Annotated in this window: 16 protein-coding genes (2 of these 16 only partly in view); 6 read left to right on the top strand and 10 right to left on the bottom strand. The window is 74.6% G+C overall.

The features are described 5' to 3' along the window. The 4 genes from AB0H71_RS25090 to AB0H71_RS25075 form a co-directional block, all read left to right on the top strand. On the top strand, positions 1-1,024 hold the 3' portion of the coding sequence (locus AB0H71_RS25090) for a GAF domain-containing protein (protein ID WP_357025481.1). Its footprint begins 377 nt before the window's first position; 1,024 of the gene's 1,401 nt are visible here — the last part of the coding sequence; its start codon lies off the left edge, out of view; it ends in the stop codon at positions 1,022-1,024. A 437-nt stretch (positions 1,025-1,461) separates the two neighbouring features. Next, positions 1,462-19,071, top strand: coding sequence for a non-ribosomal peptide synthase/polyketide synthase (locus AB0H71_RS25085; protein WP_357025478.1), 17,610 nt, complete (start codon positions 1,462-1,464; stop codon positions 19,069-19,071). Continuing rightward, positions 19,068-44,348, top strand: a complete 25,281-nt coding sequence (locus tag AB0H71_RS25080; protein ID WP_357025475.1) for a non-ribosomal peptide synthase/polyketide synthase — start codon at positions 19,068-19,070, stop codon at positions 44,346-44,348. The genes AB0H71_RS25085 and AB0H71_RS25080 overlap by 4 nt, the downstream gene beginning before the upstream one ends. Positions 44,349-44,389: 41 nt before the next feature. After that, positions 44,390-44,602 carry an MbtH family protein gene (locus AB0H71_RS25075; RefSeq protein ID WP_357025472.1) on the top strand — a complete coding sequence of 71 codons (213 nt, stop codon included), beginning with the start codon at positions 44,390-44,392 and terminating at the stop codon, positions 44,600-44,602. A 69-nt stretch (positions 44,603-44,671) separates the two neighbouring features. Here AB0H71_RS25075 and AB0H71_RS25070 read toward each other — a convergent pair whose 3' ends face one another. Beyond that, the gene (locus AB0H71_RS25070; protein WP_357025470.1) at positions 44,672-45,865 is read right to left on the bottom strand and encodes a hypothetical protein; all 1,194 of its coding nucleotides are present in this window, start codon (positions 45,863-45,865) and stop codon (positions 44,672-44,674) included. A gap of 342 nt (positions 45,866-46,207) precedes the next feature. Here AB0H71_RS25070 and AB0H71_RS25065 point away from each other — a divergent pair, with 342 nt between their 5' ends. Beyond that, positions 46,208-46,405 carry a hypothetical protein gene (locus tag AB0H71_RS25065; protein WP_357025467.1) on the top strand — a complete coding sequence of 66 codons (198 nt, stop codon included), beginning with the start codon at positions 46,208-46,210 and terminating at the stop codon, positions 46,403-46,405. Positions 46,406-46,542: 137 nt separating this feature from the next. Here the strand turns inward: AB0H71_RS25065 and AB0H71_RS25060 are convergent, their stop codons facing one another. The 8 genes from AB0H71_RS25060 to AB0H71_RS25025 form a co-directional block, all read right to left on the bottom strand. Beyond that, positions 46,543-47,415 carry an aldo/keto reductase gene (locus AB0H71_RS25060; RefSeq protein ID WP_357025464.1) on the bottom strand — a complete coding sequence of 291 codons (873 nt, stop codon included), beginning with the start codon at positions 47,413-47,415 and terminating at the stop codon, positions 46,543-46,545. Between the two features lie 146 nt (positions 47,416-47,561). Further along, the gene (locus AB0H71_RS25055) at positions 47,562-48,794 is read right to left on the bottom strand and encodes a TetR family transcriptional regulator (RefSeq protein ID WP_357025461.1); all 1,233 of its coding nucleotides are present in this window, start codon (positions 48,792-48,794) and stop codon (positions 47,562-47,564) included. Between the two features lie 65 nt (positions 48,795-48,859). Beyond that, positions 48,860-50,806, bottom strand: coding sequence for an acetoacetate--CoA ligase (locus tag AB0H71_RS25050; protein ID WP_357025458.1), 1,947 nt, complete (start codon positions 50,804-50,806; stop codon positions 48,860-48,862). A gap of 10 nt (positions 50,807-50,816) precedes the next feature. Then, the gene (locus AB0H71_RS25045; protein ID WP_357025456.1) at positions 50,817-51,632 is read right to left on the bottom strand and encodes a CoA ester lyase; all 816 of its coding nucleotides are present in this window, start codon (positions 51,630-51,632) and stop codon (positions 50,817-50,819) included. Beyond that, entirely contained in the window at positions 51,629-52,114 is a 486-nt protein-coding gene (locus tag AB0H71_RS25040; RefSeq protein ID WP_357025453.1) for a MaoC family dehydratase, read from the bottom strand. Before AB0H71_RS25040 ends, AB0H71_RS25045 begins: the two co-directional genes overlap by 4 nt. After that, the gene (locus tag AB0H71_RS25035; RefSeq protein ID WP_357025450.1) at positions 52,111-53,271 is read right to left on the bottom strand and encodes an acyl-CoA dehydrogenase family protein; all 1,161 of its coding nucleotides are present in this window, start codon (positions 53,269-53,271) and stop codon (positions 52,111-52,113) included. Before AB0H71_RS25035 ends, AB0H71_RS25040 begins: the two co-directional genes overlap by 4 nt. Then, complete coding sequence (locus AB0H71_RS25030; protein ID WP_357025447.1) at positions 53,268-55,310, bottom strand: biotin carboxylase N-terminal domain-containing protein; 2,043 nt, start codon at positions 55,308-55,310, stop codon at positions 53,268-53,270. Before AB0H71_RS25030 ends, AB0H71_RS25035 begins: the two co-directional genes overlap by 4 nt. A 5-nt stretch (positions 55,311-55,315) precedes the next feature. After that, positions 55,316-56,917 carry a carboxyl transferase domain-containing protein gene (locus tag AB0H71_RS25025; protein WP_357025444.1) on the bottom strand — a complete coding sequence of 534 codons (1,602 nt, stop codon included), beginning with the start codon at positions 56,915-56,917 and terminating at the stop codon, positions 55,316-55,318. A gap of 85 nt (positions 56,918-57,002) precedes the next feature. On the opposite strand from AB0H71_RS25025, the gene AB0H71_RS25020 reads away from it, so the two are divergent. Further along, on the top strand, positions 57,003-57,599 hold the full coding sequence (locus AB0H71_RS25020) for a helix-turn-helix domain-containing protein (RefSeq protein WP_357025442.1): 597 nt from the start codon (positions 57,003-57,005) through the stop codon (positions 57,597-57,599). 11 nt (positions 57,600-57,610) lie between these two features. Here AB0H71_RS25020 and AB0H71_RS25015 read toward each other — a convergent pair whose 3' ends face one another. Next, on the bottom strand, positions 57,611-57,671 hold the 3' portion of the coding sequence (locus AB0H71_RS25015; RefSeq protein WP_357025439.1) for a 3-hydroxybutyrate dehydrogenase. 686 nt of this gene lie beyond the right edge of the window; 61 of the gene's 747 nt are visible here — the last part of the coding sequence; its start codon lies beyond the right edge, outside the window; the stop codon is at positions 57,611-57,613.

Raw genomic sequence — 57,671 nt, 5'->3', positions numbered from 1 at the left:
GGTGGTCGCCGACCAGTTCGGCCGGGTGCTCACCGTGCACGGCAACGAGGACCTGGTGAGCGCGGTCGCCGAGATCGGGCTGCGGGCCGGTGACGACCTGAGCGAGCGCCGGATCGGCACCAGCGCCGTCGGCCTGGTGGTGCGCACCGGCCGGGCGGCCTGGATCCACGGCCCCGAGCACTTCCTGCACCGCATGCACCAGATCACCGGCGCGGCCGCCCCGGTACACGCGCCGGACGGCAGGCTGGTCGGGGTGCTGATGATCGCGGGCGGTGTCCGGGTCGCGCGGCCGGAGATCCTCGCGCTGGTCAAGGCGGCGGCCACCGCCGCCGAGATGGACCTGGTGCTGCGCGCCATGCGGGCCGAGCGGCACGGCTCCCCGGACGACCCGGGCGCCGCCGCGCCGATCGGCAGGCTCGGGCTCGACGTGCTCGGCCTCGGCCAGCCGCAGCTCTCCACACCGACCGGCCGGGTGCTGCTCTCCCAGCGCCACGCCGAGATCCTGCTGCTGCTCACCGAGCACCCCGAGGGGCTCGGCGCCGACCACCTGGCGCTGCTGCTCGACGACACCGACCTGGACAACGGCACCATCAGGGCCGCCATGTCCCGGCTGCGCGCGGTGGTCGGCCCCGCCGTCTTCGGCTCCCGGCCCTACCGGCTGCGCACCCACGTGACCACCGATGTGGAGGCGCTGCGCGCCGCGCTCGACTCCGGCGATGTCGAGGCCGCGCTGCGGCTCTACGCCGGGCCGGTGCTGCCGCGCTCGAACGCGCCGGGCATCCTCGACATCCGCGACGAGCTGCGGGTGCGGCTGCGCGCGGCCGTGCTGAACTCCGGTGACTCCGCCGTGCTGCGCCGCTGGACCGCGGGCCCCGACGGCCGCGACGACCCCGACGCCTGGGTGGCATATCGCGCCACCGTCGACCGCGAATCCCCGCTGTATGCGCAGATCGAGGCGAAGATCCGGGTTCTCGATCGCCGGCTCGGCGCCGATGCAACGCGGATGCAACGTTTCGCCCCATAGTCTCGGCCATCGTCGGTGCCACAGGTCACATTCGGCCGCTGAATGTGGTCCGGAACACTTTCGTGCCCGGATTGTCCGGGCACCCGGCAACTTCTGGACAATCGCCCAGGTTTTTTGGATGAAAAAGTTCCGTTTTTTTAACGCAGGACATAGTGTCGCAATGCGCGGACGGAATCCGTGTGAGGTAGGCAACAGGTCGCGGTGACGACACCCGCGGCGCGATGGTGAGGAGTCAGGACAGCTGAACCGGCCCCGGCGGGCGGACACCGCCGAGGGTGGTGGCCACCGGGGACGGCGGCCGCCGATTCGTTCACATTCGAGGATCCGCGCGAGCCCTCGCGGCATTTCGCGCAGTCAACACCCCGCGGCAGCGCAGGTCTCTTTGTGCTGCCCGAAAACCGTTCGGCGACAACGGAATCGGTAGCTAGGAGGCTCTGGTGCAGGGTACGGAGACGGGTGGGGCCGGCGTGCGGAACGACGGCGGGACCCAGGGCACCGAACCGTTCGCGCTCGCCCCGGCGCAGCTGGGTGTCTGGTACGCCCAGCTGCTGGAGCCCGAGGTCCCGATCAATGTCGCCCAGTACGTCGACGTCGAGGGCGAGCTCGACACCGAGCTGCTGCAGGAGGTCACGCGGGTCGCCGCCGCGGAGTACGAGTCGGCGCTGGTCCGGCTCGGCGAGCGCGACGGGATCCCCTTCCAGCTCGTGGACCCGGCGCTGGACGTCTCCCTTTCCGTCGTCGACCTGCGCGGGCACGCCGACCCGGTGGCCGCCGGGCACGCCTGGATGCGGCGGGACGCGGGGCGCCCGGTCGACCTGCTCGCCGACCGGCTCTTCGCCGGCGCCGCGCTGCGGGTCGGTGCGCGGCGCTGGTTCTGGTACATGCGGGCGCATCACATCGTGCTCGACGGATTCGGCGCGCTCGCCTGCGCAACCCGCATCGCCGAGCTGTACACCGCGCGGATCTCCGGCACCGAGGCCGCGCCGGTGCGCCCCGGCGCGCTGACCGAGCTCGCCGATGCCGAGCTGCGCTACCGGGAGAGCAGCCGCTTCGTCGCCGACCGGGAGCACTGGGCCGCGCGGGTGGCCGGGCTCGACGAGGCCACCAGCCTGGCCGGGCGCACCGCACCGCGATCGGCGAGCAACCTCGTCGCCGGCGCGGTGCTGCCGGAGCGGCTCACCGAGCGGCTCACCGCGGTCGCCGCCGCGCACGATGCCACGCTCGCCGTGGTGCTGCTCGCCGGCTTCGCCTGCTACCTGGGCCGGCTCACCGATCGCGACCAGGTGGTGCTGAGCCTGCCGGTGACCGCGCGGACCACCGCGGTGCTGCGGCGCTCGGGCGGCATGCTCTCCAATGTGGTCCCGCTCCGGGTCGGGGTCGGCGGCACCTGGGGTGAGCTGCTGCGCGACACCAGGGTGGAGGTGACGGGGGCGCTGCGGCACCAGCGCTACCGGCACGAGGACATCCGCGGCGCCGCCGAGCGCGAGGGGGCGCCCGCGCGGCGCGCGCTCTTCGGGCCGCTGGCGAACATCATGCTCTTCGGCACCGATCTGACGCTCGGCTCGACCACCGGCCGCAACCACGTGATCTCCACCGGGGCGGTGGAGGATCTCAGCCTGAACGTGTACTACGGCGACCGCGACCTGGTGCACGTCGATTTCGAGGCGAACCCGAATCTCTATACGCCGGAGGAGGTCTCCCGGCACCACGCGCGGTTCGCCGGGTTCCTGGAGCGGCTGGCCGCGGTGCCGGCGGAGGCCCCGCTGGACGCCGTGCCGGTCGCCACCGAGCTGGAGCTCGAGGTGAGCACCCGGATCTGGAACGAGACGGAGTGGGCGGTGCCGACGGTCACGCTGCCGGAGCTGTTCCTGGCGCAGGTGCGCTCCACCCCGGACGCGGTCGCGGTGCGGTCGGCGGCGGGGGCGCTGAGCTACCGGGAGCTGGCCGAGCGGAGCGGGCGGCTGGCCCGGGCGCTGGCCGCGCGGGGTGTGCGGCCGGAGACGGTGGTCGCGGTGCACGCGCGGCGGTCGCTCGAGCTGGTGGTGGCGCTGTACGGGATCCAGGCCGCCGGAGCGGCGTATCTGCCGCTCGATCCGGAGCATCCGGTCGAGCGGACGGCGCATATCCTGCGCACCGCCGCGCCCGCGTGCGTGCTGGTCACCGCGGACACCCCGCTGCCCGCGGCCGGTGGTGCGGCGATTCCCCTGCTGGATATCGCCGCGGCTATCGGTACCGCCCCCGATGGCGTCGCGCTGCCCGCGCCGCGGCCGGAGAATCCGGCGTACGTGCTGTTCACCTCCGGCTCCACGGGGCTGCCGAAGGGCGTCGCGGTGCCGCACGCGGCGATCGTGAACCGGCTGGTGTGGATGCAGGAGCGGTACCAGCTCACCGCGAAAGATGTGGTGCTGCAGAAGACCCCGGCCACCTTCGACGTGTCGGTGTGGGAGTTCTTCTGGCCGCTGCAGGTCGGCGCGGTCCTCGTGCTGGCCGATCCGGAGGGGCACCGCGACCCGGCGCACCTGCACGCGGTGATCGCCGCGCACGGCGTCACCGTGGCGCACTTCGTGCCCGCCATGCTCGATGCCTTCCTCGCCTACCCGGAGTTCCCGGCGCGCACCCCCCTGCGGCAGGTCTTCGCCTCCGGTGAGGAGCTGCCCGCCGCCACCGCGCAGCGGCTCCGGCAGCGCACCGGCGCCCGGCTGCACAACCTCTACGGTCCAACGGAGGCGGCGGTCGACGTCACCTTCCACGAGGTGACCGACAACGACTCCCGCTCGGTACCGATCGGTGCGCCGGTGTTCAACACCCGGTTGCACGTGCTCGATTCACGGCTGCGGCCGGTACCGGTCGGGGCTCCGGGCGAGCTGTATCTGTCGGGGGTACAGCTCGCCCGCGGGTACATCGCCAGGCCGGGGCTGACCGCGGCCCGCTTCGTCGCCGACCCGTCGGGCGGGGCCGACCCGGGCGCGCGGCTCTACCGCACCGGCGACCTGGTGCGCTGGACCGCCACCGGCGAGCTGGAGTATCTGGGCCGCACCGACTTCCAGGTGAAGCTGCGCGGGCTGCGGATCGAGCTCGGCGAGATCGAGGCGGTGCTGGCGGCGGTGCCCGGCGTGGCCCGCGCGGTGGTGCTGGTGCGCGACGACGCGGGGGCGGGCAAGCAGCTCGTCGCCTACGCGGTGCCAGCGGGGGCGGCCCCGATCGAGGTCGGGCAACTGCGCGCGGCGGCGCTCGCGGCGCTGCCGTCGTACATGGTCCCGGCGGCTTTCGTGGTCCTCGGCGCGCTTCCGGTGACCGCGTCGGGCAAACTGGATCGGTCGGCGCTGCCCGCGCCGGTCCGCACCGCGGCGGTGCACACCGCGCCCGCCGGCCCGATCGAGGAGATCGTGGCCGGGGTCTTCGCGGAGGTGCTCGGCTGCGCGCGGGTCGGGCGCGACGACGACTTCTTCACCCTCGGCGGGAACAGCCTCGCGGCCACCCAGGTGGCCACCCGGCTCTCCGCCGACCTGGACTGCCCGCTCGGCGTCCGCGACCTGTTCACCGCGACAACGGTGCGCGGTCTCGCGGAGCTCGTCGAGCGGGCGGGCGGATCCGGCGGCGCGCCCGGTGTCGCGCAGCTGCGGGCGCGGCAACGGCCGCCGCTGGTTCCGTTGTCCCCCGCGCAGCGGCGCATCTGGTTCCTGAACCGGTTCGAGCGCGGCGGCGCGGGGTACAACATGCCCTTCGTGCTGCGGCTCACCGGCGCGGTCGAGCCGGACGCGCTGCGCGCCGCGGTCGCTGCCCTGGTCACCAGGCACGAGGTGCTGCGCACCGTCTTCCCGGCCGCCGAGCAGCCGTCGCCCGCGTACCAGCGGGTGCTCGACCCGGAGCCGGTGCTCGACGCCCCGGTCCCGGTGGCCGCGGCCGAGCTGGACGGCAGGCTCGCCGCCGGCGCCGCCGCCGGCTTCGACCTGACCCGGGAGACCCCCTTCCGGGCCACGCTCTTCGCGGTCGACGACGGCTCGCTCGCGCTGCTGGTGGTGCTGCACCACATCGCCGCCGACGGCCTCTCGCTGCGGGTGCTCGCCCGCGACCTCGCGCACGCCTACGACGCCAGGCTGACCGGTGCCGCACCGGCCGCGCCGCTCCCGCTGCAGTACGCCGACTACAGCCTCTGGCAGCACGAACTCGACCGCACCGGGCAGCTCGCCTACTGGACCGAACGGCTCGCCGGGCTGCCCGACTCGCTCGCGCTCCCCACCGACCGGCCGCGCCCCGCCATCGCCTCCGGCCGCGGCGCCACGCACCGGCTGCCGGTGCCCGCTGGGCTGGCCGCCGCCATCGGTGAATTCGCCGCGGCGCACGGGGTCTCCAGCTTCATGGTGTGGCACGCGGCGCTCGCCGTACTGCTCGCCCGGTTCGCCGGCGCCGACGACATCGCCATCGGCACGCCCGTGGCCGGGCGCGGCCACCGGGCGCTGGACGACCTGGTCGGCATGTTCGTCAACACCCTGGTGCTGCGCACCGCCGTCGACCCGGCCGTCCCCTTCGCCGAGCTGCTCCGCGCGGTGCGCGAAATCGACCTGGCCGCCTTCGGCCACGCCGACGTGCCGTTCGAGCAGCTCGTCGAGGTTCTGGACCCGCCGCGGTCGCAGGCGCGGCACCCGCTCTTCCAGGTGCTGCTCGCCTTCGACAACGCGACGGCAATCACACTGGAACTGCCCGGCGCGCAGGTGCGCGCCAGTACCCTGGACACCGGGGTCACCAAATTCGACCTCCAGCTCACGATCTCGGAGAGCCGGAGGACGCGCCCGGTCGGTGCCGAGCTCGGGGAAGGTTCGGCACCGGCCGAGGTAGAGGCCGAATTCTCGTACGCGACGGAACTTTTCGAGCGCGCCACGATCGACGGGCTGGCCGGGGCGCTGGTCCTGCTGCTGCGCGCCGTGCTCGCCGACCCGGCCACGCCGGTGGGCGATCTGCCGGTGCTCGACACCGCCGAAACCGCCAGGATCGCCGCGCTCGGTACCGCTCCCGCGCTCGCCGCGCCCGCCACCGTGCTGGCGCCGCTCGCCGCGCAGGCGCTGCGCAGCCCCGGCGCCCCCGCCGTCACCGACGGCGCGCGCACCCTGAGCTACGCGGACTTCGCGGCCGAGACGGCCCGGCTGGCCCGTGCGCTGATCGCGGCCGGGGTCGGGCCGGAGACCAGGGTGGTGCTCGGGATGCGGCGCTCGCTGGAGTTCGTGCTCGCCGCGCACGCCGTACTGGTGGCCGGTGGCGCGTATGTCCCGGTCGATCCGGATCAGCCCGCCGCGCGGCTGGCGGCGGTGCTCGCCGATGCCGCGCCGATCTGTGTGCTGACCAGGGCGGCGGACAGCTGGAGCTGGCCCAGCGAGCCGCCGGTTCCGAACGGGGCGGTAGACGACTCGGCCCGGCTCCGCGAACTGCCGGTTCCGAGCGGGGCGGGAGCCGGTGGGTTCGGGCCGGGGGCGCTGCCGGTGCTGTTCGTGGACGATCCGCAGCACGCCGCCTACACCGACACCCCGGTGACCGATGCCGACCGGCTGCGGCCGCTGCGGCCGGAGCACGCCGCGTACCTCATCTTCACCTCCGGCTCCACCGGGCGGCCCAAGGGCGTCACCGTCACGCACGCCGGGCTGGCCGCCCAGATCGCCTGGATCGGCGCCGAGTACGCGCTGGACGCCGCCGACGCGGTGCTGTTCAAGACCCCCGCCACCTTCGACGTCTCGGTGTGGGAGCTGTTCGCGCCGCTCACCAGGGGTGCGCGGGTGGTGGTGGCGGCGCACGACGGACACCGGGACGCCGGGTACCTGGCCGCGACCATCGCCGAGCACGGCATCACCGCGACCTCCTTCGTGCCCTCCATGCTCACCGCCTTCGCCGAGGCGGCCCCGGCCGGGACGCTCGGCTCGCTGCGGCTGGTGCTGGTCGCGGGCGAGGCCATGACCGGCGCCGCGGCCGCCGCCTTCGGCGCGGTGAGCACCGCCGCGCTGCACAACCTCTACGGCCCCACCGAGTTCACCGTGCACGCCACCTTCGCGCCGGTGCCCGCCGCCACCCCCGGGCCGGTGCCGATCGGGCGCCCGGTCCCGGGCAGCACCGCGCTGGTGCTTGACCGCAGGCTGCGGCCGGTGCCGGACAATGTGGTCGGCGAGCTGTACCTGGCCGGCGCCCAGCTGGCCCGCGGCTACCACGGCAGGGCGGCGCTCACCGCCGAGCGGTTCGTCGCCGGGCCCGCGGGGGCGCGGCTCTACCGCACCGGTGACCTGGTGCGCCGCAACCGCTCCGGCGAGCTGGAGTACCTCGGCCGCGCCGACTTCCAGGTGAAGCTGCGCGGGCAGCGGCTGGAGCTGGGCGAGGTCGAGGCCGCGCTGGCGGCGCAGCCCGAGGTGCGCGCGGCCGCCGCCGGGGTGTACACGCACGCCGCCGGTGAGCTGCTGGTCGCCTGGGTGGTGCCCGCGGTACCGGACCCCGCCGCGGTGCTGGAGCAGCGGCTGCGCGAGCTGCTGCCCTCCTACATGGTGCCCGGCGCCTTCGTCCTGCTCGACGCGCTCCCGCTCTCCGCGGCGGGCAAGCTGGACCGGCGCGCGCTGCCCGAGCCGGAGCTCACCGTCGCCGCCTTCCGCGCCCCGGAGACCGCGACCGAGCGCGCCGTCGCGGCGGTCTTCGGCGAGGTGCTCGGGCTGGAGCGGGTCGGGCTGGACGACGACCTCTTCGCGCTCGGCGGTAACTCGCTGGTCGCCACCAGGATCGCGGCCCGGCTGGCGGAGCGGCTCGAACTCGACGTCCCGGTGCGCGCGCTCTTCGACCTGCCGACGGTGGGCGCGCTGGCCCGCGGGCTCGGCGAGCGCGGCGCGGTGCGGCGGCTGCCCGCCCCCGTGGCCGGGCCCCGCCCGGAGCCGCTGCCGCTCTCCTACGCCCAGCAGCGGCTGTGGTTCCTGGACCGATTCGACAGCGAGTCGGTGGCGAACAACCTGGTCGCGGCCTTCCGGCTGGAGGGCGAGCTGGACGAGGCCGCGCTCCGCGGCGCGGTCGGCGACCTGCTGGCCAGGCACGAGGCGCTGCGCACCAGGTACCCGGCGGTGGACGGGGTCGGTTGCCAGCAGATCCTGCCGCCGGACCCGGCGCGGGTGCCGGTCGCGGTCGAGCAGGTGGAGAGCGGCGCGGTGCCGCGCCGGGTGCGCGCGCTGGCCGCCGAGCCGTTCGCGCTCGACCTGGCGGCACCGGTGCGGTTCACCGTGCTGCGCACCGCCGCCGAGCGGTCGGTGCTGGTGGTGGCGCTGCACCACATCGCGGCGGACGGCTGGTCCATCGCGCCGCTGACGCGGGATCTGTTGCAGGCGTACGCGGCCCGTGCCGCCGGGGCCGAGCCCGGCTTCGCCCCGCTGCCGCTGCAGTACGCGGACTTCACGGTCTGGCAGCACACCGTGCTCGGCAGCGCCGACGATCCGGAATCGCCGCTCGCCGAGCAGCTCCGGTTCTGGCGCGGCGAGCTCGCCGGGCTGCCGGACGAGCTCGGGCTGCGCACCGATCGGCCGCGTCCCGCGGTCGCCACCGGGCGCGGCGCCAGGCACGCCTTCACCGTGGACGCGGCGACGGCGGGCGCGCTGCGCGAGCTCGCCGCGGCCACCGGGACCACGCTCTTCATGGCGCTGCAGGCCGGTTTCGCGGCGTTGCTGGCCCGGCTCACCGGCGGCACCGATATCGCGCTCGGCACGCCGGTGGCGGGGCGGGCCGACGCGGCGCTCGACGAGGTGGTCGGGATGTTCGTGAACACCCTGGTGCTGCGCACCGCGGTGGATCCGGCGGCGGGGTTCACCGCGCTGCTCGCGGCGGTGCGCGACGGTGACCTTCGGGCCTTCGCGCACGCCGATATTCCGTTCGAGCGGCTGGTCGAGGCGCTGAGCCCGGAGCGGTCGGCGGCGCGGCACCCGCTCTTCCAGGTCATGCTCGACCTGCGGCAGGAGCCGCCCGCGGTGCCCGCGCTGCCGGGGCTGGCGGTCGAGCCGCTCGATATCGACACGGCGACGGCGAAATTCGATCTGCAGCTGACGGTCACCGAGCGCGCGGACGGCCCGCTGCCCGCGGTGCTGGAGTATGCCACCGACCTGTTCGAGGCGGGGACGGTCGCCGCGCTCGCGGCACGGTTCACCCTGCTGTTGCGCGCCCTCGTCGCCGAGCCGGAGCGGGCTGTGGGCGATCTGCCGCTGCTCGGCGCGGGCGAGGCCGAGCGGGTGCTGCGCACCTGGAACGACACCGGCTTCCCGGTGGATCCGGACGCCACCCTGGTCTCCCTGTTCGAGGCGCAGGCGGCGGCGACGCCGGAGGCGCCCGCGGTCACCTTCGACGGCGCGACGCTGAGCTACGCGGAGTTCGCGGGGCGGGTGCACCGGGTGGCGCGGGCGCTGGTGGCGCGCGGGGTCGGGCCTGAAGTCGTGGTCGGGGTCGCGCTGCCGCGCGGGGTCGACCTGGTGGTCGCGCTGTACGCGGTGGTCGCGGCGGGCGGGGCGTACCTGCCGGTGGATCCGGAGCATCCGGCGGAGCGGATCGCCGAGATGCTGGGGACGGCGCGGGCGCGGTGGGTGCTCACCGGGGGTGGCCTCGATCCGGCCTCGCTCGGCGCGCGGGTGCTCGACCTGGGCTCGCTCGAGCTCGACGGGTACGCGGACGGGCCGCTCGGCGAGGTCGGGCTGCGGCCGGAGAACCCGGCGTACGTGCTCTTCACCTCCGGGTCCACCGGGCGGCCCAAGGGGGTCGTGGTGTCGCACGCGGCGATCGTGAATCGCCTGGTGTGGATGCAGGAGGAGTACGGGCTGGACCGCTTCGATGTGGTACTGCAGAAGACGCCCGCGACCTTCGACGTGTCGGTGTGGGAGTTCTTCTGGCCGCTGCAGACCGGCGCGCGGCTCGTGGTCGCCAAGCCGGACGGGCACCGCGACCCTGCCTACCTGGCCGAGGTGATCGTGGCCGAGCAGGTGACGACGGTGCACTTCGTGCCGTCCATGCTCGCGGTCTTCGTGGCGGAGGACCGGCTCGGGGACTTCTCCGACCTGCGCAATGTGTTCTCCTCCGGCGAGGTGCTGCCCGCGCCGGTGGCGCGGCGGCTGCTCGACTCCACGAGTGCGTGGCTGCACAACCTGTACGGGCCGACCGAGGCCGCGGTGGATGTGACGTACCACGAGGTCACCGAGGCGGACACGGCCGCCGTTCCGATCGGGAAGCCGGTCTTCAATACTCAGCTCTACGTGCTGGATTCCCGGCTGCGGCCGGCGCCGGTCGGGGTGCCGGGGGAGCTGTACCTGGCGGGGGCGCAGCTCGCGCGCGGGTACGCCGGGCGGGGTGAGCTGACGGCGGAGCGGTTCGTCGCCGACCCGTTCGGCGGGCCGGGGGCGCGGATGTACCGCACCGGCGATCTGGCCGCCTGGCGGGCCGACGGTGCGCTGGAGTACCTCGGGCGCACGGACTTCCAGGTCAAGCTGCGCGGGCAGCGGATCGAGCTGGGGGAGATCGAGGCGGTGCTGCGGGCGGATGCCGCGGTGGCGCAGGCCGCCGTGCTGCTGCGCGGGGAGCACCTGGTGGCGTACGCGGTGCCGGGGCGGGCGGGGCACCTCGATCCGGCGGCGGTGCGCTCCGGGCTCGCCGAGCGACTTCCGGCGGCGCTGGTGCCGTCGGCCGTGGTGGTGCTGGACGCGTTGCCGCTCAACGGTTCCGGGAAGCTGGATCGGCGGGCGCTGCCGGATCCGGAGTTCACCGCGGTGGCCGGGTTCCGGGCGCCGCGCGGGTTCGCCGAGGAGGCGGTGGCCGCTGCCTTCGCCGAGGTGCTCGGGGTGCGGCGGGTCGGGGCGGACGACGATTTCTTCGCGCTCGGCGGGAACTCGCTGAGCGCGACCCGGGTGGTGGCCCGGGTCGGGGCCGCGCTGGATGCGACGCTGCCGGTGCGGATGCTCTTCGAGGCGCCCACCGTGGCGGGGCTGGCCGCGCGGGCGGCGGGGCATCGCGGGGAGGGGGCGCGGGCGCCGATCGTCCGGGTGGCGCGGCCGGAGCGGATTCCGCTGACCGCGGCGCAGCGGCGGATGTGGTTCGTGAACCGGTACCTCGACGGTGCGGACACGCTCAATACGGTGCCGTTGGCGTTGCAGCTGCGCGGTGCTCTCGACCGGGTCGCGCTGGAGGCGGCGCTCGGTGATGTGGTGGCGCGGCACGAGGTGTTGCGGACGGTTTACCCCGATGGGCCGGACGGGCCGGAGCAGGTGGTGCGGCCGGAGGCTCGGGTCGCGCTGCGGGTTGTCGACGCGGGCGCGGCGGAGTTCGCGGGCGGTACCGCGGACGCGGTCGCGGGGCTGGTCGCGGCGGCGGCGTTCGATCTCACGACCGAGCTGCCGGTGCGGGCGGTGCTGGTGCGCGCGGCGGCCGACGAGCACATCCTGCTGGTGATCGTGCACCACATCGCCTGCGACGGGTTCTCGCTCGCCCCGCTCGCCGCCGACCTGACCACCGCGTACGCGGCGCGCGCCGCCGGGCGGGTGCCGGAGCTCGCGCCGCTGCCGGTGCAGTACGCCGACTACGCGCTCTGGCAGCAGGCGCAGCGGGCGCATCCGGAGACCGAGCGGCAGCTCACCTACTGGGAGCGGCGGCTGGCCGCGCTGCCCGAGCAGCTCGAGCTGCCCGCGGATCGGCCGCGGCCCGCCACCGCCTCGCACCGGGGGGCGGTGCACCACCTGTACATCGACTCCGACCTGCACGGCGAGCTCGGCGAGCTGGCCAGGAAGCGGGAGAGCACGCTCTTCGGCACCGTGCACGCGGCGCTGGCGGTGCTGCTGGCGCGGCTCTCCGGGAGTGCGGACATCGCCGTCGGCACGCCGGTGGCGGGGCGCGGTGACGCCGCGCTCGACCCCATGGTCGGGATGTTCGTGAACACGCTGGTGCTGCGGAGCACCGTCGATGTGCGCGATCGGTTCGAGGCGGTGCTCGATGCCGTGCGCACCGGGGACCTGGACGATCTCTCCCGGCCGGACGCCCCCTTCGAGGAGCTGGTCGAGCGGCTGGCTCCCGCGCGTACCGCGGACCGGCATCCGCTCTTCCAGGTGGCGCTGAGTTTCCAGAACTTCACGCCGCCGGTGCTGGAGCTGCCCGGGCTCACCGTGGCGCCGTACCCGGTGCCGGCCGCGGTGGCGAAGTTCGACCTGCAGTTCACCGTGGTCGAGGCGTATGACGCGGATGGTCGCGCCGGGGGGATGGATATCGAGATCCTCTACGCGACGGATCTCTTCTCCGCGGGCTCGGTGCAGGTGCTGGGGCGGCGGTTCGCGCAGGTGCTCGCCGCGGTGGCGGCGGATCCGACCGTCGTGGTCGGGGATATCCAGTTGCTCAGTGCGGAGGAGCAGGAGCTCGCGCTGCGCGCGTGGGCTGTTTCCGCGCCGGTCGCCGAGGTGGGGGGCGCTACGCTCGTTTCCCGCTTCGCGGAGGTTTCGGCGTCTCTCGACGCGGTGGCGGTGCGGCACGGGTCGGCCGGTGTGAGCTTCGGTGAGCTCGGGGCACGGGCGCGGTATCTCGCTCGGCGGTTGATCGCCGCAGGGGCAGGGCCGGAGACGCTCGTCGCGGTCGCGCTTCCCCGCTCCGCGGAGCTGATCGTGGCGTTGCTGGCCGTGCTCGAAGCGGGTGCCGCCTATCTCCCGGTCGATCCCGGGTATCCCGCCGATCGCATTGCCTACGTCCTCGAAGACGCCGCTCCCATCTGCGCCGTCACCTCGCCGGAGGCGGGTCTCCCCGCGGGCTGGTTCCCCGGCCCGGTCCTCGACGTCACCGGCACCCTCCTGTCCGGCCCCGGCACCGGGCCGATCACCGACGCGGAGCGAAGGGCTCCGCTGCGGCCGGAGCACCCGGCCTACGTGATCTACACGTCGGGGTCGACCGGGCGGCCGAAGGGCGTGGTGGTACCGCACAGCGCGGTCCTGCGCCTCCTCGACAACACGAGGGACCTGTTCGGCTTCGGACCATCCGACGTCTGGACCATGTTCCACTCCTACGCCTTCGACTTCTCGGTCTGGGAGATCTGGGGCGCCCTCCTGCACGGCGGCCGAGTCGTGGTCGTCGACCACTTCGTGGCCCGCTCCCCGCAGCAGTTCCGCGAACTGCTGCATACCGAGGGCGTCACGGTCCTGAACCAGACCCCCTCCGCCTTCTACCAGCTCATCGCCGCCGACCTGGCGGAACCACCGGCCCCGAACGCCCTGCGCACGGTCATCTTCGGCGGCGAGGCGCTGGAGCCGTCCCGCCTGCGCGAATGGCAGCACCGCTACCCGGCCCGGCCCGCGCTGGTGAACATGTACGGCATCACCGAGACGACGGTGCACGTCACGCACCGCGTGCTGGAGCCGGGCGCCACCGGCGCGATCGGCGGCGCCGTCCCCGGCCTCACCGTGCGCCTGCTCGACGAGCGGCTGCGGCCGGTGCCCGCGGGGGTGCCCGGCGAGATCTACGTCTCCGGCCTGCAACTCTCCCGCGGCTACCTGAACCGCCCCGCCCTCACCGCGAGCCGCTTCGTCGCCGACCCGTACGCGGGCGACGGCACCCGCGCCTACCGCTCCGGCGATCTGGCGCGCTGGACCGCCACCGGTGACCTGGAGTACCTCGGGCGCGCGGATCAGCAGGTCAACCTGCGGGGATTCCGGATCGAGCTGGGGGAGATCGAGGCGCAGCTGGTGCGCGTGCCCGGGGTGCGCGAGGCGGCGGTGATCGTCCGGCACGATCTGGCCGACGAAGCCGCCGTCGTCGGTTACATCGTGCCGGATGCCACGCTGGATCCGGCCGCGGTGCGGCAGGGGCTGGCGGCGGTGCTGCCCGAGCACATGATTCCGGCGGCGCTGGTCGAGGTCGAGCGGATTCCGTTGACGGTCAACGGAAAGCTGGATCGGGCGGCGCTGCCCGCGCCGGTGTTCGAGGCGGCCGGGTATCGGGCGCCGCGCGGGCACGCGGAGCAGCTCGTCGCCGCGGTGTACGCCGAGGTGCTCGGGCTGGAGCGGGCAGGCGCCGATGACGACTTCTTCGCGCTCGGCGGCAGCTCGCTGCTGGCCGCGAAGGCCGCCGCCAGGATCGGGGCCGCGCTGGATCGGGCGGTCGGGGTGCGGACGCTGTTCGAGGCGCCGCGCGTCGCCGAGCTCGCGCGGGCGGTGACGGCCGCGACCGCGGACCGCCGCCCGGCGCTCACCGCGGGCCCGCGCCCGGAGCGGATTCCGCTCTCGCCCGCCCAGCAGCGCATGTGGTTCCTGAACCGCTTCGGCATTGCCGCGACCGCCTACAACATCCCGTTCGCGCTCCGGCTCACCGGCGACCTCGACATCGCGGCGCTCACCGCCGCCATCACCGATGTGCTCGGCAGGCACGAGTCGCTGCGCACCCGCTACCCGATGCTGGACGGCGAACCGGTGCAGGAGATCCTCCCGGTGAGTGACATCGCCCTGCACCCGGTGCGGACTTCTCCGGAAGAGGTTCCCGACCGGATCGCCACCCTCGCCGCCACCACCTTCGACGTCACCGCCGAGGTCCCGATCCGGCTCCGCCTCCTGCGGCTCGGCGAGCGTGAGCACGTGCTCGCGGCGGTGCTGCACCACATCGCCGCCGACGGCTCCTCGCTGGTCCCCTTCGCCCGCGACCTCATGACCGCCTACGCCGCCAGGACCGCGGGCACCGCGCCGTCCTTCCCGCCGCTCCCGGTCCAGTACGCGGACTACGCGCTGTGGCAGCACGCGCTGCTCGGCGCCGACTCCGACCCGGATTCACTGGCCGCCGAACAGCTCTCGTTCTGGACTACCACCCTGGCCGGGCTCCCGGACCAGCTCACCCTGCCCACCGACCACCCGCGTCCGCCCCACCAGAGCCTGCGCGGCGCCCGCATCGCCCTCGAGCTGGACGCGGCGGCGCACGCCGCGCTGACCGCGCTCGGCCGCGGCCGCGGCGCCACCCTGTTCATGGTGGTGCACGCCGCCTTCGCCGCGCTGCTGGCCCGGCTCTCCGGCACCGCCGATATCGCCGTCGGCACGCCGATCGCGGGCCGCGGCGCCGCCGAGCTCGACGACGTCATCGGCATGTTCGTGAACACGCTGGTGCTGCGCACCGAGGTGCGCGGCGCGGAGAGCTTCACCGCGCTGCTCGACGGTGCCAGGCGGGCCGATGTGGCGGCGCTGAGCAATGCCGACGTCCCGTTCGAGCGGCTGGTCGAGGTGTTGAACCCCGCGCGCTCCACGGCGCGGCACCCGCTCTTCCAGGTCGGCTACTCCTTCCAGAACCACGAGCGCGGTGCGCTCGAGCTGCCCGGCCTCGCGGTCGAGGCCGTCGAGTTCGAGGACGGTGTCGCGCAGTTCGACCTGCACCTCTTCGTGCGGGACAACTACGCGCCCGACGGCGCCCCCGCCGGACTCGAGCTGACGCTCGGCTACGCCACCGACCTCTTCGACCCCGCCACCGCGCAGGCCATCGCCACCCGCCTGGTGCGAATCCTGCACCACGTCACCGCCGACCCGCACCGTCCGGTCGGCGACCTCGAGCTGCTCGACACCCCCGAGCGCACCGCGCTCCTCGCCTCGCCCCCGCCGACCCCCCTCGCCCCCGCCACCCTGGACGACCTCTTCACCGCCCAGGTCGCCCGCACCCCCGACGCCCCCGCCCTGGTCGACGCCGCCACCGGCGCCACCCTCCGCTACCGCGACCTCGACGCCCGCGTCACCCGCCTGGCCCGCACCCTGCTGGCGCACGGCGTCGGCCCCGAGCGCACCGTCGCCCTCGTCATGCGCCGCTCCCTCGACCTGGTCGTCGCCATGTACGCGGTCACCCGGGCCGGCGGCGCCTACGTCCCCCTCGACCCCGACCACCCCGCCGACCGCATCGCCCACATCCTCGCCACCGCCGCCCCCACCTGCATCCTCACCACCCCCGACACCCCCCGCATCCCCACCGACCGTCCGGTTCTGGTGATCGACGCCGCCGAGTCCGGAACCGGCACCGAACCGATCACCGATGCGGAGCGGCGAGAACCGCTTCGCCCGGAGCACCCGGCGTACGTCATCTTCACCTCCGGCTCCACCGGCGTACCGAAGGGCGTGACGGTCTCGCACGCCGCCGTGGTCAACCAACTCCGCTGGCTCGCAGATCAGTTCGACCTCCGAACCAACGACGCCACCCTGCTCAAGACACCGGCGACCTTCGACCTCTCGGTCTGGGAGTTCTGGGCCCAGCTCACCACCGGCGGCAAGCTCGTGGTCACCGAACCGGGCACCGAGCGCGACCCCGAACGACTGCGCGCGCTGACCGAGAACTTCGGCATCACCACCCTGTACGCAGTCCCCTCCCTGCTCACCATGCTCCTGATCACGGGCATCCCGCCCACCCTGCGCCGAGTACTCGCCATCGGCGAGGCCCTCCCCGCCGCAACGGCGGCGACCCTCCGCCGCACCGCCCCCGACGTAGCCCTGTGGAACCTCTACGGCCCCACGGAAGCCGCCGTATCGATCACCGCGCACGAGGTGACCGACCCCCCGGCCCACACGGTCCCCATCGGCACCCCCTGCTGGAACAGCGGAATCCGCGTCCTGGACACCCGCCTGCACCCGGTCCCCGCCGGTGTCCCGGGCGAGCTCTACCTCACCGGCGCCCAGCTCGCCCGCGGCTACCAGGGCAACCCGGCCCTGACCGCCGACCGCTTCATCGCCGACCCGTACTCCACCGGCACCCGCATGTACCGCACCGGCGACCTGGTCCGCCGCCACCGCGACGGCACCCTCGAGTACCTGGAACGAGCCGACTTCCAGGTCAAGATCGGCGGCTTCCGCATCGAACTCGGCGAGGTCGAGAGCGCCCTGCTCCGCCACCGGGCGGTCACCGCCGCCGTCGCCGTTGCCCGCGAGAGCGCGGGCGGCCCGCGGCTCGTCGCCTACGTCGCGGCACCCGAGACCACCCTCGCGGCCGAGCTCCGCACCGCCCTGCGCGAGGAGCTCCCGGCCTACATGGTCCCGGCGGCGATCGTCGTCCTCCCGGCCCTTCCCCTGACCCCCAACGGCAAGGTCGACCGGGCCGACCTGCCGGAACCGGAGTTCGCCGAAACCACCGGCCGGCCACCCTCCGGCATCGCCGAAGAACTCGTCGCCGCCACCTTCGCCGAGGTCATCGGCGCCCCCGAGATCACCGCGGAGACCGACTTCTTCGCCCTCGGCGGCACCTCCCTGCTGGCAACCCGCCTCGCCGCGCGGCTCGGCACCGCCCTGCGTGCCCAGGTGCCGGTGGCGGCGGTCTTCGAGGCGCCGACGGTGCGGGCCCTCGCCGCGAAACTGCCGGAGTTCGGCACCCCGCGCCCGCCGCTGACCCCGCGCGCGAGCACGGCCCCCGTCCCGCTGGCCCCGGCCCAGCACCGCATGTGGGTGCTGAACCAGCTGACCACCACCTCCGACGCCTACAACATCCCGCTCGCGCTCCGCCTCACCGGCGACCTCGACGTCACCGCGCTGAGCGCCGCCCTCGCCGCCGTCGTCCACCGCCACGAACCCCTGCGCACCCGCTACCCGGACACCCCGGACGGCCCGGTCCAGGAGATCCTGCCGGCCCCGGCCCCGGAGCCGCTCCCCATCCGCGCGGTCACCGACTACGCCACCGCGATCGCGGATTTCGTCCGCGAGGGCTTCGACGTGACGACCGCGCCCCCGGTCCGCGCCACCCTGCTGCGCGCGGGTGCGCGGGACTGGGTCCTCGTGGTCGTCCTGCACCACATCGCCGCCGACGGCTACTCGGCGGTCCCGCTCGCCACCGACCTGGTGCGCGCCTACACCGCCGCCGCGGCCGGGCAGGACCCGGGCCTCCCGGCCCCCGCGATCACCTTCGCCGACTACACCGCCTGGCAGCACACCCTGCTCGACGCCGTCGCCGACGCCCAGCTGACCTGGTGGGGCACCGAACTCGCGGGCGCCCCCGAGGTGCTCGCGCTGCCCGCCGACCGCCCGCGCCCGGCCCGCAGGGACGGCCGCGGCGCCACCGTCACCACCGCGCTCGACCCGCGGCGCACCGCCGAGCTGCGCCGCACCGCCGCCGAGCACCGCGGCACCCTGTTCACCGTGCTGCACACCGCGCTCGCGGTGCTGCTCGGGAAGCTCACCGGCACCGCCGACCTCACCATCGGCACCCCGGTGGCGGGCCGGGGCGCGGGCGAGCTGGACGACCTGGTCGGCATGTTCGTCAATACCGTGGTGCTGCGCAGTGAGCTCGACCCGCGCGGCACCGTCGGGGAGCTGCTCACCGCGGTCCGCCGCCGGGAGCTGGCCGCCTTCGCGCACGCCGATATTCCGTTCGACCGGGTGGTCGACGGGCTCGGCCGCGCCCGCTCGGCCGCGTACGGCCCGCTCTTCCAGGTCATGCTCACCGTGCAGGACAACCCGCCCGGCCCGGTGCCGCTCCCCGGCCTCACCGTCGAGCCGCTCGACCTCGACCTCGGCGACGCCAAGGCCGACCTGCACCTCACCGTGCTCGAGCAGCCCGGCGGCGGGCTCGAGCTGCGCTTCGGCTACGCCACCGACCTCTTCGACGAGCGCACGGTCCAGGCCGTGGCGGAACGCTTCGCCCTGGTCTGCGCGGCCATCGCCGGCGACCCGGACACCACCCTCCGCGCCATCGACATCCGCACCGCCACCGAACGCACCCCCCGCACCGCCGCGGACCCGCGGCACAGCGCGCGCGTTGCGGCGGATGCGGACCGGACACCCGCCTCAGCGGCGCACACCCTGGCGGACCTGCCGGGGCTCGTCGCCGAAGCAGCCGAAACAGCGCCGGAGGCAACCGCTTTCGCGCACGGCGAGCACACCGTGACCTACGCCCAGCTGCACACCAAGCTGACCACGGTCGCCAAGGCCATGGGCCCCGTGGCCAAACCCGAGGCCCTGGTGAACGTCGCCCTGGCCGGGCTCGTCCCCGGCCTGCTCGCGGCGCTCGGCCCGAACCTCCGCACCGCACTGCAGACCCTGCTGGCCGACGCCGCCGCCCAGGTTTCCGACTCGGAAGGAACTCGCCGATGACCCACGTCGATTCGGTCCCGTCCACAGCGCGCACGGCGGGGGAGCGCGGGTACGGCATCGACGACCTGCCCGGGCTGATCGACGCGGTCGCCGCGGCGCAGCCGGAGCGGCCCGCGCTGCGGCACGGCGACAGGGCGGTGAGCTACGCCGAGCTCGCCGCCGAGCTGGCGGAGCTGGGCGCGGTCATGGGCGACGGGTTGGACCCGGCCACGCTCATCTCGGTGGTGGTCTCGGGCCGGCTGCCGGAGCTGCTGGAGGGTGACGGCGCGCTCGGCGCGGTGCTCACCGCGCTGCTGGACGATGCCGTGCTGGTGGCGGCGGCGGTGCCCGCGGCCTGCGCGCCGGTGGAGACGCTGGTGACCGAGTTCGCCGCGCAGGTCGAGCGCACCCCGGACGCGGTGGCGGTCGAGTTCGGCGCCGAGGTGCTGACCTACGCCGAGTTCGACGCCAGGGTGCGGCGGCTGGCCGGACACCTGGCCGAGCTCGGGGTCGGCCCGGAGACGCTGGTCGGGCTGGCGGCCCGGCGCTCGATCGAGCTGCTGGTCGGCATGTACGCCATCCTGCGCGCGGGCGGCGCCTACGTCCCCGTCGACCCCGATCACCCCGCCGATCGCATCGCCCACATCCTGCGCACCGCCGCCCCCCTCCTCGTCCTCACCACCACCCCCGACCGCCCCCACCTGGACACCCCCGTCCCGCTCCTCGCCATCGACGAGTGGGAACGGACGGCCCCCGCCGCGAGCACCCACAGCCTCGCCGAACCCACCGGCGACAACACCGCCTACGTGATCTTCACCTCCGGCTCCACCGGCCGCCCCAAGGGCGTCGCCGTCACCCACCGCGCCATCCTGGCGAACCTCCGCTGGCGCCAGCGCCTGTACCGCATGGAACCCGACGACACCGTCATCCAGAAGACCCCCTGCACCTTCGACGTCTCCGTCTGGGAACTCTTCTGGCCGCTCCAGGTCGGCGCCCGCCTGGTGATCGCCGCCCCCGACGGCCACCGCGACCCCGCCTACCTGGCGACCCTCATCCGGGATGCCGGAGTCACGGTCGCGCACTTCGTGCCGTCCATGCTTGCGGTCTTCGTGGCCGAGCCCGATATCGAGCGCGCCGCCGAGAACCTGCGGCTGGTCTTCGCCTCGGGCGAGGCGCTCCCCGCCTCGACCGCCGCCGCCTTCCGCAGGATCAGCGGCGCCACCCTGCACAACCTGTACGGCCCCACCGAGGCCGCGGTCGACGTCACCGCGCACGAGGTGACCGCCGACGACACCGCGAGCGTCCCGATCGGCGGCCCCGCCGACGACACCGAGCTGCTGGTCCTGGACGACGCCCTGCGCCCGGTGCCGGACGGCGTGGTCGGCGAGCTGTACCTGGCCGGGGTGCAGCTGGCGCGCGGCTACGTCGGCCGCCCCGCGCTCACCGCGGAGCGCTTCGTCGCCGCGCCGGAGGGCCCGGCGGGCGAGCGCATGTACCGCACCGGCGACCTGGTGCGCAGGCTGCCCGCGCTGCCCGGCGCCCAGGCCGAGCTGGAGTACCTCGGCCGCACCGACTTCCAGGTCAAGCTGCGCGGCCTGCGGATCGAGCTGGGCGAGGTGGAGGCCGCGCTGCTGGCGCACGAGGGGGTGGCGCAGGCCGCGGTGCTGCTGCACCGGAGCGGCACCGGCGACCACCTGGTCGGCTACGCCGTCCCGCGGCAGGGCCGCACCCTGGACACCGCCGCGGTGCTGGCCGGCGCGCGCGACCGGCTGCCCGAGTACATGGTGCCGAGCCTGCTGATCGCGCTGGACGCCATGCCGGTGAACGCCAACGGCAAGCTGGACCGGCGCGCCCTGCCCGAACCCGAGTTCGGCAACACCGGCACCGAGTACCGCGCCCCGGAGAACGAGGCCGAGGCCGCGGTGGCGCAGATCTTCGCCGAGCTGCTCGGCCGCGACGAGGTCGGCGCGGACGACGACTTCTTCGCGCTCGGCGGCAACTCGCTCATCGCCACCAGGGCCATCGCCCGGATCGGCGCGGAGCTGAACCGCGCCCTCGACATGCGCGACTTCTTCGAGCGCCCCACCCCGGCCGCGCTGGCCGCGCTCGCGGGCACCTCGGGCACCCCGCGCCCGGCGCTCACCGCGGGCGCCCGCCCGCACCGGGTGCCGCTCTCGCCCGCGCAGCGCCGCATGTGGTTCCTGAACCGCCTCGGCGTGGAGCGCTCCGGCCCGGACGACATCGATACCGCCGCCGTCGACAACATCCCGGTGGCGCTGCGCATGCGCGGCAGGCTGGACGTGCCCGCGCTCGCCGCCGCCCTCACCGACCTGGTGGCCAGGCACGAGGTGCTGCGCACGGTCTACCCGCAGACCGAGGCGGGGCCGGTGCAGGTGGTGCGCCCGGTGCACCCGGCCTTCGACCTGACCCCGGCCGAGGTGCCCGCGGACGACCTGGTCGAGGTGGTCGCGGCCATGGCCGGGCAGGGCTTCGACGTGGCCGAGGAGATCCCGGTGCGGGTGCGGCTGCTGCGCAGCGGCCCCGGCGACCACACCCTGGTGCTGGTGGTGCACCACATCGCGGCCGACGGCGTCTCCATGGGCCCGCTCATGCGGGATCTGGTGCGCGCCTACCGGGATCGCCGCAACGGCCTCGCCCCGCAGTGCGCGCCGCTGGCGGTGCAGTACGCCGACTACGCGCTGTGGCAGCAGCGGCTGCTCGGCGACGAGGCCGACCCGGACTCCGCCGCCGCCGCCCAGATCGGCTTCTGGCGCACCGAGCTGGACGAACTCCCCGCCGAGCTCACACTGCCCGCGGACCGCAGGCGCCCCCCGCTCGCCTCCTACCGCGGCGCCACCCACGAATTCACCGTCGACGCCGAGCTGCGGTCCGGGATCGAGGCGGTGGCCGCGGCCAACCGCGCGACCCCGTTCATGGTGGTGCACGCGGCGCTGGCCACGCTGCTGGCCCGGCTCTCCGGCGGCACCGATATCGCCGTCGGCACCCCGGTCGCGGGCCGCGGCGAGCGGGTGCTGGACGACCTGGTCGGCATGTTCGTGAACACCCTGGTCCTGCGCACCGCCGTCGACCCGGCGGCGCCCTTCACGGCGCTGCTCGCGCACGCGAGGGAGCGCGACCTGCGCGCCTTCGCGCACGCCGACGTCCCCTTCGAGCGGCTGGTCGAGGTGCTGAACCCGGCCCGCTCGCAGGCGCGGCACCCGCTCTTCCAGGTCGCGCTCTTCATGCAGAACCTGGGCCCGATCTCGCCCGCCATGCCGGACCTGGCCACCGAGCTGGTCGACTTCGACCCCGGCTTCGCCAAGTTCGACCTGCAGCTCACGCTCTCCGACGCGGAGCGGGGCTACCGCGCCGAGTTCACCTACGCCACCGACCTGTTCGACGAGCCGACGGTGGCGGAGTTCGCGGTGAAGTTCCGCCGCGTGCTGCACGCGGTGATCGCCGATTCCGGCGTGGTGGTCGGCGACATCCCGATCACCGACCCCGCCGAGCTGGCCCTGGTGACCGGCGCCTGGAACGAGACCGCGCACCCGGTGCCCGAGCAGCTGCTGCACGCGGGCTTCGGGAAGTACGCACGCGCAACCCCCGACGCGATCGCCCTGGTCAACGAGGCGGGCACGCTCACCTACGGGCAGCTCGACGACCGGGTGAACCGCTTCGCCCGGCTGCTCGCGGCAGCGGGCGCCGGCCCGGAAAAGCTGGTCGTGCTGGCTCTCCCGCGCGGTGTGGACCTGGTCGCGGGGATGCTCGCGGTGCTGCGCACCGGCGCCGCCTTCGTCCCGGTCGACCCGGCGCACCCGGCCGAGCGCATCGGCCACATCCTGGACACCGCCCGCCCCGCCGTGCTGGTCGCCGCCACCGATTTCGCCGTCCCGGTGGACCCGGCCGTCCGCGTCCTGCTGCTGGACCGGGTGCGCTGGGCCGCGCTCGACCCCGAACCGCTGCCCGCGGCACCGCTGTGCCCGGAGCACGCCGCCTACGTCATGTTCACCTCCGGCTCCACCGGCCGCCCCAAGGGCGTCGTGGTGCCGCACGGCGCGGTGGCGAACCAGATCGCCTGGATGGCCGCCGAGTACGGCTTCGCCGCCGACGACGTCTACCTGCAGAAGACCGCCTCGACCTTCGACGTCTCGATCTGGGGCTACTTCGTCCCGCTGGCCACCGGCGGCCGGATCGTGCTCGCCGCCGAGGGCGGGCAGCGCGACGCCCGCTACATCGCCGAGCTGGTGCGCAGCCACGGCGTCACGCGCACCGATTTCGTCCCGTCCATGCTCGCGGTCTTCGCCCAGCACGCCCGCCCCGCCGAGATGGCGACGCTGCGCGATGTCTTCGTGATCGGCGAGGCGCTGCCGCCGGAGACGGTCGCCAGGGTGAGCTGGGCCCGGGTGCACAATATCTACGGCCCCACCGAGGCGGCGGTCTCGATCACCGCGCAGGAGGCGACTCCCGAGGACACCGCCATCGGCGCCCCGGAGTGGAATTCCCAGGTCTACGTGCTGGATTCGCGGCTGCGGCCGGTCCCGGTCGGGGTGCGCGGCGAGCTGTACCTGGGCGGGGTCCAGCTGGCCCGCGGGTACGCGGGCCGCCCGGATCTGAGTGCGGACCGCTTCGTGGCCAACCCCTTCGGCGACGGCACCCGGCTCTACCGCACCGGCGACGTGGTGTCGTGGCGCAAGGACGGCGTGTTGGTCTACGCCGGGCGCGTCGACTTCCAGGTGAAGTTCCGCGGCCAGCGCATCGAGTTCGGCGAGATCGAGACCGCGCTGCTCGCGGTGCCCGGCGTCACCCAGGCCGTGGTCCTGGTGCTAGACGGCCAGCACCTGGCCGGGTACGTGACCGGCGCGGTCGACGGCGCGGCGGTGCGCGAGGCGGTCACCGCCGCGCTGCCCGCCTACATGGTCCCGGCCGTGGTCACCGCGCTCGCGGAGTTCCCGCTGAACCCCTCCGGCAAGCTGGACCGCAGAGCGCTGCCCGCGCCGGAGTTCGCCGCGGTGGAGTTCCGCGCCCCCGAGACCGGCACCCAGACCCTGGTCGCCCAGACCTTCGCCGAGGTGCTGCGGCTGGACCGGGCCGGGCTGGACGACGACTTCTTCGCGCTCGGCGGCAGCTCGCTCGACGCCACCCAGGTGACCGCGCGGCTCAGCGAGGCGCTGGCGGTGCGGGTGCCGGTGCGCATCCTCTTCGAGACCTCCGAGGTGGCCGGGCTGGCCGCCGCGCTGGATCGGCTGCTCGGCGCCGAGACGGTGCCCGCCCGCCCGGCGCGCGGGGAACGGCCGCCGACCGTCCCGCTCTCCCCGGCGCAGCGGCGGCTCTGGTTCCTGAACCGGATCGAGGTGCAGGACGGCGCGGACAGCGTCTACAACCTGCCCGTCGTGCTCCGGCTGCGCGGCGCGCTCGCGGTGGATGCCCTGGATCGGGCGGTGCTGGACGTGCTGGTCCGGCACGAATCGCTGCGCACCGTCTTCCCGGACGACGGCGCGGGGCCGCACCAGCTGGTCGTGCCCACCGAGGAGATCGGGCTCGGCCTCGCCCCGGTGCCGGTCCCGGCGGACGGCGTCACCGAGGCGATCGCCTCGGTGGTCGCCGCGGTCTTCGACGTCACCGTCGAGCTGCCGGTGCGGGTGGTGCTGCTCGGCATCGAACCCGACGACCACGTGCTGGTCCTCGCGGTGCACCACATCGCCGCCGACGCGCTCTCGCTGCCGCCGCTCGTCACCGACCTGGTGCGCGCCTACCGGGCGCGGGCCGAGGGCACCGCGCCGGAGTTCGGCGAGCTGGAGGTGCAGTACGCCGACTACGCGCTGTGGCAGCACCAGGTGCTCGGCGACCCCGCCGACCCCCGCTCGCTCGCGCACCGCCAACTGGCCTTCTGGCGCACCACGCTGGCCGGCGCGCCAGCCGTCTCCACCCTGCCCGCGGATCGGCAGCGCCCCGCCCGGCCGACCAATCGCGGTGCCGCCGTCCCGCTCTCGATCGACGCGGCCACCGGCGCCGCCGTGCGCGCGCTGGCCAAGCGGGCCGGGGCGACGCCGTTCATGGTGCTGCACGCCGCGCTCGCGCTCACCCTCGGCCGGGCCGCGGGCAGCACCGACGTGCTGCTCGGCACCCCCGTCGGCGGGCGCGGCGACCGCGCGCTGGACCCGCTGGTCGGCATGTTCGTGAACACCCTCGTGCTGCGCACCCGGTTCGAGCCGGATGCCGGGTTCGGGACCTTCCTGCGGGCGGTCCGTGCTGCCGATCTCGCGGCCTTCGGCACCGCCGAGCTGCCCTTCGAGGACGTGGTCGACGCGCTCGCCGTCGACCGGAGCAGCGGCGCCCCGCCGCTCTTCCAGGTGCTGTTCAGCTACGCCGAGCCGCAGCCCGCCTTCGCCGGACACCCGGCGCTGCGGGTGCCGGGGCTCGCTGTGCACCCGGTCGAGGTCGAGGACCCGACGGTCAAGGTCGACCTGCACCTGGTGCTCACCGAGCGCACCGGCGACAGCGGGCTGGACGGCAGCCTGCGCTACGCCGTCGAGCTGTACGACGACAGCACCGTCACCGCCTTCGCCGAGCGGCTGCTCCGGGTGCTCGCCGCGGTGACCGCGGTGCCGGAGGCCCCGGTCGGGGATGTCGCGCTGCTCGACGCCACCGAGCGGTACCGGGTGCTGCGGCACTGGAACGACACCGCCCGCGAGCTGCCCGCCGCCACCCTGGCCGGGCTCTTCACCGCGCAGGTCGCCCGCACCCCGGACGCCATCGCGCTCACCGCGGGCGACACCCACCTGCGCTACACCGAGCTCGCCGAGCGGGCGCAGCGGCTGGCCCGGCTGCTCATCGGGCGCGGGGTCGGGCCGGACACCCTGGTCGCGCTCGGCATGCGCCGCTCGATCGACCTGGTCACCGGTATGTACGCGGTGATCCTCGCGGGCGGTGCGTACCTGCCGCTCGACCCGGACCACCCGGTCGAGCGCACCGCGCACATCGTCGGCACCGCCGTCCCGCTGCTCGCGCTCACCTCCGGCGCGGAGCTGCCGCGCGAGATCCCGGTGCCGCGGCTGCGCATCGACCGGCTCGACCTGGGCGGGTACCCGGCGGGGCCGATCACCGACGCCGAGCGGCGCGCGCCGCTGCGCCCGGAGCACCTGGCGTACGTGCTCTTCACCTCCGGCTCCACCGGGCGGCCCAAGGGCGTCGCCATGACGCACGCCGCCGTCGCGAACCGGCTGCGCTGGATGCAGGGCGCGCACCTGCCGCTCGACCACACCGACGTGCTGCTGCAGAAGACCCCGGTGACCTTCGACGTCTCGGTGCCGGAGTTCTTCTGGCCGTTGCAGGTGGGGGCGCGACTGGTGCTGGCGCGGCCGGACGGCCACCAGGACCCCGCCTACCTGGCCGAGCTCATGCGCCGCGAGGGCGTCACGGTGGCGCACTTCGTGCCGTCCATGCTCGCGGTCTTCCTGGCCGGGGAGCCGGAGGTGCCCGCGCTGCGGCACGTGCTGAGCTCCGGTGAGGCGCTGCCCGCGGCGTCGGCGCAGCGGATGCGGGCGCTCGGGGTCCGGGTGCACAACATGTACGGCCCCACCGAGACCGCGGTCGAACTGACGCTGCACGAGGTGCACGACGGCGACAGCGGGATCGTGCCGATCGGGCACCCGATCTGGAACACCGCCGCCTACGTCCTCGACGCGCGGCTGCACCCGGTGCCGGTCGGCACCCCCGGTGAGCTGTATCTGGCCGGGGTCCAGCTGGCCCGGGGCTACCTGGGCCGGGCCGGGCTCACCGCCGACCGCTTCGTCGCCGACCCGTTCGGCGCGCCGGGCAGCAGGCTCTACCGCAGCGGTGACCTGGTGGTCCGGCGGGCCGATGGCGAGCTGGAGTTCCTCGGCCGCACCGATTTCCAGGTCAAGGTTCGCGGGCTGCGCATCGAGCTCGGCGAGATCGAGACCGCGCTCCTCGCGCTCCCCGGCATCGCCCAGGCGGCCGTCCTCGTCCGCGACCCGGGCACGGGTCCGGTACTGGTCGCGTACCTGGTCGGCGACCCGGCGGCGAGCGCGCGCCCCGGCGAATCGGCGCGGGCCACCTTCGGCCCGGCCGCTAGCGCGCACTCCGACGACGATGGGGCGCAGGCCATTTCCGGTCCGGCCGCGAGCGCGCCCATCGACACGCACCGGGTGCGCGAAGCGCTGACCCGCTCGCTCCCGGCTTACATGGTCCCGACCACCTACGTGGTCCTCCCGGAATTCCCGCGCACCGCCTCGGGCAAGCTGGACCGCACCGCCCTCCCGGCCCCGGAGCAACCGACCACCACCTTCCGCCCCCCGGCGGGCGAGGCGGAAACCCTGGTCGCCGAGACCTTCGCCACCCTGCTCGGAGCAGAACGCATCGGCCGCGACGACGACTTCTTCGCCCTGGGTGGCAACTCCCTCATCGCCACCCAGCTCGCCGCCCGCCTGAGCGCCGAGACCGGCGCGATGGTCCCGGTCCGCGCCGTTTTCGACGCCGCGACCGTCCGCGCCCTCGCCACCCTCGTCGAACCCGCCCTGCGCGAGCAGCGGCACGCGGCCGACGCCCTGCCGCCCATCACCGCCCGCCCGCGCGAGGGCGCCGTCCCGCTCTCCATCGCCCAGCAGCGCATGTGGTTCCTGAACCGCTTCGACGGCGGCAGCGGCGGCTACAACATCCCCTTCGCGCTCCGGCTCACCGGCGCACTCGACGTGGACGCCCTGCGCGCCGCCGTGGACGACGTCCTCGCCAGGCACGAGACCCTGCGCACCGTCTACCCCGAGCACGACGGCGCCGCCACCCAGCTGGTGCTCCCCGCGGGCACCGAGCTGGTCGACCTGGTGGTCCGCACCGTGCGCCCCGCCGAGCTCCCGGCCCTGGTCGCCGCGGTGACCGGCACCGGCTTCGACGTCACCGCCGAGGTGCCGCTGCGCGCCCGGCTGCTCCGCGTCACCGACGACCCGGCCGCCGAGGTCCCGCCCGGCCGCCAGGAGCACGTCCTGCTCTTCGTGGTGCACCACATCGCCGCCGACGGCTGGTCCTTCGCCCCGTTGACCCGCGACCTCACCGCCGCCTACGTGGCCCGCCGCGCGGGCGCCGCCCCGAACTGGCGCCCGCTCGAGGTGCAGTACGCCGACGTGGCGCTCTGGCAGCGCGATGTGCTCGGCGCCGCCGACGACCCGGGCTCGGTGCTCGGCCGCCAGCTCGGCTACTGGTCGCGGCAGCTGGCCGGGGTACCGGAGCTGCTGCCGCTGCCCACCGACCGCGCCCGCCCCGCCGTGGCGGGCAACCGCGGCGGCGCCGTCACCGCCACGCTGGACGCCGCGCTGCACCGTGCCGTCCGGGAGACCGCCGCCGCGCACCGCGCGACGCCGTTCATGGTGCTGCACACCGCGCTCGCGGTGCTGCTCGCCCGGTTCTCCGGCACCGCCGACGTGGTGATCGGCGCCCCGGTGGCCGGCCGCGGCGATGCCGCGCTGGACGAGCTGGTCGGCATGTTCGTCAACACCCTGGTCCTGCGCACCGAGGTGCGCCCCGACCAGCCGCTCGCCGAGCTGCTCACCGCCGTGCGCGGCACCGACCTGGCCGCCTTCGACCACGCCGCCGTCCCCTTCGAGCAGCTGGTCGAGGTGCTGAGCCCGGTGCGCTCGCAGGCGCACGCCCCGCTCTACCAGGTGGCGCTCACCCTGCAGAACCACGCCAAGCCGGAGTTCCGGCTGCACCGCCTCGCCATCGCCGCCCTCGAGGTCGGCCCGGCCCCCATCCAGGTGGACCAGGACTGGACGCTCACCGAGCGCACCGAGGACGGCGCACCGGCCGGTATCGACATCTACCTGCACTACGCCGCCGAGCTCTTCGACCCGGAGACCGCGCACGGCTTCGTCGCCGCCTTCGAGCGGGTGCTGCGCACCCTGGTCCGCGACCCCGCCACGCCGGTCGAGGCGGTCGAGCTGCACTCGGCCGCCGAGCGCGACCTGCTGCTGGTCCAGCGCAATGCCACCGCGCGGCCGCTGCCCGCGCAGACCCTGGACGACCTGCTCCCGGCCCGCGCCGCCGCCGACCCCGGCGGCACCGCCGCGCTCTTCGAGGGCGCCGCGCTCACTTACGCCGAGCTGGAGACCCGGGTGCGCGGGCTGGCCCGTGCGCTGATCGCGCGCGGCGTCGGCCCGGAGACGGTGGTCGGCATCGCGGCGCACCGCGGGCTGGACCTGCTGGTCGCGCTGTACGCGGTGGTCCGGGCGGGCGGCGCCTACCTGCCGCTGGACCCGGAGCACCCGGCCGAGCGGCTGAACCGGCTGCTCGCCGACGCCGAGCCGCTGCTGGTCCTGGCCCCGACCGGCTCCGGGCTGCCGGAGCTGGACGGTGCCCCGGTGCTCGACATCGCCGAACTCGAGGCGGCGCAACCCGACTCCGGCCCCTGGCACGACGCCGAGCGGCTCCGCCCGCTGCGCCCGGAGAACACCGCCTACATCCTCTTCACCTCCGGCTCCACCGGCAGGCCGAAGGGCGTCACGGTGAGCCACCGCGCCATCGTGAACCAGCTGCGCTGGCTGGAGTTCCGCTACGGCGTCACCGCCGCCGACCGCATCCTGCAGCGCGCGCCGCTCACCTTCGACGTCTCGGTCTGGGAGGTCTTCCTCCCGGTGGCGGTCGGCGCCCCGCTGGTGATCGCCAAGCCCGGCGGCCACCTGGACCTGGCCTACTTCGCGGAGCTGCTGCGCACGCACCGGATCACCATCGCCGAGTACGTGCCGTCGGTGCTGGCCGCGCTGCTCGCCGAGGGCATGGGCGACGCGCTCGCCTCCTTCCGGCACCTGCACTGCGGCGGCGAGGCGCTCACGCCGGACCTGCTGGTCGCGCTGCGTGGCGTGGTCGGGGGCGCGCTGCACAATGCCTACGGCCCCACCGAGGCCGCGATCTCGGCGGTCTACCACGAGTTCACCGCGGCCGACGCGGAGTCGGGGCGCGATGTCGCCATCGGCAGGCCCTGCTGGAACACCCGCGTCTACGTGCTGGACGCCAGGCTGCGGCCGGTGCCCGCGGGGGTGATCGGCGAGCTGTACCTGGCCGGTGCACAGCTGGCGCGCGGCTACCACGGCCGCTCCGGGCTCACCGCCGAGCGCTTCGTCGCCGATCCCTTCGGGACGCGGGGCGAGGTCATGTACCGCACCGGCGACCTGGTGCGCTGGAACCGCGAGGGCGACCTGGTGTACCTGGGCCGCAACGACTTCCAGCTCAAGCTGCGCGGGCAGCGGATCGAGCTGGGCGAGATCGAGAGCGCGCTGGCCGCCGTGCCCGGCGTCGCCAATGCCGCGGTGCTGGTGGCGCGGGACGCCACCGGACAGGACGTGCTGGTCGGGTATGTCAGCGGGACCGGGCTGCGCGCCGAGGCGGTGCTGGCCGCGGTGCGCGACCGGCTGCCCGCCGCCATGGTCCCGGCCCGGCTGCGGGTGCTCGCGGACATGCCGCGCACCACCGTCGGCAAGCTGGACCGCGCCGCGCTGCCACCCTTCGAGGCGGCGGACGCCGCGGTGCACTTCCGCGCCCCGCGCGAGGGGGCGGAGTCGGTGCTGGCGGCGCTCGTCGCCGAGCTGCTCGGCACGTCGGCGCCGATCGGCGCGGACGACGACTTCTTCGCCCGCGGCGGCAACTCGCTGCTCGCCATGCGGCTGGTGGCCAGGGCGAATGCCGCGCTCGGCGGGGCGCTCACGGTCCGCGAGGTCTTCGCCGCCCCGACCCCCGCGCTGCTCGCCGCCCGGGTGACCACCGGTACCGCGCGGCCCGCGCTCACCGCGCGGCCGCGCCCCGAGCGGGTGCCGCTCTCGCTGGCGCAGACCCGGATGTGGCTGCTCAACCGGCTCGACCCGGAGTCGGCGGTGTACCACATCCCGATCACCATCCGGCTGCGCGGTGCGCTCGACGAGCCCGCGCTGCGCGCCGCGCTGCGCGATGTGGTGCAGCGGCACGAGGCGCTGCGCACCGTCTTCCCCGACGACGGCGCGGGCCCGCACCAGCGGGTTCTCGCGGACTACCCGCTCGCCCTTCCGGTCACCGACGCCACCGAATCCGCGCTCCAGGCAACGATCCTCGCGCTCACCGGCACCGGTTTCGACCTGCGCACCGACCTCCCGCTGCGCGCCGCGCTGTACCGCCTCGATCCGCACGACCACGTGCTGGCCGTGGTCGTGCACCACATCGCCGCCGACGGCGTCTCCACCGCGCCCCTGGCCCGCGACCTCATGACGGCCTACACGGCCCGCTCCGCGCGGGTCGCCGACCCGGCTCTCGCCCCCGCGCCCGAATGGGCCCCGCTTCCGGTGCAGTACGCCGACTTCACCCTCTGGCAGCACGAGACGCTCGGCGACGCAGCCGACCCGGACTCCGTCCTGGCCGACCAGATCCGCTTCTGGCGGGAGGAACTCGCCGCCCTGCCCCCGCTCCTCGAACTCCCCACCGACCGCCCCCGCCCGCCGGTCGCCACCGGCCGCGGCGCCACCGTCGACTTCGCCATCGGCCCGGAGCTGACCGGGGCGGTCACCGAGCTGGCCAGGGCGCACGGCGTCTCCACCTTCATGGTCCTGCACGCCGCCTACGCCACCCTGCTCGGGCTGCTCTCCGGCAGCACCGATATCGCGCTCGGCACCCCGGTGGCGGGCCGCGGCGAGCAGGCGCTGGACGACCTGGTCGGCATGTTCGTGAACACCCTGGTCCTGCGCACCCCGGTGCACCCCGGCGCCACCTTCGCCGAGCTGCTGCGCACCGTGCGCGAGCGCGACGTCCGCGCCTTCGGCCACGCCGACCTGCCCTTCGAGCGGCTGGTGGAGGAGCTGGACCCGGTCCGCTCCCGGGCGCACGCCCCGATCGTGCAGACCCTCCTCACCTTCGAGCACCGCGACGACACCGTGCTCCGGCTCCCCGGCCTCGAGGTCGCCGCCTACCCCCTGGCCAACGACACCGCCCAGTTCGACCTGGCGCTGGAGCTCACCGAGCACGGCACCGATTCCGGCACCGCGCTGCGCGCGCTCCTCCGCTACGCCACCGACCTCTTCGACCCGGCCACCGTCGCCGCGCTCGCCGCCCGCTTCGTCCGGGTGCTCGAGTTCGCGGTGGCGGACCCGCAGCGTCGCCTCGGCGCCATCGACCTGCTCGACCCCGCCGAGCGCCACCGGGTACTCACCGCCTGGAACGCCACCGAGCACCCCGGCGCCCCCGGCGCGACCCTGACCACGCTCTTCGAGCGCCAGGTCGCCCGCACCCCCGACGCCACCGCCCTGCGCTCCGGCGACACCACCCTGAGCTACGCCGAGCTCGCCGCCCGGGTGCACCGGCTGGCCCGCTGGCTCACCGGCCAGGGTGTCGGCCCCGACTCCATCGTGGCGCTCGGCATGCGGCGCTGCGTGGACCAGGTGGTCGGCATGTACGCGGTGCTCGCCACGGGCGGCGCCTACCTGCCGGTGGACCCGGACCACCCGGCCGAGCGGGTGGAGTACGTGCTGGCCACGGCGCGCCCGCTGCTCATGCTCACCTCCGGCTTCGACCCGGAGTCCGGCGGGGTCAGGCAGGTGCGGATCGACCGGCTGGAGCTCTCCGGCTTCGCCGGGACCCCGCTCACCCAGGTGGATCTGCTCGGCGTCCCGCAGCCGGGGCACGCCGCCTACGTGCTCTTCACCTCCGGCTCGACCGGCCGCCCCAAGGGCGTGGTGGTCACGCACGCGGCCATCGTGAACCGGCTGGTGTGGATGCAGGAGCGGTACCGGCTCACCGCGGACGACGTGGTGCTGCAGAAGACCCCGGCCACCTTCGACGTGTCGGTGTGGGAGTTCTTCTGGCCGCTGCAGGTCGGTGCCGCGCTGGTGCTGGCCGGGCCGGACGGGCACCGGGATCCGGCGCAGCTGGCGGCGCTGATCGCCGATGCCGGGGTGACGGCGGTGCACTTCGTGCCGTCGGTGCTCGCGGTGTACCTGGAGGAGCCGCGGGCCGCCGAGCGGGCTCGGCTGCGGCACCTCTTCGCCTCCGGCGAGGCGCTGCCCGCCGGGATCGCGCAACGGGCGCGGGCGCTCACCGGCGCCGCGGTGCACAACCTGTACGGCCCCACCGAGGCCGCTGTCGACGTCACCCACCACACCGTGGCCGATGCCGACGCCGAGTCGGTGCCGATCGGCGCTCCGGTCTTCAATACCCGTCTCTACGTGCTGGATTCCCGGCTGCGGCCGGTGCCGGTCGGGGTCCCCGGCGAGCTGTACCTGGCGGGCGTCCAGCTCGCCCAGGGCTACCTGGCGCGCCCCGACCTCACCGCGGACCGCTTCGTCGCCGCGCCCTTCGGCCCGGCCGGTGCGCGCATGTACCGCACCGGCGACCTGGTCCGCCGCCGCGCCGACGGTGAACTGGAGTACCTCGGCCGCACCGACTTCCAGGTCAAGCTGCGCGGGCTGCGCATCGAGCTCGGCGAGATCGAGGCCGCGCTCACCGCGCTCCCCGGCGTGCGCCGCGCCGTCGCCGCGGTCTGCTCCGACGAGCACCGCGGTGACCAGCTCGTCGCCTACGTGGTGCCCGGTACCGACGCCGACGCCGCCCGTCGCGCGCTGGCGGAACGCCTGCCCGCGTACATGATTCCCGCCGCCTTCGTCCCGCTGGACACCCTGCCGCTCAACCCCTCCGGCAAACTCGACCGCACCGCCCTCCCGGCCCCGGAGTTCGAGTCCACCACCTTCCGCGCCCCGGAGACCGGCACCGAACGCCTGGTCGCCCGGATCCTCGGCGACCTCCTCGGCACCACCGAGATCGGCGCCGACGACGACTTCTTCGCGCTCGGCGGCAACTCCCTGCTCGCCACCCGCCTGGTGGCCAGGCTCGGCGCCGAACTCGCCGCCGAACTCCCCGTGCGCCTGGTCTTCGAGGCTCCGACGGTCGCGGCGCTCGCCGCCCGCGCGGAACGCCTCGCCGGCACCGGCAACCGCCCCGCGCTCACCCGCCGCCCGCGCACCGAGCTGGTTCCGCTCTCCCCGGCCCAGCAGCGCATGTGGTTCCTGAACCGCTTCGACCCGGCCGAGACGGTGAACAATATCCCCGCCGTCATCCGGCTCACCGGCCCGCTGGACGTCGCCGCGCTCACCGCCGCGCTCGGCGACGTGGTCGCCAGGCACGAAACCCTGCGCACGCTCTACCCCGACCTGGACGGCACCGGCTGGCAGCGGGTGCTCCCCGCGGACCGAGCGCCCGCGCTCACCGTCACCGACGAGCCGGACCCGGCCCGCGCGGTGGCCGAGCTGGCGGCCACCCCCTTCGACGTCACCGCCGAGATCCCGGTCCGGATCGCGCTGCTCAGGCAGGGCCCGGCCGCGCACGTGCTCGCGTTGATCCTGCACCACATCGCCGCCGACGGTTTCTCGCTCGGCCCGCTCGCCCGCGACCTCGCCACCGCCTACGCCGCGCGGGCCGATGGCGCCGCACCGGCCTGGACCCCGCTCCCGGTGCAGTACGCCGACTACGCGCTCTGGCAGCGCGAACTGCTCGGCGCCGAGGACGACCCCGGCTCCACCGCCGCCGCCCAGCTGGACTACTGGCGCACCGCGCTGCGCGGCGCCCCCGCCCAGCTCGACCTGCCCACCGACCGCCCGCGCCCCGCCGTCGCCTCGCACCGCGCGGGGGACACCGCGCTCCCGCTCGGCCCCGCGCTGGTCACCGCCATCGCCACGCTGGCCGCGGCGCACGACGCCACCCCGTTCATGGTCGTGCACGCCGCGCTCGCCACCCTGCTGGCCCGGCTCTCCGGCACCGCCGATATCGCCGTCGGCACCCCGGTGGCCGGGCGCGGCGCCGCCGAGCTCGACGACGTCATCGGCATGTTCGTGAACACCCTGGTGCTGCGCACCGAGGTCGACGCCGCCGCCCCCTTCGGCGCCGTGCTGCGCCGGGTGCGGGAGACCGACCTGGACGCCTTCGCGCACGCCGACATCCCCTTCGAGCGGCTGGTCGAGGTGCTCGACCCGCCGCGCTCGCAGGCCAGGCACCCGCTCTTCCAGGTCGCGCTCTTCTTCCAGAACCTGGAGCCGGTCGCGCTGGAAGTGGCCGGGCTGGCCCTGGCCGAGCACCGCGTCACCGAGGTCGGCACCCGCTTCGACCTGCAGCTCACCGTCACCGCCGACGCGCTGCGGCTCACCTACGCCGCCGACCTCTTCGACGAGCCGACGGTGCGCGGCTTCGGCGAGCGGCTGCTCCGGCTGCTGGCCGCCGTCACCGCGGCCCCGGAGCTGTCGGTCGGCGATATCGAGCTCTTCGAGCCGGGCGAGCGGCACCGGGTGCTCACCGAATGGAACGACTCCGCCCACGTTTCCTTCGGCTCCGAGCTGCTGCTGGACGAGTTCTCCGCGCAGGCCGCCGCCACCCCGTTCCACCCTGCGCTGGTCTTCGTCCCCGACGACGGCGGCGCCGTCACCACCATTACCTACGGTGATCTCTCGCGCCGGGTGAACCAGCTGGCCAGGCACCTGATCGAGCTCGGCGTCGGCCCGGAGGCGCTGGTCGCGCTCGCGCTGCGCCGCTCCATCGACCTGGTGGTGGCCATGTACGCGGTGCTGGAGGCGGGCGGCGCCTACGTGCCGATCGATCCGGATCACCCGGAGCGGCGCATCGCGCACATCCTGGAGACCGCGCGCCCCGCGGCGGTGCTCAGCATCGCCGGAACCGAGATCGCCTACGACGGCACCGTGCTCCGGCTGGACGAGCTGCGGCTGGACGGCTACCGCGACGACCCGATCGGCGCGGACGAGCGGCCGCTGCCGCTGCGCCCGGCGCACCCGGCGTACGTCATCTTCACCTCCGGCTCCACCGGCAAGCCCAAGGGCGTGAGCGTCTCGCACGCCGCCATCGTCAACCAGGCCAACTGGATGCTCTCCCGGTACCGGCTGGCGGCGGGCGAGGTGTACCTGCAGAAGACCGCGACCACCTTCGACGTCTCGCTGTGGGGGTACTTCCTGCCGCTGCGGGTCGGCGCCACCGTGGTGCTCGCCGCCCCCGGCGGCCACCGCGACCCCGGCTACCTCGCCGAGGTGATCGCCGGATACGGCGTCACCGCCACCGATTTCGTGCCCTCCATGCTCAGCGTCTTCGCCGCGCACGTGGCGGCGGCTGGCCGCGCGGCCGCGCTGGCCACGCTGCGGCAGGTCTTCGTGATCGGCGAGGCGCTGCCCGCGGAGACGGTGCGCGCCTTCGGCGCGGTGAGCCCGGCGGCGCTGCACAACCTGTACGGCCCCACCGAGGCCGCGGTCAGCATCACGCACCGCGAGGTCACCGGCGAGGCCGGCCGCACCGTGCTGCCGATCGGCACCCCGGAGTGGAACAGCCGCGTCTACGTGCTGGACAGCAGGCTGCGGCCGGCGCTGCCCGGCGTCGCGGGCGAGCTCTACCTGGCCGGCGTCCAGCTGGCCCGCGGCTACCAGGCCCGCCCCGACCTCACCGCGGACCGCTTCGTCGCCGACCCGTTCGGCGGGCCCGGGCAGCGCATGTACCGCACCGGCGACCTGGTGCGCTGGGACACCTCCGGCCACGCCCCCGAGCTGATCTACCTGGGCCGCACCGACTTCCAGGTGAAGTTCCGCGGCCAGCGGATCGAGCTCGGCGAGATCGAGGCGGTGCTGGCCGGTGTGCCCGGCGTGGCGCAGGCCGCGGTCCTCGTCGTCGGCGAGCACCTGGCCGGGTACCTGACCCCCGCGCCCGGCGCCGTGCTGGACGAGGCCGTTGTGCTCGCCGCGGCCGCCGCCGCGCTGCCCGCGTACATGGTCCCCGGCGTGCTCGTGGTGCTCGATTCCTTCCCGCTCAATGCCTCCGGCAAGCTGGACCGCGCCGCGCTGCCCGCCCCCGAGTTCGCGCGCACCGCCTACCGCCCGCCGGTGACCCCGGCGCAGCGGCAGGTCGCGGCGGCCTTCGAGGCGGTGCTCGGCGCCACCCCGATCGGGCTGGACGACGACTTCTTCGCGCTCGGCGGCAACTCGCTCAGCGCCACCAGGGTGATCGCCCGGCTCGGCGCGGCACTGGACCGCCGGGTGCCGGTGCGGCTGCTCTTCGAGGCGTCCGGGGTGGCGGCGCTCGCCGCGCGCGTCACCGCCGACTCCAGCGCGGGCGGCGTGATCCCGCTGCTGGCCGGAGCCCGCCCGGAGCGGCTGCCGCTGGCCCCGGTGCAGCGCGGCATGTGGCTGGCCAACCGGCTCGACCCCGGCTCCGCGGTGCACAACATCCCGGTCGCCGTCCGGCTGCACGGCGGGCTGGACACCGCCGCGCTCGCCGCCGCCTTCACCGACGTGGTGGCCAGGCACGAGGTGCTGCGCACCGTCTACCCGGCCGGGCCGGACGGCAGCGGCCACCAGGTGATCCTGCCCGCCGACCCGCCGCCGCTCCGGCTCGAGGTGCGGGAACCGGACGGCGCCCCGCTCGCCGAGCGGATCGGCGCGGTGCTGGCAGGCGGCTTCGACGTCACCGCCGCGGTACCGGTGCGCGCGGTGCTGCTGCGCGAGGACCCGACCAGCCAGGTGCTGGTCGCGGTGCTGCACCACGTGGCCGCCGACGGCTACTCCATGGCCCCGCTGCTGCGCGACCTCATGGCCGCCTACCTGGCCAGGGTGCTCGGCACCGAGCCGGCCTGGCCGCCGCTCACCGCTCAGTACGCCGACTACGCGCTCTGGCAGGCCGCCGCCGTCGCGGCGAGCGCCGAGACCGAGCTGGCCTTCTGGCGGGAAACCCTGCGCGACCTGCCCGACCCCGCGCTCCCCACCGACCGCCCGCGCCCCGCCGTCGCCAGCCACCGCGGCGGCACCGTGCGAGCCAGGATCGGCGCCGAGGTGGCCGACCGGGTGCACGCGCTGGCCGCCGCGCACCGGGCGACCCCGTTCATGGTCGTGCACACCGCGCTCGCGGTGCTGCTGGCCCGGCTCTCCGGCACCGCGGACGTGGTCGTCGGCACCCCGGTGGCCGGGCGCGGCGCGGCCGCGCTGGACGACCTGGTCGGCATGTTCGTGAACACCCTGGTGCTGCGCACCGAGATCGACACCGCGGCACCCTTCGCCGCGCTGCTCGGCACCGTCCGCACCGCCGACCTGGCCGCCTTCGGCCACGCCACCGTCCCCTTCGAGCGGGTCGTGGACGAGCTCGGCACCGAGCCGTCGCTGGCCAGGCATCCGCTCTTCACCGTCGCGCTCAGCTATCTGGCCGACGGCTCACCCGCGGGCGCCGCGACCGCGGTGCCCGGGCTGGACCCGAGCCCGGTGGAGTTCACCGAGGCGGTGGCCCGCTTCGACCTGCAGTTCACCGTGGCGGGCGACCCCGACGCCGACGGCCACCTGAGCGTCGAGCTCGACTACGCCACCGACCTCTTCGACGAGGGCACCGCCGCCGGGCTGCTGCGCCGCTTCGGCAGGCTGCTCGGCGCGCTCACCGCCGCCCCGGAGCGCCCCGCGGGCGATGCCGAGCTGCTCGGCCCGGCCGAGCGCGCCGCGCTGCTCGCGGCCCCGGCCGCCACCGTGCCGCCGCGCACCCTGCCCGAGCTCATGGCCGCCGCCGTCGCGCTGAACCCGGACGCCACCGCGCTCGTCGACGGCGTGCGCGAGCTGCACTACCGCGCCCTGGACGAGCGCTCGGCCCGGCTGGCCCGGCTGCTGATCGAGCACGGCGTCGGCGCCGAGGACACGGTCGCCGTCGCGGTGCCGCGCTCCGCGGAGTCGCTGCTCGCGCTCTGGGCGGTGGCCCGCACCGGCGCCACCTTCGTCCCGGTCGACCCCACCTACCCCGCCGAGCGGATCAGCCACATGCTCACCGACTCCGGTGCCGCGCTCGGGCTCACCGTCGGCGCCGTCCGCGCCGCGCTGCCCGGCGATATCGCGTGGATCGCGGTCGACGCCGCCGACACCGCGGCCCGGCTGCGCAACCTGCCGCCCGGCGCGGTGCGGCCGCTGCGCCCCATCCGGCCCGAGCACCCCGCCTGGATCATCTACACCTCCGGCTCCACCGGCGTGCCGAAGGGCGTGGTCGCCACGCACGGCGGGCTCGCCGGGGTGGCGGCCGCCCAGCTCGCCGCCTACCGGACCACCGCGGCCTCCCGGGTGCTGCACGTGGCCTCGCCCAGCTTCGACGCCTCCCTGCTGGAGCTGCTCCTCGCGCTGGCCGCGGGCGCTCGGCTGGTGATCGCGCCCGCCGGGGTGTACGGCGGGGCCGAGCTCACCGCGCTCATCCGGCGCGCCGGGGTCACGCACGCCTTCCTCACCCCGGCGGTGCTGCGCACCCTCGACCCGGAGCAGCTGCGCGGGCTCGCGCACCTCACCGTCGGCGGCGAGGCGTACGGCCGCGACCTGGTCGACCGCTGGGCGCCGGGCCGGGCCATGCACAACACCTACGGCCCCACCGAGACCACCATCATCACCAGCATCAGCGCCCCGCTGCGCGCGGGTGAGCCGTTCGACATGGGCGCGCCGATCGACGGCATGTCCGCGCTGGTCCTCGATGCCAGGCTGCGGCCGGTACCGGTGGGCGTGGTCGGCGAGCTGTACCTGCGCGGGCCCGGGCTGGCGCGCGGCTACCACCTGCGGCCGGGGCTCTCGGCCGGCCGCTTCGTGGCCGACCCCTACGGCCCGGCGGGCGGGCGGCTCTACCGCACCGGCGACCTGGTCGCCAGGACCGACGCGGGCGGGCTGCGTTACGCGGCCCGCGCCGACCAGCAGGTCAAGGTGCGCGGGCTGCGCATCGAGCTGGGCGAGATCGACGCGGTGCTCGCCGCGCACGGGTCGGTGGGCACGGCGGTCACGCTGGGGCACAAGGACCCCTCGGGGAACACGGCGCTGGTCGCCTACGTGGTACCGGCGCCCGGCCACACCGTGGATATCGCCGAGCTCACCGCGCACGCCGGGCGGTCGCTGGCGGGGTACATGGTGCCCGCCTCGATCACCGTGCTCGACGCGCTGCCGCTCACCCCGGTCGGCAAGCTGGACCGGAAGGCGCTGCCCGCGCCGGAGTTCCGCGCCACCGCGTTCCGCGAACCGCGCACCGCCGCCGAGATCGCGGTGGCCGAGGTCTTCGCCGAGCTGCTCGACCTGGAGCGGGCCGGGCTGGACGACGACTTCTTCGCGCTCGGCGGCAACTCGCTCACCGCCACCCAGCTGGCCGCGCGGCTCGCCGCCCGGCTCGGCACCCCGGTCGGGGTGCGCCGGGTGTTCGAGCACCCGACGGTCGCCGCGCTCGCCGCCGAACTCGGTGGCGCCGAGCTCGATTCCGCGCCCGCGCTGGTGCGGCGGGAGCGCACCGGGCCGATCCCGCTCTCGCTGGCCCAGCAGCGCATGTGGCTGCTGAACCGGCTCGATCCGGAGTCCACCGCCTACAACATCCCGCTCGCGGTGCGGCTCGGCGGCGAGCTCGATATCGCCGCGCTGGACGCCGCCGTCGCCGATGTGGTCGAGCGGCACGAGACGCTGCGCACGGTCTACCCGAAGACCGAGACCGGGCCGGTGCAGGTGGTGCTGCCCACCGCGGAGTCCGGGCGGCCGGTGCTGACCCCGATCCCGGTCGCCGCCGACGACCTGCTCGCCGCCGCGGGCGATTTCATCGGCGCCGGGTTCGACGTCACCGCCGCCGTGCCGGTGCGCGCCCGGCTCTTCGCCGTCACCGGTGCCTCGGACGCCCCGACGCTGCTGCCGAGCGCTGCCGACAGCACACCGCCCGCCGCACCCGAGCACGTCCTTGTGGTCGTCGTGCACCACATCGCCGCCGACGGCTCCTCGCTGGCCCCGCTGGCCCGCGACCTCGTGCTCGCCTACGCGGCCCGCCGCACCGGCACCGCACCGGCTTGGACCCCGCTCCCGGTGCAGTACGCCGACTTCAGCCGCTGGCAGCGCGAGACACTCGGCGCCGAGGACGACCCCGGCTCGCTCGTCACCCGCCAGCTCACCTTCTGGCGGGAGACCCTGGCCGAGCTGCCCGCCCAGCTCACCCTGCCGACCGACCGGCCGCGGCCGCCGGTGGTCTCCACCAGGGGCAGGCACCTGGACTTCACCGTCGACGCCGGGCTGCACGGCCGCCTCGCCGAGCTCGGCCGGGAGCGCGGGGCCACGCTCTTCATGGTGCTGCACGCCGCCTGGGCCACCCTGCTGGCCCGGCTCTCCGGGACCGCCGATATCGCCGTCGGCACGCCGGTGGCCGGGCGCGGCGCCGCCGAGCTGGACGATGTGGTCGGCATGTTCGTGAACACCCTGGTGCTGCGCGCCGAGGTGCGCGGCGCCGATCCGTTCGCGGAGCTGCTCACCCGGGTGCGGGCGGCCGATGTCGCGGCCTTCGCGCACGCCGACGTGCCGTTCGAGCGGCTGGTCGAGGTGCTGAATCCGGAGCGCTCCACCGCGCGGCACCCGCTCTTCCAGGTCGGGTTCTCCCTCCACAACCAGGCCGAGGCCGAGCTGGAGCTGGCCGGGTTGCGGGTGGGGGCGCTCGATATCGCCTCCGAGGTGTCGCAGTTCGATCTGCACCTGGTGATCACCGACCGGTACCACCCGGATGGTGCGCCGGCCGGGCTCGCGGCCTCGCTCACCTACGCGACGGCGCTCTTCGACGAATCCACCGTCGCCGGGTTCGCGGGGCGGCTGCACCGGCTGCTCGCCGCCGTCTGCGCCGAGCCGCGAATCGCCGTCGGCGATATCCCGCTGCTGGATGCCGCCGAGCGGGAGCGGCTGCTGCACACCTGGAATCGGCCCGATCGCTCGCTGCCCGGCCCGGCCACGCTGGTCAGCGGGTTCGAGGCGCAGGTGCGGCGGACCCCCGACGCGGTCGCGCTCGTCGACGGCGCGGTCACGGTCACCTACGCCGAGTTCGGTGCCCGGGTGAACCGCCTGGCCCGGCTGCTCGCCGGGCGTGGTCTCGGGCCGGAGAAGCTGGTGGCGCTCGCGCTTCCGCGCGGGATCGATCTGGTGGTCGGCATGTACGCGGTGGTCACCGCCGGTGCCGCCTACGTCCCGCTGGATCCCGCGCACCCCGCCGAGCGCACCGCCGCCGTCCTCGCGGCGGCCGATCCGCAGCTCGTGCTGACCTCCGCCGCCTGGCCGCATCCCCTGCCCGGCGAGCGGGAGTTGCTGAACGTCGCCGACGTCGTGGACAGTTCCAGCGCGCCCCTGCGCGATGACGAGCGCACCACCCCGCTCCGCCCGGACCACCCGGCCTACGTCATCTTCACCTCCGGCTCCACCGGCACCCCCAAGGGCGTCGCGCTCCCGCACGCCGCCGTCGCGCACCAGCTGGAGTGGATGCGGTCCGAGTACCGCCTCGGCACCGAGGACGCCGCCCTGCTCACCACCTCCGCCGCCTTCGACCTCTCGGTCTGGGAGTTCTGGCTGGCCCCGCGCACCGGCGCCCGCCTGGTCCTCGCCCCGCAGGGCGCCCAGCGCGACCCGCGCGCCCTGCTCGACCTGATCGAGCGCACCGGCGTCACCACCGTCACCCTGGTGCCGTCGCTGCTGGCCATGCTCGCCGAGACCACCGGCGCCGCCCCGCTCCCCGCGGCGCTGCGCCGCCTGCTGGTGATCGGCGAGGCGCTGCCCGCGGCCACCGTGCGCAGGGTCGCCGCGCTGACGAGCGCCCGGATCGACAACCTCTACGGCCCCACCGAGGCCGCGGTCTCGATCACCCGCTACCGCACCGAATCCGGGCTGCCCGGCCCGGTCACCCCGATCGGCACGCCGGAGGCGGGGTCGCGGGTGCACGTCCTCGACGACCGCATGCACCCGGTGCCGATCGGCGTCACCGGCGAGCTGTACCTGGCCGGCGCCCAGCTTGCCCGCGGCTACCACGCCCGCCCCGACCTCACCGCCGAGCGCTTCGTCGCCGACCCGTTCGGCGGGCCGGGGGAGCGGCTCTACCGCACCGGCGACCTGGTGCGCTGGAATGCCGAGGGGCAGCTGGAGTACGTGGAGCGCCGCGACTTCCAGGTCAAGGTGCGCGGCTACCGCATCGAGCTCGCCGATATCGAGCACGCGCTGCTCGCGCGGCCCGGGGTGCGCGCGGCGGCGGTGCTCGCGCACGGCTCCGGCGAGCACACCCTGCTCGCCGGGTACTACGCCGCCGACGCGGTCGACCCCGCCGCGCTGCGCGCCGCGCTCGCCGAGCGGCTCCCCGGCTACATGGTGCCCGCCGTGCTCGTCCCGCTCGACCGGCTGCCGCTCACCGCCAACGGCAAACTGGACCGGGCCGCGCTGCCCGCCCCCGAACTCGGCGCCGCCGAGTTCACCGCCCCCGCGACGGAGTTGGAGCACACGGTCTGCGCCGCCTTCGCCGCGGTGCTCGGCGCCGAGCGGATCGGCACCACCGACAACTTCTTCGAGCGCGGCGGCAACTCACTGCTCGCCACCACCCTGGCCGGGCAGCTGGCGGCCGCGCTCGGCGAAACCGTCTCCGTGGTCTGGCTCTTCGCCGCGCCCACCCCGGGCGGGCTGGCCGAGCGGATCGCCGCGCACCGGGCCGGACGCGGGCGGGTGGATCGCGAGGTGGCCTACGAGGTGCTGCTCCCGCTGCGCGCGGGCGGCGGCGCGGAGCCGCTCTTCTGCTTCGCCCCCGCGGGCGGGATCGCGTGGTCGTTCGCCGGGCTGGCCGCGCACGTCGACCGGGAGCGGCCGCTCTACGGCCTGCAGTCGCCGGTGCTCGCCGGGGAGCCGGAGCTGCCCGGCTCGCTCGCGGAGTGGGCCGTGCGCTGCGTCGACGAGATCCGTGCCGTGCAGCCCGACGGGCCGTACCACCTGCTCGGCTGGTCGCTCGGCGGGGTGCTCGCGCACGCCGTCGCGGTGGAGTTGCAGGATCGCGGCCAGCAGGTCGCGCTGCTCGGGATGATGGACAGCTCGCTCGAGGTGCCCGCCGAGCGGGACGGCTCCGTGGTCGTCGGTGACCTGCTCGGCGGGTTGCTCGGCGGCTCGGCGGCCGCCGGCCATCCGGTGCCCGGCTCCGCCCCGGCCACCCTCGGCGACCTCGCCACCCGCTTAGGCGACCTTCCCGAGCCCTTCGCCTCCTTCGGTGCCGACCGCCTGCACCGTGTCCTCGACGCCGGCGTCCGCTCCCTCGACCTGGTCGCCGGCTACCGCCCGCGCACCTACAAGGGCGACCTCGTCTACTTCACCGCCGCACTCGACGACCCCACCGGCGCCACCGGAGCGGCGGGCTGGGCGGGCGCCGTCGACGGCACCGTGCACAACCACGCGGTCCCGGCGACGCACTGGCACATGACCACCGAACCGGCGCTCTCCCGGATCGGCCACGTGCTCGCCGACCTCTGGACGCGGCACCCCTGAACCCCCGACACCCCGTTCCCCCGGCAGGAAGGTCGACTCCGATGAACAACCCCTTCGACGACGACGAGGCCCAGTTCTACGTCCTCGTCAACGACGAGGGCGAGCACTCGCTCTGGCCGGTCTTCGCCGCCGTCCCCGGCGGCTGGACCGTCGCGCACGGCGCCGCCGCCCGCCGCGAATGCCTGCGCTACGTCGAAACCCACTGGCTCGACCTGCGCCCCAACTCCCTCATCACCGCCATGAACGCCCCCTGATCCACCCGAATGCGGGGCGCGCGGGCCACATCCCCCTTCCGCCCGCGCGCCCCGACCCCGGGCCCGGTCCTACGCGCGGGCGTCGCCGGTGGCGGTGGTCATGCGGTCGCGCCACTCGGTGATCGCACCACCGCGGCGGGTGCCGAGCGTGGCGTCGAAGCGCCGGGCCCGCTTGGCGACGGTGAGCCCGACGTAGGTGTTGGGGCCGGTGATGGCGGCGGTGGCGACGGCACACGCCTCCTCGACCTCGCCGCCGGCGAGCAGCGCGGTGGCGTGCTCGAACCGCACCAGCGCGGGCTCCATGGTCTCGGAGGGGTCGTAGGTGGCGAGCGCCTCGGAGGCGGCCCGCTCGGTCTGGTCGACCAGCCCGAGCCGGGCCGAGCCGATGGCCCGGTAGAAGGCGAGCTTCTCCGGCCGGAAGGAGAAGATGCCGAGCGGCATCTCCTCCGGCTTCGCCACGGCGAGCGCCGCGGCGGCCCGGTCGATGCAGCGGGCGAAGTCGTCGGCCTGGCCGAGCTCGGCGTGCGCCCGCGCGGCCAGGCTCCAGAGCCAGGCGGTGGCGGGCCCGCGATCGGGGTTCTGCGCGAGCCGCGGCGCGAGCAGCGAGAGCACGTCGCCCGGGCGGTCGCTGTAGGTGGGCAGGTAGCCGGCGCCGGCCAGCGCGATGTCCTCGGTGTAGCGGTCACCGATGTCCTGCGCGGCGTGCGCGGCGGTGGTGTACCACATCTTCGCCTGGCCGAAATGCCCGTCGTTGAAGAGGATCTCGCCGACGACGGTCGCCAGCCTGCCCGCGGTGCGCACCAGCCTGGCCTGCGCCGCCGTGGTCTGCCGCTCGGCCAGACAGCCGCGCACGATGCGGAACTGTTCCAGCGCGCCGGGCAGCAGCTCGCGCGGCGGCACCTGCACCGCGCGGGTGCCGAGGTGGGTCGCGGTCTCCTCGAGAACGAGCAGCCTGCGCTCGCTGATCGAGCCCGCGTCCAGCGCCGCGAGCATGCGTTCGGGTTCCGCGGCGACGAGCGCCGCGGCCTGGCCGGCGATTCCGATACCGGCGTAGGTCAGTAGTTCACGCCTTCTCACGTCGTCCTCGACTTCCTTGTCGAGCCCGCTTTCGAGCTTGGGTTCCGGTTCGGCGATTGCCTGCGTGAACCGGGCCCGCGCCTCGGCATCCGCCTCGGCCAGCACCCGATCCAGCAAGCGCCTGCTCGCATCGTGCATCCGCGTGGTGCGGCCGTTCTCCCACAACCCCACGGTGCGTGGTGTCACTCCCACCAGACGGGCGAACTCGTAACGGCTGCGTCGCATCGCCGCGCGCAGTGCCTTGACGTGTTCACCCCTCCAGTCGACTTCGAGCATAGGTGCCGCCTCGTCCGCAACCGGTCCTTACAAGCGAAAAGTACTCGCTATTACCGTATTCGGGACTGGTTTGCGCGTACTCGGCACGTGCACCCTTGAAGTCGCACCCGGTGCCGGGGGTTGTGCCCGAACCCTTTCGGTGGTCGCCCTTTTCGACCGGAGCCCGCGCGCGGTCCGATCCAGCCGCCCCCCGGCTCCTCCCGCGCCACCACGGCGCCGGGTGCACACATCGAGCAACATCGGAGGTGGACCATGGACGTACTCGCGCCGGATACCCGCGAACTGTGGTTGATGCAGAGCCGTGACTGTGCCGCCGAGCCGCCGCCGCTGGACGCCGCCCGCGCCCGCTTCGTGCTCGCGGTGCACGCCGGGCACGGCGCCGGATGCAGGCAGTTCCTGGCCGCCGCCGCCTTCTCCTACGGTGCGTATCGGGACACCGCCCGCGCCTGACCGGCGCAAGCCCTGCGCCTGCCCGACGCAAATCCCGCGCCTGACCGGCGCAGACCCGGCGCCGCATGAGGGGCGGCGCCGGGTGCGGGCCCGGCACCGCCCGAGCACGGCATCGCGCGAGCCGCGCGCCACCGCCGCTAGGCGGCGTTGCTGAGCGTCTCGAACTCGCTGTCGGACAGCGTGATCCCCGCCGCCGCGATGTTCTCCTCCACATGCGCCACCGTCGAGGTCCCCGGAATCGGCAGCACCACCGGCGACCGCCGCAGCAGCCAGGCCAGCGCCAGCTGCGCGGGCGAGGCGCCGTGCTCGGCGGAGATGGCGTCCAGCGGCCCGCCCGGCTTGGCCAGCTCGCCGGTGGCGATCGGGAACCAGGGAATGAAGGCGATGTTCTCCGCCTCGGCGTACTCCAGCACCTCCTCGTCGGCCCGGTTCGCCAGGTTGTACAGGTTCTGCACCGAGACGATCGGCGCGATCTCCCGCGCCTCCTTCAGCTGCGCCACGCTCACCTGCGAGACCCCGATGTGCCGGATCTTGCCCTCTTCGCGGAGCAGCGCCAGCTCACCGAGCTGGTCGGCGAGCGGCACCTTCGGGTCGATCCGGTGCAGCTGGTAGAGGTCGATCCGGTCCACGCCGAGGTGGCGCAGGCTCAGCTCGGTCTGCTGGCGCAGGTACTCGGGGCGGCCGACCGGCCGCCAGTCGCCCGGCCCGGAGCGGGTGAGCCCGCCCTTGGTGGCGATCACCAGGTCGTCGGCGTACGGGTGCAGCGCCCTGCGGATCAGCTGCTCGCTGACGAACGGCCCGTACGAGTCGGCGGTGTCGATGAAGTTCACGCCGAGCTCGACGGCGCGGCGCAGCACCCGCACCGCCTCCTCGGGATCGCGCGGATCACCCCAGACGCCGGCGCCGGTCAGCTGCATGGCGCCGTAGCCGAGCCGGTTGACCGGCAGATCGCCGCCGAGCGCGAAGGTGCCGGACGCATCGGCCGGGCGGGACTCCACATCGGTGCTCATCACAGATCCTCTCGTCGTCGATACCCCTCGGTGCGCAACCCGGGGAGCGGTCCCGATGTTCCCGGCCCGCGAGCGATGAATCCGCGCGGAGCCCGGCCGCTGGCTGATCGCGCACGAGCACCACTCGTACCCGCTGGAGAGCTGAGTCAGGCGCCGAAGAGGATGGCCCGCATGAGCAGGCAGACCCGCTCCGGCGAGCCCGCCGGGTCGGTGTCGAAGGCCCGGCCCAGATCCACCACCTGCGCGAAGGCCGCGTGCACCAGGAAGCGGGTCTCGGCCGAGCTGAGCTCGGGGCGCACATCGCGCACCAGCCGGGCCCACTCCTCGACGCTGAGCCGCTGGATATTGCGCAGCACCGTGCGCTCCTCGGCGGGCACGTGCTGGAACTCGGTGTAGTAGACGAAGGTGAGGGCGCGCTCGGCGAACGAACCCGCCACGTACTGCCGGATCAGCGTCTCCAGCGCGTCCGCGCTGTCCGTGCTCGCCGCCACCGCCGGGCCGACGGCGCCGGAGACCCGGTCCGCCGCGCGCCGGAAGGCGGCGGCGAGCAGGTCGCTCTTGCCCCGGTAGAAGCGGTAGACCGCGGAGGCGGCGGAGAGCCCGGCCGCGGTGGCGATCTCCTCGACGCTGACATTCGGGTAGCCGCGGGCGTGGAAGAGCTCGACCGCCTTGCGCAGCAGCAGCTCGTGCTTGAACGAGTCCGGGATCTCCACCGGGGCGGGCAGCTCGGCGGCGACCGCGGGGGGCAGCTCGACGGCGGCGATCGCGGTGGCGGCGCTGGACAGCAGCCGCTGGATGGTCTTCACCGGCAGCGCGGCGTGGTGGTCGGCGATGCTGGTGACGGCGCTCAGGATGGCGACGCAGAGCACCCGGACGTCGGTCTCGGAGAGCTCGGGGCGCAGCGCGGCGACCTGGGTGCCGAGCGCGCGCAGCACCGACATCTGCTGCGCGTTCAGCAGCGCCAGATCGTCCGGCTCCAGGTAGCGGCCCTCCCAGCGCACCAGGGTGACGGTCGGGCGGTTCTCGATGGTGATGCCGATCAGCGCCTCGAGCACGTGCTCGAGCCGAGCCCGCGGCGGCGCGTCGGAGAGATCCTCCGGGAGCCGCACCGCCTCGGTCATGGCGCCGCCGACCCGCAGCAGCTCCTCCTGGAACAGCGCGTATTTGCTGGGGTAGTGCCGGTACAGCGCGGCCGAGCTGATGCCGAGCGCGGTGGCGATGTCCTCCATGCTGACGCCGTGGTAGCCCAGCGAGCCGAAGGCGGCCGCCGAGGTCGCCGCGATCTGGGCGCGCCGATTCTTCGGCCGCCGCCGGATCTCCCGAGGTGCCGGGTCGCCGGTGACCGCCTTGCGCGTGCTGCGGCGATTGTCGACACTCATGCCGACATGGTATCGGTACGGCCCCCGGTTCCCGGCCGCTGCGCCGACCGGTTCCGCCGCGCGGGTCACCGCGCGGCGGGCCGCTGCCCGGCGTACCAGTCCAGCAGCTCGGGATCGTCGACCGCGCTGCGCTCGACCACCCGCCCCGCCTCGGCGCCCTGGAACAGCTTCTTGATCGGTACCTCGAGCTTCTTGCCGGTGCGGGTGTGCGGGATGCCGGGCGCCACGATCACCTCGTCCGGCACGTGCCGCGGCGACACCTCGGTGCGGATGGTGCTCGCGATCCTGGCGCGCAGCTCGTCGGTGAGATCGGCGCCGGGGGCCAAGGTGACGAAGAGCGGCATCCAGTAGCCACCGTCCGGTTGCTCGACGCCGATCACCAGCGCCTCGGTGATCTCCGGCAGCCGCTCCACCGACTGGTAGATATCGGCGCTGCCCATCCGGATGCCGTGCCGGTTCAGCGTGGAGTCCGAGCGGCCGTGCACCACCACGCTGCCGTGCCCGGTCAGCGTGATCCAGTCGCCGTGCCGCCAGACGCCGGGGAAGGTGTCGAAGTAGGCGTCGTGGTAGCGGTGGCCGTCCGCGTCGTTCCAGAACCGCACCGGCATGGAGGGCATGGGCGCCGTCACCACCAGCTCGCCGACCTCGTCGCGCACCGGTTTCCCGTCCGGGTCGAAGGCGTCGAGCGCGACCCCGAGGTACGGCGCGGAGAGCTCGCCCGGCCAGACCGGGACCGTCCGGGTGCCGCCGGCGAAGGCGCTCACCACGTCGGTGCCGCCGCTGATCGACGAGACCTGCACGTGCGCACCGGCGTTCGCGCCGATCCACTCCGAGGAGGCGGGCGGCAGCGAGGAGCCGGTGATCCCCACCGTGCGCAGCGCCGACAGGTCGAAGGCGGTGCGCGGCAACAGCCCGTCCTTGATGCAGGCCAGCACGTAGCCGGGGCTGGTGCCGAGCACGGTGGTGCCGGTCTCGGCGGCGATCCGCCAGAGCGCGCCCGGGTCCGGGTGCGTGGGGCTGCCGTCGTAGGTGACGATCGTCGCCCCGGTGAGCAACCCGGCCACCTGGAAGTTCCACATCATCCAGCTCGGGCTGGTGTACCAGAAGAAGGTGTCGTCCGGGCCGATATCGGCGTGCAGCGCAACGGCCTTCAGATGCTCGAGCAGGACGCCGCCGTGGCCGTGCACGATGCCCTTCGGCAGCCCGGTGGTGCCGGAGGAGAAGACGATCCAGAGCGGGTGGTCGAAGGCGACCGGCTCGGTGGTGATCACCGGCGGCTGCGCCTCGGTGACGGCGACGGCCTCGGCCCACGGGGTCACGTCGTCGACCGGGAGGCCGAGCCGGGGCACCACCACGGTGCCGCGCAGCGTCGGCAGCCCGGCCCGGACCGCGGCCAGATCTTCCCGCTTGTCGTGCGTCCTGCCGCCGTACGAGTAGCCGTCGGCGGCGACCAGCACCACCGGCTCCAGCTGGCCGAGCCGGTCCAACGCGGCCTTGGGTGAGTAGTCCTGGCCGCAGGCGCTCCACACCGCGCCGATGCTGGCGGTGGCGAGGAAGGCGACGACGGCCTCCGGAATGTTCGGCAGGTACCCGGCCACCCGGTCGCCAGGGCCGACACCGAGCCCGCGCAGGGTGCGCGCGAGCGCGGCGGTGTCGTCGACCAGCTCGGCCCAGGAGACCTCGCGCGGCTCGTGCTCCTCGGTGATCTGCACGATCGCGGGGCGCTCCGGGTTCACCGCCCGCACCACCTGGTCGACGTAGTTGATCCGGGTGCCGGGGAACCACTCCGCCCCCGGCATCTCCCGGCTCGCCAGTACCTCGCCGCCGATCGCACCGAGCCGGAAGTAGTCCCACAGTGCGTGCCAGAAGCCGGGCAGGTCGTCGACGGACCACTGCCAGAGCGCCGAATATCCGTCGAACTCGCGGCCGGCCCGCACCCCGGCGAACCGGGCGAAATCGGTGATCCGGGCGGCGGCGATATCGCGCTCGGCGGGCACCCACTGTGGTTCCACTGCTGTCTCCTCAGTCGCTCGCGGCGCCGCCACGGCGCACGATCTGCTCGGCGTGCCGCAGCACCGGTCCGTCCACCATCCGGCCCTCGAACTGGAAGACGCCGCGGTGGTTCGGCACCTCCGCCAGCACCCGGCGGGCCCAGTCCAGCTCCTCGCCGGAGGGGGCGTAGGCGCCGCGGATGACCGGGATCTGGCTGGGGTGGATGGCCACCTTGGCGTCGAAGCCGACGGCCACCGCGTCGAGCGCCTCGTCCCGCAGCCCGTCCAGGTCGGGGATGTTCAGGTACACCCCGTCCAGCGCGAACTTGCCCGCCGCCTTGCCCGCGAGCAGCGTGGTGGAGCGCAGGTGCCTCGGCAGGTCGCGGTAGCTGCCGTCCGGGCGGCGGGTGGACTGCCCGCCCAGCGCGGCCACCAGATCCTCGGCGCCCCACATGATCCCGACGGCATTCGGCTCGGCCATGATCCGCTCGCAGGCGAGCGCGCCGCGCGGCGACTCGATGAGCGCGATCACCGAGAAGCCGTCGAGCGCCCGCAGCTGCTCGGCGGATTCGGCCTTCGGCAGCATGACGGTGCGGTACTCGGTGCGGTGCAGCGCGCCGAGATCGGCGACGTAGTGCTCGGTGTCGGCGCCGTTGATCCGGATCACCGTGGTCGCCGGGTCGAGCCGGGTGCTCAGCACGGCTTCCCTGGCGGCGTCCTTGTCCGCGGCGGCGACCGCGTCCTCCAGGTCCAGGATCACCACGTCGGCCGCGGCGGCGGCCTTGGCGTAGCGGTCGGGGCGGTCGGCCGGGCAGAAGAGCCACCCGGGGCCGGTCACATCGCTCATGCCTGCGACTCCTTGGTACGCACGAGAGTTTTCCGCACGGCCGTGACGACCACATCGCCGTGCTGGTTGGAGCCGGTGTGCGCGAGCGTCACGATGCCCTCGCCCGGCCTGCTCCTGGAGAGCCGCTTCTCGGTGACCACGGTCTCGGCGTAGAGCGTGTCGCCGTGGAAGAGCGGTTTGGGGAAGGCGATCTCGGAGAAGCCGAGGTTGCCTACCAGGGTGCCCTGGGTCAGCTGGGTGATCGAGAGCCCGATCAGCGTCGACAGCGTGAACATCGAGTTCACCAGCCGCTGGTTGAACGGCGGCTGCGTCTCGGCGAAGGCGGCGTCCAGGTGCAGCGCCTGGGTGTTCATGGTGAGCGTGGTGAACAGGACATTGTCCGCCTCGGTGATCGTGCGCCCCGGCCGGTGCTCGTAGATCACCTCGGTCTCGAACTCCTCGAACCACAGCCCGCGCTGGGTGATTCGGCGCGGCGCGCTCACAGCCCGAGCTCCCTGGCGATCAGCAGCAACTGAACCTCCGTCGTACCCTCGCCGACCTCCAGGATCTTGCTGTCCCGGTAGTGCCGAGCGACCGTGTACTCGTTCATGAAACCGTAGCCGCCGAAGATCTGGGTGGCGTCCCTGGCATTGTCCATGGCGGCCTCGCTGGCCACCATCTTCGCGATCGACGCCTGCTTCTTGAACGGCTTCCCGGCCAGCATGAGCGCGGCCGCGTCGTAGTAGGCGGTGCGCGCGGTGTGCGCCCGCGCCTCCATCCTGGCGATCTTGAAGGCAATGGCCTGGTTGCGCCCGATCGGCTTGCCGAAGGCGTCGCGCTCGCCCGCGTACCGCACGCTCTCGTCCACGCAGCCCTGGGCCGCGCCGACCGCGAGCGCGGCGATGGCGATCCGCCCCTCGTCCAGGATGCGCAGGAAGTTGGCGTAGCCGCGGCCGCGCTCGCCGAGCAGGTTCTCCTCCGGCACCCGCACGTCGGTGAAACTCAGCGGGTGCGTGTCCGAGGCATTCCAGCCGACCTTGGAGTAGGCCGGTTCGGCGACGAAGCCGGGGGTGTCGGTCGGCACCAGGATGGTCGAGATCTCCTTCTTGCCCCCGGTCGTTCCGGTCACGGCGGTGACGGTGACCAGCCGGGTGATGTCGGTGCCGGAGTTGGTGATGAACTGCTTGGAGCCGTTGATCAGCCACTCGCCGGAGTCGAGGGTGGCGGTGGTCCTGGTCCCGCCCGCGTCGCTGCCGGCGCCGGGCTCGGTGAGCCCGAAGGCGGCGAGCGCGTGGCCGCTCGTCAGCTGCGGCAGCCAGCGCTGCTTCTGCTCCTCGGTGCCGAAGCGGTAGATCGGCATGGCGCCGAGCGAGACCCCGGCCTCCAGCGTGATGGCCACGCTCTGGTCCACCTTGGCGAGTTCCTCGAGGGCGAGGCAGAGCGCGAAGTAGTCGCCGCCCATGCCGCCGTACTCCTCCGGGAAGGGCAGCCCGAACAGCCCCATCTCGGCCATCCCCGCCACCACCTCGTAGGGGAAGCTGCACTTGGCGTCGTGCTCGGCGGAGACCGGGGCGACCACCGCGCGGGCGAATTCGCGCACGGTCATGGCCAGGTCGCGGTAGTCCTCCGGTAGCGCACCGGTGGCGAGGAAATCGGTCATGCGGGTAGTCCTTCGATCGTCGACGCGGTGATGCGGGCGAGCACCTGGTCCAGCCGGACCTGGGTGCCCGGCGTCACCAGGAGCTCGACGGTGCCTGCGACCGGCGCCGTGAGCGTGTGCTCCATCTTCATGGCCTCCACCACGACCACCGGGTCGCCCGCGGCCACCTCGGTACCGGCCGCGGTGCCGACCGCGATCACCGAACCCGGCATGGGGCTGCGGATCTCGGCATCGCCCTCGTGCGCGCCCGCCCCGCGCAGGGCGCGGTGCTCCGCGCGCCGCAGGGTCCTGGTGCCGGTCGGTCCGGCGAGCCAGTACTGCTCGCCGTCGGCGGCGATCAGGTACTCGTGGCGGACGCCGTCCAGGGTCAGGGTGAGGGTGGTGACGGCACCGGGGACAGCGCCGCCCGGGGGCGCCGCCGACGCGGTGAGCGCCAGCTCGGGGCCGTCGTCCACCCGGACCACCGCACGCTCCGGTGTGCCGGTGATCCGCACCTCGCGGGTGCCGCCGTCGGCGGTGAGCCGGGCCAGGACCGGTGCGGCAGCGCCCAACCGCCACCCGGACGGCTGCGCCCACGGCCCGGCCCCCGGCTCCGGCTGCAACCGCAGCCAGTCGGCGACCGCCGCAGCGACGAACTCGTCATCCGTCACCCGTCCCGGCGCGAAATCCCCGACCCGCCGGTCCAGCAGCCCGGTATCGAGCTTCCCGGCGACCACATCCGGGTCGGCGAGCAGGAACCGCAGGAACTCCACATTGGTCCGCAGCCCGAGCACCACCGTCTCGCCGAGCGCCCGATCCAGCGCGCCGAGCGCGGCGGCGCGGTCGCCGGCGAAGGCGATCACCTTGGCCAGCATGGGGTCGTAGTCGCTCCCGACCGTGGTCCCGGCGCGCAGCCCGGAATCCACCCGCACCCCGGCGGGCTCAGCCACGGCCAGCACCTTGCCGCCGGTCGGCAGGAAGTCCCGCCCCGGATCCTCCGCGTACACCCGCGCCTCCACGGCGTGCCCGGTGAGCCGGATATCGCCCTGCGCGACCACGAGCTCCTGCCCGGCGGCGACCCGCACCTGGCACTCCACCAGATCCACCCCGGTCACCAGCTCGGTCACCGGATGCTCCACCTGCAGCCGGGTGTTCATTTCCATGAAGAAGAACTCGTCCGGCCGGTCCGCCGACACGATGAACTCGACCGTGCCGACACCCCGGTAGTCCACGCTGCGCGCGGTGGCGCAGGCGGCGGCGCCGATCCGCTCCCTGGTCGCCGCGTCCAGCAGCGGCGAGGGCGCCTCCTCGATCACCTTCTGGTGCCTGCGCTGCAGCGAGCACTCCCGCTCGCCCAGGTGCAGCACGGTGCCGTGCGCGTCGGCGAGCACCTGCACCTCGATGTGCCGCGGATTGCGGACGAAGCGCTCCAGGAAGAGCGTGTCGTCGCCGAAGGCCGCCGCGGCCTCGCGCCGCGCGCTCACCAGCGCCGCGGGCAGCTCGGCCGGGTCGTCGACCCGCCGCATCCCCTTGCCGCCGCCCCCGGCGGAGGGCTTGACCAGCACCGGGAACCCGATGCCCGGCGCGGCCTCGAGCAGCTGGGCGTCGGTCAGCCCCGGCTCGGCGATACCGGGCACCACCGGGACGTCGAACGCCGTCACCGTCCGCTTGGCGGTGATCTTGTCGCCCATGACCTCGATGGCCCGCGCGGGCGGCCCGAGGAACACGATCCCCGCCGCCTCCAGCGCCGCCGCGAAGGCCGCGTTCTCCGAGAGGAACCCGTACCCCGGGTGCACCGCACCGGCCCCGGTGCGCACCGCCGCGGCGACCACCAGCTCCACCGCCAGGTAGCTCTCGCGGGCGGGTGCCGGCCCGAGCCGGACCGCGACGTCGGCCGCGTGCACGTGCGCCGCGTCGGCGTCGGCATCGCTGTAGACCGCCACCGAGCGCAGCCCGAGCGCGCGCAGCGTGCGGATCACCCGCACCGCGATCTCACCCCGGTTCGCGACCAGGACGGTGTCGAACGCCGTGATGGCGGCTGGATCGAAGAGGGAAGTCATGGCCGTCACATCCGGAAGACGCCGTAGGAGACCGGGGCGAGGGGTGCCTGCGCGCAGGCCGCGAGCGCCAGGCCGAGCACCGTCCTGGTGTCGGCCGGGTCGATCACCCCGTCGTCCCAGAGCCGGGCCGTCGAGTAGTAGGGGTTGCCCTGGGTTTCGTACTGCTCCCGGATCGGCGCCTTGAACGCCTCCCGATCCGCCTCGGACCAGGGGTTGCCGGAGCCGTCGAGCTGGTCGCCGCGGACCGTGGCCAGCACCGAGGCGGCCTGCTCGCCGCCCATGACCGAGATCCGCGCGTTCGGCCACATCCAGAGGAAGCGCGGCGAGTAGGCGCGCCCGCACATGGAGTAGTTGCCCGCGCCGTAGGAGCCGCCGATCACCACGGTCAGCTTGGGGACGCGGGCGCAGGCCACCGCGGTGACCATCTTGGCGCCGTGCTTGGCGATGCCGCCCGCCTCGTAGTCGCGGCCGACCATGAAGCCGGTGATGTTCTGCAGGAAGAGCAGCGGGATCTTCCGCTTGTCGCAGAGCTCGATGAAGTGCGCGCCCTTCATGGCGGATTCACCGAAGAGCACGCCGTTGTTCGCCACGATCCCGACCGGGTGGCCGTGCAGCCGGGCGAAGCCGGTGACCAGGGTCTTGCCGTACTCGGCCTTGAACTCGTGGAAGCTGCTGTGCTCCGGGGCGTCCGGCTCGGCGTCGACCAGCCGGGTGATCACCTCGCGCACGTCGTACGGGGTGCGCAGATCCACCGGGACCACGTCGTAGAGCTCGTCCTCCGGCGCCGCCGGGGCCACCGATCGGGTGACCTGCCACGGCGATCGGGGCGCAGGGCCGAGCGTGCCGACGATCCGGCGCACGATGCGCAGCGCGTCCTCGTCGTCCTCGGCCAGGTGGTCGGTGACGCCGGAGACCCGGGAGTGCAGCTCGCCGCCGCCCAGCTCCTCGGCGGTGACCACCTCGCCGGTGGCCGCCTTCACCAGCGGCGGCCCGCCCAGGAAGATGGTGCCCTGGTTGCGGACGATCACCGCCTCGTCGCTCATGGCGGGCACGTACGCGCCGCCCGCGGTGCAGGAGCCGAGCACCGCGGCGATCTGCGGAATGCCCGCCGCGCTCATGGTGGCCTGGTTGTAGAAGATCCGGCCGAAGTGCTCGCGGTCCGGGAAGACGTCGTCCTGGTGCGGCAGGTGCGCGCCGCCGGAGTCGACCAGGTAGATACAGGGCAGGTTGTTCTGCATCGCGATCTCCTGCGCGCGCAGGTGCTTCTTCACCGTCATGGGGTAGTAGGTGCCGCCCTTGACCGTCGCGTCGTTGGCGACGATCACGCACTCCCGCCCGGACACCCGGCCGATGCCGGCGATCACCCCGGCGGCCGGGCAGTCGCCGCCGTACATGCCGTCGGCGGCGAGCGCCGCGATCTCCAGGAACGGGCTGCCCGGGTCGAGCAGCCGGTCCACCCGGTCGCGGGGGAGCAGCTTGCCCCGGTCGAGGTGGCGCTGCCGCGCCTTCTCCGGGCCGCCCCGGGCCGCCGCGGCCAGCCGCTCCCGCAGCTCGCCGACGAGCGCACCGTGCGCCGCCCGGTTACCGAGCTCCACTGTGCTGGTCATGACGTATTCCATTCCGTGTCGGTTAGTCGCTGTTAACTGTGTTTGAGGTTAATCTTGACTAACCGAATTTGTCCACCGGAGGTGTGTGGTGAGCGTCGAGCCCGTCGTGCCGACCCGTCGCGAGCAGCTGAAGCAGCAGCGCCGGAGCGATCTGCTGCGGGCGGGGGCGCGGCTGATCGCGGATCGCGGCTTCCCCGGGGTCCGGCTGGACGATCTCGGCGCCGCGGTCGGGATCAGCGGGCCCGCGGTGTACCGGCACTTCGCCTCCAAGGAGGCGCTGCTGATCGAGCTGCTCACCGAGGTCTCCGAGCGGCTGCTCGCCGGGGGCAGGGCGGTGGCGGGCGGTGGCGCCGAGCCGGGCGCCGCGCTCGCCGCGCTGGTCGACTTCCACCTCGACTTCGCGCTGGGCGAGCCGGAGCTCATCCGGATCCAGGACCGCGATCTGGATGCCGTCCCGCCCGGGCCGCGCCGGGAGATCCGGCGGGCCCAGCGGCGCTACGTGGAGGTCTGGGTCGGCGTGCTCTGCGCCCTGCACCCCGGGCTCGGCGAGGAGACCGCGCGGATGCAGGCGCACGCCGCCTTCGGCCTGCTCAACTCGACCCCGCACAGCGCGGGCCGGGCCACCGCCGCCCGCGCCCGCCCGGTGCTCCGCCGCATGGCGCTGGTGGCGCTGGGCAGCTGAGCCCCGCCGAGCTACCTGGCGCTCCAGCCGCCGTCCATGGTGTAGCTCGCCCCGGTCACCATGCCCGCGTCG

The sequence above is a fragment of the Nocardia sp. NPDC050697 genome, assembly GCF_040654395.1.
GTDB lineage: Bacteria > Actinomycetota > Actinomycetes > Mycobacteriales > Mycobacteriaceae > Nocardia.
The sequence above is the reverse complement of the archived record's forward strand: the minus strand, read 5'-3'. Positions and strand labels throughout refer to the sequence as shown.

Coding starts and splice junctions, on each gene's coding strand:
- AB0H71_RS25080 (WP_357025475.1), top strand. CDS start 19,068: ATGACCCACGTCGATTCGGTCCCGTCCACAGCGCGCACGGCGGGGGAG.
- AB0H71_RS25075 (WP_357025472.1), top strand. CDS start 44,390: ATGAACAACCCCTTCGACGACGACGAGGCCCAGTTCTACGTCCTCGTC.
- AB0H71_RS25065 (WP_357025467.1), top strand. CDS start 46,208: ATGGACGTACTCGCGCCGGATACCCGCGAACTGTGGTTGATGCAGAGC.
- AB0H71_RS25060 (WP_357025464.1), bottom strand. CDS start 47,415: ATGAGCACCGATGTGGAGTCCCGCCCGGCCGATGCGTCCGGCACCTTC.
- AB0H71_RS25055 (WP_357025461.1), bottom strand. CDS start 48,794: ATGAGTGTCGACAATCGCCGCAGCACGCGCAAGGCGGTCACCGGCGAC.
- AB0H71_RS25045 (WP_357025456.1), bottom strand. CDS start 51,632: ATGAGCGATGTGACCGGCCCCGGGTGGCTCTTCTGCCCGGCCGACCGC.
- AB0H71_RS25035 (WP_357025450.1), bottom strand. CDS start 53,271: ATGACCGATTTCCTCGCCACCGGTGCGCTACCGGAGGACTACCGCGAC.
- AB0H71_RS25030 (WP_357025447.1), bottom strand. CDS start 55,310: ATGACTTCCCTCTTCGATCCAGCCGCCATCACGGCGTTCGACACCGTC.
- AB0H71_RS25025 (WP_357025444.1), bottom strand. CDS start 56,917: ATGACCAGCACAGTGGAGCTCGGTAACCGGGCGGCGCACGGTGCGCTC.